At 35.7% G+C, this 57,671-nt stretch carries 53 protein-coding genes and 1 tRNA gene (2 of these 54 only partly in view); 25 read left to right on the top strand and 29 right to left on the bottom strand.

The genetic code is table 11. The features are described from left to right. A protein-coding gene (locus tag CQA43_RS01110) for an McrC family protein (protein ID WP_115550766.1) crosses the window boundary here: on the bottom strand, positions 1–1,094 show its 5' portion. The gene continues 283 nt to the left of window position 1, outside the view; 1,094 of the gene's 1,377 nt are visible here — the first part of the coding sequence; its start codon is at positions 1,092–1,094; the stop codon falls past the left edge of the window. After that, complete coding sequence (locus CQA43_RS01105; protein ID WP_115550765.1) at positions 1,091–3,337, bottom strand: McrB family protein; 2,247 nt, start codon at positions 3,335–3,337, stop codon at positions 1,091–1,093. Before CQA43_RS01105 ends, CQA43_RS01110 begins: the two co-directional genes overlap by 4 nt. 187 nt (positions 3,338–3,524) lie before the next feature. Here CQA43_RS01105 and guaA point away from each other — a divergent pair, with 187 nt between their 5' ends. The 5 genes from guaA to CQA43_RS09380 all read left to right on the top strand — a co-directional run bounded on the left by guaA (position 3,525) and on the right by CQA43_RS09380 (position 10,806). Continuing rightward, the gene (gene guaA, locus CQA43_RS09625) at positions 3,525–7,667 is read left to right on the top strand and encodes a glutamine-hydrolyzing GMP synthase (protein ID WP_245944177.1); all 4,143 of its coding nucleotides are present in this window, start codon (positions 3,525–3,527) and stop codon (positions 7,665–7,667) included. Positions 7,668–7,669: 2 nt separating this feature from the next. Continuing rightward, complete coding sequence (locus tag CQA43_RS01075) at positions 7,670–8,824, top strand: DNA-methyltransferase (RefSeq protein ID WP_115550764.1); 1,155 nt, start codon at positions 7,670–7,672, stop codon at positions 8,822–8,824. Further along, positions 8,814–9,701 (top strand): CfrBI family restriction endonuclease, encoded by an 888-nt coding sequence (locus tag CQA43_RS01070; RefSeq protein ID WP_115550763.1) that lies wholly within the window; start codon positions 8,814–8,816, stop codon positions 9,699–9,701. The genes CQA43_RS01075 and CQA43_RS01070 overlap by 11 nt, the downstream gene beginning before the upstream one ends. A gap of 66 nt (positions 9,702–9,767) precedes the next feature. Then, positions 9,768–10,586: a hypothetical protein gene (locus CQA43_RS01065; protein ID WP_115550762.1), complete on the top strand. Its 819-nt coding sequence runs from the start codon at positions 9,768–9,770 to the stop codon at positions 10,584–10,586. A gap of 46 nt (positions 10,587–10,632) precedes the next feature. Continuing rightward, on the top strand, positions 10,633–10,806 hold the full coding sequence (locus CQA43_RS09380) for a ClbS/DfsB family four-helix bundle protein (RefSeq protein ID WP_147290074.1): 174 nt from the start codon (positions 10,633–10,635) through the stop codon (positions 10,804–10,806). A gap of 65 nt (positions 10,807–10,871) precedes the next feature. On the opposite strand, the gene CQA43_RS01060 is transcribed toward CQA43_RS09380, so the two are convergent. Next, positions 10,872–11,234, bottom strand: coding sequence for a nuclear transport factor 2 family protein (locus tag CQA43_RS01060; RefSeq protein WP_181881585.1), 363 nt, complete (start codon positions 11,232–11,234; stop codon positions 10,872–10,874). A 132-nt stretch (positions 11,235–11,366) separates the two neighbouring features. Beyond that, positions 11,367–11,954: an NAD(P)H-dependent oxidoreductase gene (locus CQA43_RS01055; protein WP_115550760.1), complete on the bottom strand. Its 588-nt coding sequence runs from the start codon at positions 11,952–11,954 to the stop codon at positions 11,367–11,369. A 148-nt stretch (positions 11,955–12,102) separates the two neighbouring features. Between CQA43_RS01055 and CQA43_RS01050 the strand changes: the two genes are divergently transcribed. The 3 genes from CQA43_RS01050 (at position 12,103) to recJ (ending at position 15,776) form a co-directional block, all read left to right on the top strand. Continuing rightward, positions 12,103–12,459 carry a winged helix-turn-helix transcriptional regulator gene (locus CQA43_RS01050; protein WP_115550759.1) on the top strand — a complete coding sequence of 119 codons (357 nt, stop codon included), beginning with the start codon at positions 12,103–12,105 and terminating at the stop codon, positions 12,457–12,459. Positions 12,460–12,546: 87 nt separating this feature from the next. Then, entirely contained in the window at positions 12,547–14,196 is a 1,650-nt protein-coding gene (locus tag CQA43_RS01045; RefSeq protein ID WP_115550758.1) for a CTP synthase, read from the top strand. Then, positions 14,193–15,776, top strand: coding sequence for a single-stranded-DNA-specific exonuclease RecJ (recJ, locus tag CQA43_RS01040; protein ID WP_245944176.1), 1,584 nt, complete (start codon positions 14,193–14,195; stop codon positions 15,774–15,776). Before CQA43_RS01045 ends, recJ begins: the two co-directional genes overlap by 4 nt. A gap of 38 nt (positions 15,777–15,814) precedes the next feature. On the opposite strand, the gene CQA43_RS01035 is transcribed toward recJ, so the two are convergent. The 12 genes from CQA43_RS01035 to CQA43_RS00980 all read right to left on the bottom strand — a co-directional run bounded on the left by CQA43_RS01035 (position 15,815) and on the right by CQA43_RS00980 (position 30,975). Beyond that, positions 15,815–18,250: an efflux RND transporter permease subunit gene (locus tag CQA43_RS01035; RefSeq protein WP_245944175.1), complete on the bottom strand. Its 2,436-nt coding sequence runs from the start codon at positions 18,248–18,250 to the stop codon at positions 15,815–15,817. Then, positions 18,231–18,773, bottom strand: coding sequence for an MlaC/ttg2D family ABC transporter substrate-binding protein (locus tag CQA43_RS01030; RefSeq protein WP_115550932.1), 543 nt, complete (start codon positions 18,771–18,773; stop codon positions 18,231–18,233). Before CQA43_RS01030 ends, CQA43_RS01035 begins: the two co-directional genes overlap by 20 nt. A gap of 104 nt (positions 18,774–18,877) precedes the next feature. After that, a complete protein-coding gene (locus tag CQA43_RS01025) occupies positions 18,878–19,627 on the bottom strand; it encodes an MlaA family lipoprotein (RefSeq protein WP_115550757.1) in 750 nt (249 codons plus the stop codon). Between the two features lie 9 nt (positions 19,628–19,636). Further along, complete coding sequence (gene dxs, locus CQA43_RS01020) at positions 19,637–21,499, bottom strand: 1-deoxy-D-xylulose-5-phosphate synthase (protein ID WP_115550756.1); 1,863 nt, start codon at positions 21,497–21,499, stop codon at positions 19,637–19,639. Next, a complete protein-coding gene (gene fliH / locus CQA43_RS01015) occupies positions 21,499–22,332 on the bottom strand; it encodes a flagellar assembly protein FliH (RefSeq protein WP_115550755.1) in 834 nt (277 codons plus the stop codon). Before fliH ends, dxs begins: the two co-directional genes overlap by 1 nt. Further along, complete coding sequence (gene fliG, locus CQA43_RS01010) at positions 22,325–23,359, bottom strand: flagellar motor switch protein FliG (protein WP_115550754.1); 1,035 nt, start codon at positions 23,357–23,359, stop codon at positions 22,325–22,327. Before fliG ends, fliH begins: the two co-directional genes overlap by 8 nt. Continuing rightward, on the bottom strand, positions 23,359–25,077 hold the full coding sequence (gene fliF / locus CQA43_RS01005; RefSeq protein ID WP_115550753.1) for a flagellar basal-body MS-ring/collar protein FliF: 1,719 nt from the start codon (positions 25,075–25,077) through the stop codon (positions 23,359–23,361). Before fliF ends, fliG begins: the two co-directional genes overlap by 1 nt. Before the next feature lie 9 nt (positions 25,078–25,086). Next, entirely contained in the window at positions 25,087–26,190 is a 1,104-nt protein-coding gene (hisC, locus tag CQA43_RS01000) for a histidinol-phosphate transaminase (protein WP_115550752.1), read from the bottom strand. A 65-nt stretch (positions 26,191–26,255) separates the two neighbouring features. Continuing rightward, positions 26,256–27,692: a hypothetical protein gene (locus CQA43_RS00995; protein ID WP_115550751.1), complete on the bottom strand. Its 1,437-nt coding sequence runs from the start codon at positions 27,690–27,692 to the stop codon at positions 26,256–26,258. Between the two features lie 30 nt (positions 27,693–27,722). Then, positions 27,723–29,447 carry an AAA domain-containing protein gene (locus tag CQA43_RS00990; RefSeq protein WP_245944174.1) on the bottom strand — a complete coding sequence of 575 codons (1,725 nt, stop codon included), beginning with the start codon at positions 29,445–29,447 and terminating at the stop codon, positions 27,723–27,725. Next, positions 29,407–30,528 (bottom strand): hydrogenase formation protein HypD, encoded by a 1,122-nt coding sequence (hypD, locus tag CQA43_RS00985; RefSeq protein WP_115550750.1) that lies wholly within the window; start codon positions 30,526–30,528, stop codon positions 29,407–29,409. The genes CQA43_RS00990 and hypD overlap by 41 nt, the downstream gene beginning before the upstream one ends. 3 nt (positions 30,529–30,531) lie before the next feature. Then, positions 30,532–30,975 (bottom strand): hypothetical protein, encoded by a 444-nt coding sequence (locus tag CQA43_RS00980; RefSeq protein WP_115550749.1) that lies wholly within the window; start codon positions 30,973–30,975, stop codon positions 30,532–30,534. A 69-nt stretch (positions 30,976–31,044) separates the two neighbouring features. Here CQA43_RS00980 and truB point away from each other — a divergent pair, with 69 nt between their 5' ends. Genes truB through CQA43_RS00935 form a run of 9 tightly spaced genes read left to right on the top strand, consistent with a single transcriptional unit; the run spans position 31,045 to position 37,954 of the window. Then, positions 31,045–31,887, top strand: a complete 843-nt coding sequence (truB, locus tag CQA43_RS00975; protein ID WP_115550748.1) for a pseudouridine synthase family protein — start codon at positions 31,045–31,047, stop codon at positions 31,885–31,887. Then, positions 31,881–32,117, top strand: a complete 237-nt coding sequence (csrA, locus tag CQA43_RS00970; protein ID WP_115550747.1) for a carbon storage regulator CsrA — start codon at positions 31,881–31,883, stop codon at positions 32,115–32,117. Before truB ends, csrA begins: the two co-directional genes overlap by 7 nt. A 5-nt stretch (positions 32,118–32,122) precedes the next feature. Continuing rightward, positions 32,123–32,986 carry a 4-(cytidine 5'-diphospho)-2-C-methyl-D-erythritol kinase gene (locus CQA43_RS00965; protein ID WP_115550746.1) on the top strand — a complete coding sequence of 288 codons (864 nt, stop codon included), beginning with the start codon at positions 32,123–32,125 and terminating at the stop codon, positions 32,984–32,986. Next, positions 32,983–33,441, top strand: coding sequence for an SsrA-binding protein SmpB (gene smpB / locus CQA43_RS00960; RefSeq protein WP_115550745.1), 459 nt, complete (start codon positions 32,983–32,985; stop codon positions 33,439–33,441). Before CQA43_RS00965 ends, smpB begins: the two co-directional genes overlap by 4 nt. Positions 33,442–33,488: 47 nt before the next feature. Beyond that, a complete protein-coding gene (exbB, locus tag CQA43_RS00955; RefSeq protein WP_115550930.1) occupies positions 33,489–33,917 on the top strand; it encodes a TonB-system energizer ExbB in 429 nt (142 codons plus the stop codon). Beyond that, positions 33,914–34,303, top strand: a complete 390-nt coding sequence (locus CQA43_RS00950; protein WP_115550744.1) for a biopolymer transporter ExbD — start codon at positions 33,914–33,916, stop codon at positions 34,301–34,303. The genes exbB and CQA43_RS00950 overlap by 4 nt, the downstream gene beginning before the upstream one ends. A 10-nt stretch (positions 34,304–34,313) precedes the next feature. Then, positions 34,314–34,496: a hypothetical protein gene (locus tag CQA43_RS00945; RefSeq protein WP_115550743.1), complete on the top strand. Its 183-nt coding sequence runs from the start codon at positions 34,314–34,316 to the stop codon at positions 34,494–34,496. A gap of 18 nt (positions 34,497–34,514) precedes the next feature. Continuing rightward, entirely contained in the window at positions 34,515–37,199 is a 2,685-nt protein-coding gene (locus tag CQA43_RS00940) for a ring-infected erythrocyte surface antigen domain-containing protein (RefSeq protein ID WP_115550742.1), read from the top strand. Beyond that, entirely contained in the window at positions 37,199–37,954 is a 756-nt protein-coding gene (locus CQA43_RS00935; protein ID WP_115550741.1) for an OmpA/MotB family protein, read from the top strand. Before CQA43_RS00940 ends, CQA43_RS00935 begins: the two co-directional genes overlap by 1 nt. Position 37,955: 1 nt before the next feature. Here the strand turns inward: CQA43_RS00935 and CQA43_RS00930 are convergent, their stop codons facing one another. The 11 genes from CQA43_RS00930 to CQA43_RS00880 form a co-directional block, all read right to left on the bottom strand. Next, positions 37,956–38,870, bottom strand: coding sequence for a DUF2156 domain-containing protein (locus tag CQA43_RS00930; protein ID WP_115550740.1), 915 nt, complete (start codon positions 38,868–38,870; stop codon positions 37,956–37,958). Positions 38,871–38,911: 41 nt separating this feature from the next. Further along, complete coding sequence (locus CQA43_RS00925) at positions 38,912–39,163, bottom strand: hypothetical protein (protein WP_115550739.1); 252 nt, start codon at positions 39,161–39,163, stop codon at positions 38,912–38,914. Further along, a complete protein-coding gene (fliS, locus tag CQA43_RS00920; RefSeq protein WP_115550738.1) occupies positions 39,150–39,527 on the bottom strand; it encodes a flagellar export chaperone FliS in 378 nt (125 codons plus the stop codon). Before fliS ends, CQA43_RS00925 begins: the two co-directional genes overlap by 14 nt. 15 nt (positions 39,528–39,542) lie before the next feature. Beyond that, positions 39,543–41,618, bottom strand: coding sequence for a flagellar filament capping protein FliD (gene fliD / locus CQA43_RS00915; RefSeq protein WP_115550737.1), 2,076 nt, complete (start codon positions 41,616–41,618; stop codon positions 39,543–39,545). Between the two features lie 30 nt (positions 41,619–41,648). Further along, the gene (locus CQA43_RS00910; protein WP_115550736.1) at positions 41,649–42,044 is read right to left on the bottom strand and encodes a FlaG family protein; all 396 of its coding nucleotides are present in this window, start codon (positions 42,042–42,044) and stop codon (positions 41,649–41,651) included. A 161-nt stretch (positions 42,045–42,205) separates the two neighbouring features. Then, the gene (locus CQA43_RS00905) at positions 42,206–43,513 is read right to left on the bottom strand and encodes a murein hydrolase activator EnvC family protein (protein ID WP_115550735.1); all 1,308 of its coding nucleotides are present in this window, start codon (positions 43,511–43,513) and stop codon (positions 42,206–42,208) included. Between the two features lie 8 nt (positions 43,514–43,521). Continuing rightward, a complete protein-coding gene (locus CQA43_RS00900; RefSeq protein ID WP_115550734.1) occupies positions 43,522–44,328 on the bottom strand; it encodes an FtsX-like permease family protein in 807 nt (268 codons plus the stop codon). Next, a complete protein-coding gene (locus CQA43_RS00895) occupies positions 44,315–44,983 on the bottom strand; it encodes a cell division ATP-binding protein FtsE (protein WP_115550733.1) in 669 nt (222 codons plus the stop codon). The genes CQA43_RS00900 and CQA43_RS00895 overlap by 14 nt, the downstream gene beginning before the upstream one ends. Continuing rightward, positions 44,984–46,294, bottom strand: coding sequence for a tRNA (guanosine(46)-N7)-methyltransferase TrmB (trmB, locus tag CQA43_RS00890; protein ID WP_115550732.1), 1,311 nt, complete (start codon positions 46,292–46,294; stop codon positions 44,984–44,986). Between the two features lie 7 nt (positions 46,295–46,301). Beyond that, the gene (locus CQA43_RS00885) at positions 46,302–47,537 is read right to left on the bottom strand and encodes a fibronectin type III domain-containing protein (RefSeq protein WP_115550731.1); all 1,236 of its coding nucleotides are present in this window, start codon (positions 47,535–47,537) and stop codon (positions 46,302–46,304) included. 113 nt (positions 47,538–47,650) lie between these two features. Continuing rightward, complete coding sequence (locus tag CQA43_RS00880) at positions 47,651–48,790, bottom strand: RluA family pseudouridine synthase (RefSeq protein ID WP_245944173.1); 1,140 nt, start codon at positions 48,788–48,790, stop codon at positions 47,651–47,653. 79 nt (positions 48,791–48,869) lie between these two features. Between CQA43_RS00880 and CQA43_RS00875 the strand changes: the two genes are divergently transcribed. The 8 genes from CQA43_RS00875 to CQA43_RS00840 all read left to right on the top strand — a co-directional run bounded on the left by CQA43_RS00875 (position 48,870) and on the right by CQA43_RS00840 (position 55,293). Further along, a complete protein-coding gene (locus CQA43_RS00875) occupies positions 48,870–49,997 on the top strand; it encodes an FtsW/RodA/SpoVE family cell cycle protein (protein ID WP_115550730.1) in 1,128 nt (375 codons plus the stop codon). Then, positions 49,975–50,051 (top strand) — tRNA-Ile (locus CQA43_RS00870). Before CQA43_RS00875 ends, CQA43_RS00870 begins: the two co-directional genes overlap by 23 nt. 32 nt (positions 50,052–50,083) lie before the next feature. Beyond that, positions 50,084–50,311, top strand: a complete 228-nt coding sequence (locus CQA43_RS00865; RefSeq protein ID WP_115550729.1) for a heavy-metal-associated domain-containing protein — start codon at positions 50,084–50,086, stop codon at positions 50,309–50,311. A gap of 9 nt (positions 50,312–50,320) precedes the next feature. Then, complete coding sequence (locus CQA43_RS00860; RefSeq protein WP_115550728.1) at positions 50,321–51,163, top strand: TerB family tellurite resistance protein; 843 nt, start codon at positions 50,321–50,323, stop codon at positions 51,161–51,163. A 9-nt stretch (positions 51,164–51,172) separates the two neighbouring features. After that, entirely contained in the window at positions 51,173–53,179 is a 2,007-nt protein-coding gene (gene ciaB, locus CQA43_RS00855; protein ID WP_115550727.1) for an invasion protein CiaB, read from the top strand. Positions 53,180–53,188: 9 nt separating this feature from the next. Further along, complete coding sequence (locus CQA43_RS00850; protein ID WP_115550726.1) at positions 53,189–54,019, top strand: CheR family methyltransferase; 831 nt, start codon at positions 53,189–53,191, stop codon at positions 54,017–54,019. A 1-nt stretch (position 54,020) separates the two neighbouring features. Then, entirely contained in the window at positions 54,021–54,686 is a 666-nt protein-coding gene (locus CQA43_RS00845; protein WP_115550725.1) for a CheB methylesterase domain-containing protein, read from the top strand. Beyond that, entirely contained in the window at positions 54,679–55,293 is a 615-nt protein-coding gene (locus CQA43_RS00840; RefSeq protein ID WP_115550724.1) for a YigZ family protein, read from the top strand. Before CQA43_RS00845 ends, CQA43_RS00840 begins: the two co-directional genes overlap by 8 nt. 106 nt (positions 55,294–55,399) lie before the next feature. On the opposite strand, the gene CQA43_RS00835 is transcribed toward CQA43_RS00840, so the two are convergent. Further along, the gene (locus CQA43_RS00835; RefSeq protein WP_115550723.1) at positions 55,400–56,788 is read right to left on the bottom strand and encodes a PhoH family protein; all 1,389 of its coding nucleotides are present in this window, start codon (positions 56,786–56,788) and stop codon (positions 55,400–55,402) included. Next, positions 56,789–57,671: the end of a ribonucleoside-diphosphate reductase subunit alpha gene (locus CQA43_RS00830; protein ID WP_115550722.1), read on the bottom strand. Its footprint extends 1,490 nt past the window's final position; only the last 883 of its 2,373 coding nucleotides appear in the window; its start codon lies off the right edge, out of view; the stop codon is at positions 56,789–56,791.

Below are 57,671 nucleotides of genomic sequence, written 5' to 3'. Positions count from 1 at the left end.
ACAATATCGGGGTTAAGCAAAAATCTATTTTTATCACCCTCTAAAGCAAGATATTTGCTCTTTTCTTGGGTTTTAAGGTAAAAGTCTTTGTTTTCTCCAAAAATTTGTCCCATAAATTCTTTATTTTCATAACTCAACTTCGCACTACATAGCCACTTTCTCATTTCGCTTGCAACAAAGGATTCAAAAAGTTTATTCATATCAAAGAGTAAAGCAAAAGCTTTGGAATCTGCACGATAAGGAGTAAAAGCCCTGCTCCTTAAAAAGATTTCGCACCATTGCAAAATGATTTTATAATTCCTAAAATACCCTAAATTTTGGTATTTACTCAAATCTTTATCTATACTTTGACTTGGGGGAATATCTGCAAAGATAAAGCGCATTTGCATTAATTTTGCACTTGTATTTGTGCTTAGATTCTGTGTGTTTAAAAGCTCTAAAGTGCTTTTGATAATGCGATTTGAGGCAATATTGACACTAAACTCATCACTGCTTGTGAAAAATCTCTCTTTGTGGGCGAAATTGAGCTTTAAATTTTCATTTAAAAGCAATTTGCCTTTTAAAAAATTGCGATTTTCCTCACGCACAATATAATCGCTTTTTAACCCCTTTTTCACTAATTTTTCTAATTCCTCTAAAAACATTAAAACAAACACTTCAAGTAAAGGCATTTTTGCTAACTTTAAGTGTGCAAAATGACTTTGTTTAAAAGGAGAATCTTTGAGAGATTGAAGCATTTTGAGTAAAAGTGCTTTGGCGGATTCTATGGATTTTCGTTTATCCTCTATATCCTTAGATGCAAAGCCCTCACTTTCTTTAGTCGTATGAAAAGTTTTTGGCAAAATCTCTAGGCAAAAGCCGCTTTTAATTTGAATAAGTCCGACATAATTTTGTGCCTTTAGCTTTTTGCCTGCAAATTTTAAGAAAATATGATTGCCCTCTGTGTGTGCAAATTCTACCAATTCCTCAAAGATTTTTCGGGCTTGATTTTCTAGTTTTTTATTTGTTTGATTATCTTTTTGCTCCAAAACTCGCTTAATATCCTCTACCCCAAAGCTTTGCCATTCAGCGATACATAAACTTTTATGATTCATTGTTGATTGGTTTTGTATATCTTGATATAAGTTTGAGGATTACCCCAAATCCCATCTTCTAATGGCACGATTTCATAGATTTTTTTCTCACTATCTACAAACTCATTACTCAAGCTTACATTTAAATCCTGCATACTCTTAGATTTTATCATTCCATTGCCATTAAGCACTGCGTCAATCTTAGCATAATCCTCATAGAAATATTCTTGCAAAAGAGGGATAATCTTTTTAGCAAAAATTGTTTTTAAATCATTTAAACTTAATTCATACCAAGAATATTCTTTATTTTCAAAGTATTTTGCTTTCTCAAAGAAAAATGCGTGTCCTATCGTATGCTCCCTATCAAGCAAAAATTCTATGCGATGATTAAGGGTTTTTAGAATATTAAATAAAATTTTAGATTCTAGCACTTGATATTCATCAATATGCAAATTAGTATCTTGCAAATCGTTTTCTTTGTCTCTTTTATCCTCTGTATCTTTCACTAACCAAATACTTTTGAGCACTTCACAATCTGGCATCATCTCGCTAAATTCAAATCTCCTACGCAACGCAGTATCAAGTAAAGCAATGCTTCTATCTGCTGTATTCATTGTGCCGATAATGTAGAGATTGCTAGGCACACCAAATATCTCTTGGCTATAAGGTAGGGTTACCCTTAGCTCCTCATCATTTCCAATTCTTTTGCTTGGTTCAATAAGCGTGATAAGCTCCCCTAAAATCTTGCTAATATTCCCGCGATTAATCTCATCGATAATGAGGATATAGGGCTTAAGTGGGACTTTTTCCACAGACTTAGAATCCTGCTTTTTATACTCTGTCTTTTCAAATTCTTGAAGCTTTTTATATAATTCAAAATAATAAATAGCGTTCCCGTGCCATTGTGATTGTGATTCATAAGTCGGTTTAATATCTTTATAACTTTTTATATCTCCGCTTTTGAATTTTGGATAATCTCTTAAAATAATTTCTTTAGTCAAACTTTGCATAGAATTTGATTCCGCACTTGTCCCAATACTTATAGATTTTATCTCCCCATTTTCCTTAAGATTAATGGAGTAAATTTTCATTTTTTTATAAAAATCAAGTTCTTTCCCCTCATCTAAAACCTGTTTTAGCGAGAAAGCATAAGTTTGGAATAGTTCTTGAGTATTGACTTGTCTATTTTCAGATTCATTGCTAGATTCCTTGTGTTTTTGATAATTTGTTAATGCCCTTTGGCAAATCTCTTTAAAGATTCCATTTTGCACTTCATAAGTCATATTTTTGGAAGAATCATCAACAACAGGCTTTATCCCTTCTACAAACTCCTCATAAGAGAAGCTTTGGTGAAAGGTGATAAAGGCGATTTGCCCATTATCTTTAAAACTGTTGAAATTCTCTCTTGCTTCTTGCCTATATTTTTTATTACTAGGAGCTGCTCCCAATTCCTTTAAGATTTGTAAAATTTTATCTCTTTTTTCTAGTTCTAAAGAATCTTTGTATTTTTCATTAGCTAAAATCTCCAAAGCCTTATTGATGGTTTCATAAGTCTTACCTGTGCCCGGAGGTCCATAGAGGATTTGATTGAGAGGAATTGTATTTTGAGCTTGAGTATTTGGATTATTTTGCATTTGATTCTCCTCTATTTTTTGTGAATCTTTAAGATATTTTTGCCAAAGAGGCATAGATTTTTCTTGTATCACTGTTTCAAGGGTGTAAGTTTTGTCTCCCAAAAGTTTTTCATAAATTTGTGCTGTGCTTAATTTTTCCCCTAAATTTTCTCCCTTTGCGATTTTTTGTAAAACATTTTCGCTAAATATGCAAACTATTTTCATATCTTTAATATCCTGATAATGAAAGGCAATTTTCCATTTATATGAATGCCCTAAATCTATTTTGTCTATCTTATCAAGTTGATTTTGCTGACTTAATTCTATGATTTTTATAATATAGGATTTAACTTTAGCAAAAGCTTCGTCCTTGGTTTCCCCATATTTTTTCAGCCAAGCATAGTCTTTTGTGTAAATGAAGCCTTGCCCATTTTCTTTTATATCCTTTGCATTACGCTTATAAATACCAAATTTAAACCCGCTTCCTCCCCATATACTCCCTAATTTATCAAGTTTAGATTCTATCCAATAAGTAAAGTCGTCTCTATTTGTTCCGCCTAGTCCTGTATATTCCTCCAAAGTCATATTTTTAACTTTCTCCAAACTCCAACGCTCTTGAAATTCCTTAAAAATTTTTTCATCACTTGTCATAAGCAACTCCCTCTCGTTTCTAAATATTTCCACGCATATTTTATCAAAAAAACAAAATTTACTACAAATTGATAAAAGACTTGCAAATCTCAACTACAAAGCTTGAATAAAAGCACTTATAAGCAACTTTTAGCTAAGATTGCGCCGAAAATTAACAAATGCAACTCTACTTTATCAAGGATTCTTTATGAATATAAATAATGTCCAAATTTTAGTGCTAGATTTTGGCTCTCAATACACACAGCTTATCGCAAGGCGACTGCGTGAATATGGCGTTTATACCGAGATTGTCCCTTACTTTGAAAAGCTAGATTCTATTAAGAGCAAAAATCCTAAAGGCATTATCCTAAGTGGAGGACCTGCAAGCGTGTATGAAAAAGACGCTTATAAGCCTGATAGTGCGATTTTCACGCTTGGGATTCCCATTCTTGGCATCTGCTATGGTATGCAGCTCATTGCCCAACATTTTGGCGGACGCGTCATCAAGGCGGACGCGCAAGAATTTGGCAAGGCGGTGCTAGAGATTATGGAATCTTCTCAAGATTCTAAAGATTCATCTTGTTTCGCATTTCAAGGTGCTTCTCAAGGCATACAAGCACCGATGACGCTCTCTTTTGATATTTTTTCTCATCGCAAGTTTCCTCAAATGCTCACAGCCCTGCTTGATTTATGGGAAGATTCTGTGCAAGCAAGCCATATTTTTTTAACTAAGCAACACATTGCAGAGATTAGACTAGAAGTCAAAGCGGCATTGCAAAGCTCCCAAAACATCATCACTGCGACAGATAAAAAGGACTTTTTGGGCTTTGTTGGTGTGGAAAAGAATAAGATTGAAATGCTTTTTGTCGCATCAAGTGCTTTTAGAAAAGGTATAGGCAAAGCACTACTCAAAGAAGCATTAGAGCGATATTTGAAAGACTATCCTTGCATTTTAGTAGATTGCAATGAGCAAAATACGCAAGGTTTGGCATTTTATAAGTCTTTGGGCTTTGAAAAAGTAGGAATGAGCGAAAAAGATTCCGCAGGGAGAGACTTCCCCATCGTGCATTTAAAGGTGAGCAAAGCGATATTAAAAAAAGCACTTGAAAGAGAAACTAGCGATTCTGTGGCAAATGCTTTTGTGTGCGAGAGTGAGCGCGTCTTTTTGCGCCCTTACACGCAGGCAGATTTTGCGGCATTGCATAAAACTGTGAGCGATAAGGAAACAATGTATGCGTGGGGGCAGGGCTTTAGCAAAAAGCAGAGCCAAGAATGGCTGGATAAGCAATTAGCGCATTATCAACAATATGGCTTTGGAATCTGGGCGATTATAGAGAAGCAAAGCGGCGCAATTATCGGCAATGCGGGGCTAAATCATACGGAGATAAGTCTAAAGGGAAAAACTCAAAAAATTGTAGAAATCGGCTATCTTTTGCACCGCAATTTTTGGGGCAAAGGCTATGGAAGCGAAGTGGCTAGAATGTGTGTAAAATATGGGTTTGAAACTCTAGGATTAGAGGAAGTGTATTGCCTCATCAAAGAGGATAATAAAGCTTCAATCAAGGTAGCAAAAATGCTTGAAATGGAGCTTATAGGGAAACACATCAAAAACTATAAGGGCAAGGAATTACCCCATTGTGTCTTTAGGCTTGAAAAAAAAGTATGGCAAGAATTAGGAAATAGCGCCACGCAAGGTTTTAAATCTTGCTCACTTTTTAAAGGCGTGAAGCAAGATTCTATCGTGTGGATGAGCCACGCGGACAAGGTAGAATCTATCCCGCAAGGATTTAGAGAGCTTGCAAAGTCTGGAAATACGCATTATTGCGCGATTGCGGATTCTAAACGCAAGATTTATGCCCTGCAGTTTCACCCTGAAGTTGTGCATAGTGAATGTGGTGGGCAAATGTTGCAAAACTTTGCAGTAGGGATTTGCGGTGCAAATACTTGCTGGAATATGCGTCATTTCGCGCAAAATGAGATTGAAAAATTGCGCCGTATCGTCTATGGAGGCAAGGCACATTGTGAAAATCCTATGAGTTTTATGCAGATTCAAGAAGCCTTTAAGCACATTGGCAAAGCACAAACCATACAAAGACTTGTTGAAATCTGGGAGGAAGGTGCAAGGGCTACACACAAAGATTTAAGCGAAAATGAAATTGCGGGTATGAGAGAGGAAATACGGGAGGCTATATTAAAATCTAAAAATTTACTTATAGCGCAAAAAAATGAAGAATGGTTAGGTTTTATTGAGATAGAAAAAAATGAAATTGCAATGCTTTTTGTCGCTCCAAAAGCCTTTAGAAAGGGTGTGGGCAAGGCACTGCTCAAAGAGGCATTTATGCGGTATTTAGGTGCATTTGAAGTGATAAAGGTTAATAGTCTTGAGTGGGCTTTAGGATTCTATCAGGCTTTGGGGTTTGCAAAAACAGGAAAAAAGCCTATCCCTGCGGGGAGTGCTGGCGCATTTTCACCCGAACTTATCCCTCTAAGCATTGCGCGTGAGAGTTTGCAAAAGTCTTTGGGGCTTGAGGGAGCGAGTGAGAGGGTGCGTTGCGCTTGGGCTACCGATAAGGACGAGGCGGCGCGTAAGCTCTATGAGGACTATCACGATAACGAATGGGGTGTGCCACTCCACGAGGATAAGAAGCTTTTTGAGTTCCTTTTGCTAGAGGGTTTTCAAGCGGGACTTTCTTGGATTACAATCCTTAAAAAGCGTGAGCATTTTAGGGCAGTGTTTGATGACTTTGATTATCATAAAATCATCACTTATGATGAAAGTAAAATAGAATCTTTAATGCACAATGAGGGGATTATTAGGAATCGCGCTAAAATAGAATCTGCAATTTCTAATGCTAAGGCATTTTTGGCTGTGCAAAGGGAGTTTGGGAGCTTTGATAAATATATTTGGGGCTTTGTCAATCATAAGCCCATTATCAATACCTTTGAGAGCATTGCAGATTTGCCCGCTACTACGCCATTATCCGATACAATTAGCAAGGATTTAAAAAAGCGTGGATTTAAATTCGTAGGCAGCACGATTGTATATGCGTTTATGCAGGCGGTGGGGATTGTAAATGACCACCTTACCTCGTGCTTTAAGCGCAATTCGTCTTTGGGTATGCAATGCGATAAGGTTTTGGATTTTTCGCAAGGCATGGACACCAAGTCCGCTAACCTTACAAAAAATCCAAAAAACTTACACAGCTATACTGCGTGCAGTGGCAAAGCTACAAACCCACACTTGCAAAACACTAGAATTGTGGATTCTCAACATACAGAATCTAGCGACACTAAAGGGCAAAGCCATTTAGAATCTGGTGCAGATTCAGGTTCGGCAGTATCTTTGAGGGATTTTAAGAGTTGTGAAGGTGCGACACGAGGGAGTTACCTTGAGGGTAATGACAGAAGTGGAGTAGCAAACTCTCTTAAAATCACCAAAGAGACAACGAGTAAAGTGTTGTGTGCAGTGAGTGGGGGGGTAGATTCTAGTGTCGTTGCAGCGTTGCTTTATCGTGCCATTGGGGAGAATCTTATTCCGGTGTTTGTGGATACCGGACTTTTGCGCAAGGGTGAGAGAGAGGCAGTGGAGAAAATGTTTAGAGAAAATCTCAAAGTGCCGCTGATTACTGCGGACGCAAGTGAGTTATTTTTAAGTCGGCTTAAAGGTGTGATTGACCCCGAGATTAAGCGTAAAATTATCGGCGAGACCTTCATTGAAGTCTTTGAAAAAGAGGCGAAAAAGCATAATACAAAAGGCGAGATAAAGTTCCTCGCGCAAGGCACACTTTATCCTGATGTGATAGAATCTGTGAGCGTGAAGGGACCCTCTAAGACGATAAAGTCGCATCACAATGTCGGCGGGCTGCCTGAATGGATGAAGTTTGAGCTGATTGAGCCATTACGAGAGCTATTTAAAGATGAAGTGAGGGCGTTAGGGCGAGAGCTAGGAATGCCTGAATCTATGCTAATGCGCCACCCATTCCCGGGACCCGGGCTTGCCATACGCATTATGGGAGAGGTGAATAAGGCGGATTTGGATTTGCTGCGTGAGGCGGATTCTATCTTTATAGACGAGCTACATAAACAAGGCTATTATGATAAAGTATGGCAGGCGTTTTGTGTGCTGCTCAATGTGCGAAGCGTTGGCGTAATGGGCGATAATCGCACTTATGATAATACAATTTGTGTGCGTGCGGTGGAAGCGATTGATGGAATGACCGCAACTTTTGCGCATTTACCTCACGATTTTTTAGAGGGCGTAAGTAATAGAATCATCAACGAAGTAGAGGGCATTAACCGCGTGGTGTATGATATTACTAGCAAACCCCCAGGCACGATTGAGTGGGAGTAGCAATGACACAAACACTTTTTACTATTCCCACCATAGAGTCTATTAAAAGATTGGGGCTTGAAAAATCAGATTCTAACTTTGCTATTCTTTTGGATATGTTTATGCAAGAGGAATTAAGTATTGATATTAAAAGGGAGATAGTCTCCTCTATCGGTCGGCAAAAAAATAATGATAAAATTTATGAATTTTTAAAACAAGAATCCTTTAAAAAGCATTATATGGAAGTGATTTATCAAATGTTCCGCACGTGCCTTTACAAATCAAAAGAAGACACGAGATTTGCAGATTTAAGAGATAAAATCTTAAGGCATTATAACAATGAAGTAATGCAAAAAATGCTTGAGTATTATCTTTTTAGGCAACAAAAAAAGACAATTTTAAAACACACAAGGCAAATTATTAAGCCATCTCTGCTTATGGGAGACAATCGCACTACACTCAATAAAATACAAGAACAACAAATCCAACTCATTTTTACCTCGCCACCGTATTATAATGCAAGATTGTATAGCGATTATAAGAGCTATCAAGATTATTTAGATTCTATGCTAGAAACCTTAAAGCAGTGTTATCGCATTTTAGAAGATGGTAGATTTATTTTAATCAATGTATCCCCTGTGATTACCAAAAGAGTTGGTCGTGAGTTTGAGAGTATTCGCTATCCGATACATTTTGATTTCCATAAAATCCTATGTGAAAGTGGATTTTATTTTATAGATGAAATTATTTGGATAAAACCTGAATATTCTGTGCCAAATCGAATAGCAGGATATTTGCAGACAAAGAAGCCTCTAAGCTATAAACCAAATTGTATTACGGAGAGCATTATGATATATCGCAAAAATTCTCCTTTTTTACTAGATAAAAACATTAAAGATTATGATAAAAAGTTAAAAAATGATGATGAAATAGATTCAACAAATTGTTGGTATATTGCACCAAAATTTGATAAAAATCACCCTGCGGTTTTTCCCGAAGAGCTTTGCCAAAAAGTATTGAAATATTATTCTTTTGAGGGCGATGTAGTATGCGACCCCTTTGCAGGCAGTGGAACATTTGGAAAGGTTGCAAACACAATGGGTAGGATTCCGCTTTTATGCGAACAAAATTTAGATTACGTAGAAAAATTAAGACAAAAGGGATTTGATGAGATTTGATAGCATTGTTATCAGTAAAACCATAGAAAAACTCTTAAAAGGGGAGGATTATAGAGAGGAAGTTATCAATGCAATTAATTTAGAGTTTTTAGATTTTACTTTAGATTTTTTCAGGCAAATTTTAGAAGCAAAATTAAACGATGAGAGCATTAATTTGGATTGGTATAAAGCGTATTTTATTAATAATGTTAATATTGAGCCAAGTGAAGCAGCAATTTTTGCGGGTATGAATAAAAAGACTATTGCGAATATTTATGGGAGTGCAACAAAAGAAATTGTATTAAATGTAGCCAATGCTAATATTGATTATTTAGAATCGTTGCTAGATTCTTTAGGAGATAGTTGTGAAAATATTGGAATTAATTTAAAGATTTCTTATAAGGAAATTTCGGTAGAACTAAACTTAAATGAGAGTTTATTGGTTATCAATGCGTTAGCAACAAAGAAAATTGCTTTAAGAGGTGGAGCTTGGAGCAGTATAGGTAAAAGGGTTGAGAAGCCTTTAATGTTAGTATTATGCCAAAAATGTGGAGTTAAAAAGGATTTTATCAATAGTGAAGTTTTTAAGAAAAACGGAGAACTTGATTTTGATAGAGAGGTGGATTTTAAGCTCTATAATTTTAATAAGAGTAAAGAATATAGAATTGAAGTGAAACTAATGGGAAAAGGTAATCCAGAATCTGCTGATGCTGTAATTGCGAGGGATACTGATATTTTCATAGCAGATACATTAAGTATCCAAAATAAAAACCAATTGAAGTCTTTAGGAATTGAATATTTGGAACTCAAAAATAATCAAAATTGTATAGGGGACTTTAGGGTGATTTTAGAAAAATTAGGGATTCCACATAAGCAAGTACCCGACACAATTGGGTAAGAATAGAAAATGAAAAAACAAAAAGCACTATAATTGTCTCTAAACAATGCTATAAGGCAGGTATTTATGGTAAATAAAATGAAAAAATGGATAAAAAGTGCAGCGGGAATTGTCTCAATTACGTTATTTGTGATAAGTATTATTCTATTATTGGTAGCTATATGTTTGGATTATGAAAATTTTAGCAACAATATAAACAATACACTTTTTAGTTTAGCAACCAATTTACTTGGAATTATCATAACTATTTCGTTCGTTCAGCATTTTATAGATAGACAAAATGAGAAAGAGGATCATAGGGAAGAAAACTTAAAAATAAAAAGATATAACAGGTTCATACATGTTTTAATTATAAGATATTTAATGTATTTTAATTGTGTGATTACACCAATAGAAAGAAGAAATGAAATTAATCCATTGAGGTTATCGTCTCAATTTGAGTTTGAAGATATGTGCGATTTATATAAATGTTCATTATATCTGTGCGAAGGAATATCTAAATCATCAATAGAATCGTTTTATGAAATAGAAGAAATATTACGAAATTATATGATTGACATGATTCAAAATATTGACTTTAAATATAACAAAGAACTAGAGAGAATCATTATGGAATTTGTAAAAAAATCAATTGAATACGACATGAGAGGAGCAATATTGGGGAATATGACAGCTTATTTTGGTAAAGAAAAAATGATCGATATAGCTATGAAATATATAAAAGATCCATCACATGATTGGCTTGGAAAGTTACAAAGAGGAGAATTAGATTCAAATATGATGGTTCCATATGTTCAATTATATAAACTTTTAAAAATTGAAACAGAATTGATTAAAAAATATAAAGATTATATGGCTACTTTAGATAATCAAATTATAGTTTAAGCGATAAAGGAGTATTAATCTCCGCCCAACTGCCAAAACCGACTTATTGCACCAAAGCCAAGCAAACTTTGAACAACTCTTTGTGTTGATTGATTCTATGTCTAACGAAATGCAACTTGCATTGTTTGATTATAATGAGCGTGATTCTAGCCATTATAATTGGGCAATAAAGCTGATGAAGAAATATTTAAAACAAAGAGATTTGTTTGAAGTCAATTGATAAATTTTGTGAGCTTCAAGAACCTGCAATTCTTTGGCTCACGCTTAAATCTTGCTCAAGATTGTCTAATATGTATGATACGCCTTTGCGACGATTTTCCATTTGCCATTGCTCTTAAAAAGCTGGTGTAAATCTGTGAAGTTTAATCCATGCCAATTTTCTATTATCACCCGAACACTCGCGATACTCTCATCAACATAAAGCACATCAATGCGAGATTTTGTGTCTTTTGCCTCTCCACTTTCATCAAGCACTTTGTAGAGATTCTCTATACTTCCACTCACTAGGCTACCATCTTTGTTTGTGCCTTGCATAATGGCATCTTTGGCAAAGGCTTGTTTAACAATTTCACTTTTGCCTTGATTTGAGCCTTCTAGGTAGGTTTGTATCACTTGGATAATCGCTTCGTATTCACTAATTTTTGTCATTTTTTCTCCTTTAATTTTATTATAACTTGCAAAGCAATTTGGTGTGCTTCCAAAAGCCAATACACCCGCAATTTTTACGGAAGTTTTTAAAAAGCCTCTGCGTTTGAGATTCTTACATTTGCTCATTTGGATTTATCCCAAGACTTTGCGCAAATGTGCCCTATAATCTGCAATATATTGTTCTGCTTTAGGATTCTTTACTACATCATAGCAAGTAAAGCTAGGTAATGCAGACATTCCTACAAATTCGTGTGCTTTATGTAAATGCAAATTTACTCCGTCTATGCCGATTCCTCCAAAAAATTCGTTTTTATCTTCAAATGCGTTGAGCGGAGCATTCCAAGTCGTGCTAAACAGATATTTTTTTCTTTTTAGTAAGCCGCCTGTGCCATAGTTTTTGTTTGGATTGTCTCTGTGGCGTCCATCTCCTATTAAAAATTGACCTGTCTTAGCTCCTGCCATAAAGACTTTGTCAATGTATTCTTTAACAATCCAAGGTTCGCCCATCCACCAGCCCGGAAATTGCCAAATTAAAACATCAGAGCTTAGAATCTTTTGAGCTTCTTGGGTTTCATCGTAACCTTTATCAATGTGTGTTTCTATCACATTCAAGCCTAAAGATTCTAAAGTCTCTTTTGCCACTTCTTGCAAAGCCGCGCTAAGTTTGCCGCCGGATTCACAAAAAGCCTTACCGCCATTCAGTAGCAGAATCGTTTGCATTTTTACTCCTTTTAAAATTTTATTTAAGAATCTTGCGCAAAAATTCTTAAGAATTATAAATTAAACTTTAAATAAGTGCAATACGAAAATTAAAGTATGATACTCACTAAAAAGAGAGTATAATTTCTTAAAAAATTTAGGAATAAAAATGCAAAACACTTGTCCTACACAACTTTCACACGATTTATGCTTAAAAGATTCACCCTTTGCCTATACTCTTTCACTGATTGCGGGGAAATATAAAATGAGTATTCTGTATTGTCTTTTTCGTTTTGAGGTTGTGCGATATAATGAGATGAAACGTTATTTGCAGGGAGTTTCGTTTAAAACATTAACCAATGCGCTTAAAGAGCTTGAACGAGATAAATTAATAGAACGCAAAGAATATCCACAGATTCCACCAAAGGTAGAGTATCGCCTCTCTGCAAGAGGGGAGACATTGATTCCTATTTTGGATTCTATGTGTGAATGGGGCAAGAAAAATAGAGAAATTCGTTCAACTTAAAGCGGAAAGTTCTTTGCGAATGCCTGTAAAAAGCAAAAATTAACTTGCTTAAAAGTATAATAACATTTTAATTTTTAGAGGTTTGTAATGTCCAAATTTGAAACAAAATATATCTTTGTAACCGGTGGCGTCTTAAGTTCGTTAGGCAAAGGAATCACATCGTCTTCCATTGCAACTTTGCTTAAAAATTCTGGTTTTGAAGTTGGAATCTTAAAGATTGACCCTTATATCAATGTAGATCCCGGAACAATGAGTCCGCTAGAACACGGAGAGGTTTTTGTAACCCAAGATGGTGCGGAAACAGATTTGGACATCGGACATTATGAAAGATTCTTGAATATGAATTTTTCTTCTAAAAACAATTTTACAACAGGGCAAGTTTATTTAAGCGTGATTGATAGAGAGCGCAAGGGTGGATATTTGGGAAAAACGATTCAAGTGATTCCTCATATTGTAGATGAGATTAAACATAGAATCCGATTAGCGGGTGAGGGAAAAGAGATTCTCGTTGTTGAGTTAGGTGGCACCGTTGGGGATATTGAAGGCTTACCTTTCTTAGAAGCAATGCGTGAAATGAAGCACGAATATGGAATCGAACGCGTGATTAGTTTGCATGTAACTTTGATTCCATTAATTCGTGCGGCAGGTGAGTTAAAGACAAAGCCGACACAGCATAGCGTGCAAGAGTTGCGCAGAATCGGAATCACGCCACAAATTATTATTGCACGCACAGAAAAGGAGATTCCAAAAGAATTAAAAAATAAGCTTTCTATGAGTTGTGATGTAGATTATGATTGCGTGATTATGGCACAAGATGCTAAAAGCATTTATCAAATGCCACTGAATTTTCTCAAAGAGGGAATGCTAGTGCCTATTGCTAGATTTTTAAAGTTGCCTGAATTTAAGCCTGATATGAAAGAATGGGATTTGCTTGTTAAGCAAATTTTAGCACCACAAAATGAAGTAACTATCGCATTTGTAGGGAAATATTTAACTTTGAAAGAATCCTACAAATCACTCACGGAGGCGTTAATTCACGCGGGAGCGAATCTAGATACAAAAGTGAATATTCAATGGATTGATAGTGAGGAGCTAGAGAAAAGCGAGGAGGCTCTTAATAGTCTTAAATATGTGAATGGAATCCTTGTGCCCGGTGGTTTTGGTGAAAGAGGGATTGTCGGAAAGATGAAAGCCATAGAGTTTGCGCGAATCCATCAGATTCCATTTCTTGGGATTTGCTTGGGAATGCAATTGGCGATTTTGGAGTTTTGTCGCAATGTGCTTGGGATTAGCGATGCGGATTCTATGGAATTTAACCCAAATACAAAAGAGCCTGCAATCTATTTGATTGAGAACTTCATTGACCAGCAAGGCAGGGAGCAGATTCGCACACATACTTCGCCTATGGGAGGCACAATGCGCTTGGGAGAATACGAATGTCATACAAAAGAGGGCAGTAAATTGCAAGCTGCTTATGGAGGACAAAAGATAGTCAAAGAGCGACACAGACATCGTTATGAGGCAAATCCCAATTATCGCTCTAAGCTAGAATCGCAAGGTATGATTGTAAGCGGCGAGAGCAAAGGCTTAATTGAAGCAATTGAGCTAAAAGAACATACTTGGTTTGTTGCGGTGCAATTCCACCCAGAATTTACTTCCCGCTTGCAAGCACCCAATTTGGTAATTTTAGAATTTATTAAACAATCCTTAAAATACGCTCTTAAAGATCCTCTTTGATTCCACATTTAGATTTGCTAACCAAAGAAGCAATCCACTCAAAACTATCCGAACGTTTCCGAGACGATACGATTATGAGTTTAAAGGATTTACCTTTACCCCAAAAGCTCAAAAATTTATCGGAAATTGCGAAAAAGATTGCACAAGCAATCCACCAAAATCAAAAAATTGTTGTTGTGGGGGATTATGATGTAGATGGCGTGGTATCTTGCGCAATTCTTTATGAATTTTTTAAAAAACTGCATTACAAAATAGAGATTGAGATTCCTAATCGTTTTTCAGATGGCTATGGATTGTCTTCAACGATTATTGCGCGACTAGATTGCGATATGATTATTACCGTGGATAATGGAATCAATGCAATAGAGGCAGCAAAAATCTGTCAAGAAAGGGGGATTGAGCTCATTATTACAGACCATCATACGCCACAAGAGGAATTACCGGAGGCATTGATTTGCAATCCTAAACTCTCTAATGATTTTCCAGAGCCTGAAATCTGCGGCGCGTGTGTGGCGTGGTATTTATGCGCTGCGCTAAAAGATGAAATGAAGTTAAAAGTGCAGATGGTAGAATTTTTGGATTTGTTGGCACTTGCGATTGTAAGCGATGTGATGCCATTGCGTGGAATCAATCGCGTGTTGCTTAAAAAGGGCTTAGAAGTCTTGCGTCAAAGTCAAAGAATTGCATTGATTCACTTGAGGGAACATTTTTCAAAATACAATTTGGACGCGCAATTAATTAGCTATTATATTGCACCCTTGCTGAATTGTGCGGGTAGAATGGAGCACGCTCTTTTGTCTTATCGTTTTTTAGTTACAGATAAGTTTTCAGAATCCAAACAATATCTTAAAAAATTGTTAGATTTAAATGCTAAGCGCAAAAGCTTGCAAAATACAATTTACGAAGAGGCAAAAGAAATGTTTCTTGCGCAAAAAAACTCTCAAGAGTTGCCTTTTGTTTTGGTATTTAAAGAATCTTGGCACGAAGGGATTATTGGCATTATTGCTGCGCGATTAAGTGAGGATTTTTTGAAGCCTAGTATTGTTTTGACTTTAAAAGACGGAATCTTAAAAGGCAGTATGCGCTCTGTGAGCGTGGATTGTATGCAGGTTTTAGAAGCCAATAAGGAATATCTGGTAGCTTTTGGCGGACATATTGGTGCAGCGGGATTGAGCTTAAGACTGGAAAATTTAGAAAGCTTTAGAATGCAATTAATGAAGTTTCAGTATCAGCAGGGCATTCCTATGCAAGAAACGCGCTTTAAAGAAGTGCTAGGTAGATTACCTTTGGATTTAGTCCGAAAGGATTTGTTTAGAATGATTCAGGATTTTGAGCCTTTTGGGCAAGACAATCTTTTGCCTAGATTCTATACAGAAGCGCAGATTGTTGATGTGCGTTATTTTGGTGCAGGACATAGTAATGTGAAATTGCAAGAGAATGGAGCAAGGCATAATGGCTTGGCGTTTTTTAAGGATTTGCGAGAAAATGTAGGGCAGAAAATCGGCTGTATTTATTCGTTGCAATGGGATAAATATAATCAAGATGTAGTTTTAAATCTTGAGCATTATGAGTTTTTGTAATTTTTAACCCTTTGTGAGAAAATTGAAATTAGAATTTATTAGAATCGTAATGCGCTTATTTTGCAAAAACTATTGAGTAGGGCAGGAAGTAAGAGAAGTGCGCTAAGTAACATAAGCAACATTACAAGGGTGGTGAGGAATCCAAAATAAATTGTAGGGATAAAATTACTGCTCATCATCGCACAAAAACCCACCACAATAATGAAAGTCGTGTAATACATTGCACTTCCAATAGAATCGTGAGATTCCAAAATCGCGTCTTGGAGGGAATGATTCTTGATTTCTGCCTTAAAGCGATGAATGTAATGAATTACATCATCTACGCCAATCCCAAGGGAGATTGCGGCAATCGTAACCCCCATAAGGTCTAATGGAATCCCACTAATGCCTAAGATTCCAAAAATTGCGCTCAAAGGAAGAATATTAGTTAAAAGCGCAATAATGGCAAGCTTGAGATTTCTAAAAATCCACAAAAAAACTAGGAAGATAATTCCAATCACAAAGCTCAAAGTATCCACCTGCGAGGAAATAAGGTTTTGGAGTAAGTTATTATACAAAACCATTACACCATTGACTTGCACTTGCACTTTTTCATTTTGTAGCAAGGATTCTAAATCTTTGCGGATTTGAATAATAAAGTCATTGCGCTTTAGGGTGGGATTGGAATCAAAAGTGCGCAGAACAAAACGTAATTGATTTTGCTCTAAATTTGCATAAGGCGTGAAAATTTGCGCTTTAAGAGTGTCCCGTGCATTTTTATAGAGAAATGCAATCGTCCAATCATCGGCGTTAATTCCTAGATTGCCTATTAGGCGTACCAAACTATGCAAGCTTAAAACAGAGCCAGCATAAGGATTGTCCTCTAAGTAGTTATGCACGATTTTGGCTAATCTTAGTTTTTGGCTATCAAACCAATAAGTGTCTTGCGATTCTAGTGAGTTAAATTCTGCTTCAAATTCATCGTCTATTGAGGATTGTGTTACTTTGTTTGGAAAGGTAAGGAGAATCTCCAAAGGCACCGTGCCACCCAAATCTTTATCAATTTTGAGTAAGCCTTGTTTGATTTGGCTAGAATCTTTAAAGTAATTTACAAAGCTGTTTTCAACTTTTAGGTTTTGGATTCCATAAAGACTGAAGGCAACGCAAAGAATCGCAAAGAAATAAATCATTTTTGACTTGCGGATTGCTAGATTGGCACAAAATTCTAAGAATCTTTGCTGTCTTGTAGAAAGTTTTGTGGTATGTTTTGGCTTATCTAAGAGAGCTGAAACGCTTGCAAATAGCACAAAGGTAAAGAGCAGTGCAACGCTCACACCAAGACTCATCACAATACCCAAATGGATAATGGGTAAAATATTGGAATAAATAAGGCTAAGAAAGCCAATCATTGTTGTAAAAGCTGCAAAAAAACTTGGCATTTGTTTAGTTAAAAGCGTCGCATAGAGGAGATTTTTTTGCGAAGCTTTAGGAAATTTGGAATAAAACTCTAAATAGGCTACGATTAAATGCACAACCAAAGAAACATTGATAATGAGCAACAAAGAAACATAATTAGAGGAAACTACCGTAATTTTAAACCCAAATGCGGCAAAGATTCCACTGCTGACTACGAGGGTAAAAAGACAAATAAGAAGCGTCAAAAAAACGAATCGCAAATGTCCAAAAAATACCCAAAGCATCAAAGCCAAAATCACGCTAAGGCTTGTCCCATAGGTGATGAGGTCGGATTTCACATAGGCAATCATATCACTAGCAATCAGTGTGATTCCACCAATTTGCAAGCCCTCATATTTGTTTTGCAGATTTTTGAGCATCGTAATGGTTACGTCATTTTGTGTTTGAACTTTCCCTTTTTCTTGCTCAATGAGTTTTTGGATTTCTTGCTTTTGGGATTCGTTTGTTTCGGTATTTTTAAGCTCTCTTAATTGTTCTAAGCGCGTATTGTTTTTGAGATAGATTAAAATTCCCGCTGTTTTAAGGTCTTTGGAAATGAGATTTTGCGTATAAAAGGGGTGGTGGAGGAGTTCTTGTTTTGCTAATTCAAAATCTGTTTGCGCAGAAAGCAGGGTAAGATTCGCCTTGAGGGATTCTTGCAGCTCCAAATTCGGCGCACTTTTAAGCAAGGGTGCATTGAGAATGCTCAAGATTCCATCTATTTGTGGAATCTGTTTTAAATCGTTGGTAAGGTTTTGCAGGGTTGTCAAGAAGTCGTGATGAAAAACATCTCCTTTTTTTGGACTTAAAGCCAAAATAAGAAAATCTTGTGTAGTGTAATTTTTGATAATAGAATCGTAAGTTTTAAAATCTTTGTCATTTTCTAGTATCAAACTATCCGAACTTGCATCAATGGGTAATTTAAGTGCGAAAAAGCCAAAAACAAAAAAAATTATCGCACAAAAGGTGAGTGTAAGTTTTGGAGCATTTAAAATTGCGCGGTAGAATCGCAAAAACAAATTATTGTTTTGGGGATTCAAAGGTAATTTCACTTTTGAGTTTGGCAAGCAAGGTTTGGAAATCACTATGTGCTAGAATATCGCTAAATTGGGAACGATAAGTTTGAATCACGCTAATGCCCAAAATATCTACATCATAAATTTTCCAATCTCCCTCTTTTTCGTAAAATTTAAAGATAACATAATTGAGTTTGCCATCTAAAACCATAGAAGTTTTTAAGTTATAGCGATTGTTTTTGGGTTGTTCTCCGCCAAGCACTTCTAGTTTTTCGTCTTTGTAAAGTCTTAATTTATCGGTGAAACTCCTTTTGAGATTCTGTTCAAAAGCTTGCGTGTATTCCTCTTGTTGAATTTTGGTTAGTGTCTTGTAATCTTTGGAGAGGGAAAGTTGCGCCATAAGATTGTAATCAAAAATAGAATCAAACATTATAAAAATTTCTTTTGCAATGTTTTCTACTTGCGTAGAGGAGATTGCAGAATCTTTGGGATTTTTTGTGGTGTTTTTTTGCAAAATTTCTAGTGTTTTTTGTATATTTTGCGTCATTGTGCTTTGTATTTGGGATAATTCCAATCCAAAAGCCAAAGCATTAAAAACTCCAAACAAAAGGCTGAAAGCAAATAAGATTCTATAAAAAGTTTTTGAAATTGTCATTTATTTCCTTTATTTTCTAAGATAAGTTCGTTACGTCTTTGTTCATAAGAATCACGAAACAAAAGATAGCTATCTAAGGAGTCTTGATAGAGAGAATCTAAAGTCGCCTTATGTCTTGCGGAGTAGTTGGCTACTTCTAGCACACCGGCACCGATTGCAAGTTCGCTAGGTTGAATATAGTTTGTGGGGTAGGCTAGGGCATTAAGCGGTAGGGTTAATGTATCGCGAAAGTTGCTAGGTCCAAGAAGTGGCAAAACAAGATGAAATTCGCTTCCCATTCCCCATTTGCCAAGAGTAATACCAAAATCATTGTGATGGGAATACAAGCCATTTTGTGAGGCAATATCAAAGATTCCTAAGATTCCAGCAGTAGAATTAAGAGCGAAGCGTCCAAGTTCGTCCATTGCGACTTTTGGCTCTCCAGCAAGCAAAGAGGCAAGGAATCGCAAAGGCGAGGCGAGATTGTCAAAAAAGTTATAAATTCCAAGTCTAAAACCAAGTGGCATAGCATAATTATAAGCGTCTAATGTAGGGCTAATCACATAATCATAAATCCCCCAATTTATATTGTGCATCAAGCGATTATAACGTATAAGCGGGTCTTTGACAGGAGTTTGTTGTTTATATTCGTTTTCAAAGTCATTTAAAAATTCCTCTTTTTGTGTGGGTTGCAGGGATTCCTTTTCTATGGAATCTTGCGCATAGACAAACAATCCCAAGAGAAAAACTAAAAGCAATTTGTGCATAAAACTTCCTTATATATGTTGCAAGATTTGTTGTGTAAGATGAGATGTGTCTAATCCCAACTGCTCTTCTATTTCTTCTGCTTTGCCGTGTGCGATAAAATCATCTTCAAACTCAAACGAATGAATTTTTATTTGCAAATTATTTTCTTGAGCGAAAGCACTTAAAATTTGTCCCACACCACCAATTTTTGCACTATCGCTAAAGATAAACCATTTTTTATGATTTTTGCTAAGAGTGAGCAATGTTTCTTTATCCAATGGCTTAACAAATCGCAAATCTACAAGGCTACAAAGAATATTTTGTTTTTCTAATTCCAATAAACATTCATAAGCTCGTCCCACGCCATTGCCATAACCAAGTAGTAAAATTTCACTTTGAGAATTTCTAAGAATCTCTAGTTTTCCTAGCGCAAAAGGCGTAGGTGCAAAAAGATTTTCATCTAGCTTAAAAGATTTTCTTGGGTATCTAAAGGCGCAAGGTGCGTTTGAAAAATGATGTGCAAAATGCACGGCAGATTCTAAAGTTGCTTGGTCTCTAGGAGCAAAAAGCACAAAATGTGGAATCATATTCAAATAAGCAATATCAAAAACACCTTGATGTGTTTCTCCGTCTTCTCCCACGATTCCTGCGCGGTCAATGGCAAATTTTACAGGCATTTGCATAATGCCGACATCGTGAATGATTTGGTCAAATGCACGTTGCAAAAAGGTAGAATAAATCACGACAAAAGGTTTAAAGCCTTCTTTGGCAAGCGAACTTGCTTGTGTTGTTGCGTGTTGTTCGGCTATAGCAACATCCCAAAAACGTTCTGGAAAGGTTTTGATGAGCAAATCAAGCCCTGTGCCACTAGGCATTGCTGCAGTGATTCCAACGACTTTGGAATCTTCTTTGGCAATTTCTAGCAAAGTTTGAGAAAAGATTTGTGTTGGGGATTTTCTACTATTTTTGGCTAATGCTATGCCATTTTGTCTATCAAATGGGCTGACACCGTGCCATTGTTCCAAGTGTCCTTCCGCAATTGGATAACCTTTGCCTTTGAGGGTTTGAGCATGCACAACGATAGGTTTTTGAATGCTTTTAGCAAGACGCAAGGCTTCAATAATTTCTTTGAGGTTATGCCCATTAATAGGTCCGATATAGTCCAATCCAAGCTCCTCAAAAAGCATTCCGGGGGTGATTAACTTGATAGACTCTTCAAATCGTTTAGCAAGATAAGTGGCATTGGGCATATTATTGATAATATTTCCGATTTTATTTTTGATGTTTTGGGTGAATTTTCCTGCAATTGTTTGTGAAAGATATTTGCTGATTGCTCCAATGGGTTTTGCGATACTCATTTCGTTGTCATTCAAAATAATTACCATAGGATATTTGCGGTCACCAAGCTCGTTAAGTGCTTCATAGGCTAGCCCTGCACTCATTGCGCCATCACCGATTAAAACAACAGGAATATTGCTTGCTCCTTTGAGGCAAAAGGCTTTAGCAACTCCTACTCCTAAAGAGATAGAGGTAGAGCTATGTCCAGCAATAAAATAATCTTGATTGCTTTCACTTGGCTTAGTAAAACCACTAATGCCGCCTTTTTGGCGCAAAGTTTCAAAGGAATCCCAACGTCCTGTTAGGAGTTTGTGTGTATAGGCTTGATGGCTTACATCAAAGATGAAAGGGTCTCTTGGATTATCAAAAACACAATGCATACCAATGATGAGTTCAACTGCACCCAAAGTGGAGCTTAAATGTCCGCCATTTTTAGAAACAACCTCTAAGATTCTGTTACGCACTTTTTGAGCAAGATGATTTAGGGAGACAAAATCTTCTTCGTCAAATTCCTCTTGACGCAAAATCTCTAAGTATTTAGAATCTAAAGGCATTATAGTTTATTCTCCAAAATGGATTTTTTTAAGGTTTCAAAACGTGTGAAAATATCCCCATCAATATTTCCCTCACTGCTTAAAATCACAATACCTCCTTTAGCAATTGCTTGGTCGGCTTCTAATATAACATAATTCAAATCCTTAAGGGATTCTTTGATATCTTCTAAATCACCGGGAAAGACTTTTAGGGTTACTTGTGTGTTTTGTGATAAATCTTGCAAAAGTGTACGTGCTAAAGAGGAAGCAATTTTTGCACTATTGGTGCTAATTTCTGCGGCAATCACTTCTTTGGCAATATCTAGTGCAATAGAGCTTAGCTCTTTTTCTAGGCTTAGAATATGGTTTTTGGATTCTGCAATATTGCTATCAATGCGTTTTATGCTTAAAGCATAAAGCTCTTTTTGGCTATTAATTTGTGTTTCTAGTTCTTGTTTGGCTTGTTGATAACCCTCATTGATACCTTGTTCTTTGGCTTCTGTTTTGGCTGCATTTACCCTTTCGTTAATTTCTTTTTCTTGTTTGTCAAATTGTTCTTGTAATTTTTGCAAAGATTGTGCTAGCTGGTCGCTTTTTTGCAGGATTTTATCAATTACTTCGGTTTCAAAAAGCTTTAGCGCAGGTGCATCAATGCTTGGTTCTGTTGGTTTAGGTGTTTCTACAACTTGCATAGTGGGCTGGGGAGTCTCAACTGCTTGTGGTTCTTCATTGGATTGTGCTTGTTTTTCTGATTTTTTAGAAATTTCCATATTTCTAAAATTATATTTTTTAATATCATGCCTCTCTTTGTGTGCTTCTGTAATGATATTTTCATGTTCGTTAATATTATTCAATGGTATCCTCTTGTTCGCCGATTTGGATTATGCCTTGCTCTGAAAGCGATTGGACTGTTTCTACGATTCTACGTTGAGCCGCCTCTACATCTTTGACTTTTACTGCGCCCAAAAATTGCATTTCCTCTAAAAATTGCTCTCCTGCCCTTTGGGACATATTGGACATAAATTTTTGCTTTAACTCTTCTGGAGAAGCCTTAAGAGCCAAAATAAGGTCTTTTTTGTCAATGATTTTAAGAATCTCACGAATCGCATTATTGTCTAGCTTTTCAATATCTTCAAAAGTAAACATCATTTCTTTAATTGCAGCAGCTAATTGGTCGTCAATCTGCTCAATATAAGCAATTGTTGCTTTAGCTGCCTTTTGCCCTAAGCGGTTGAAAACCTCTGCAACCGCACGGATTCCACCCACTTCTACTTTGTAGCTTGTGAGCGATTCTAGTTTGTTTTCCAATACGGTAGAAACGCGCTTAACGACATTGGGGGAAATATCGCCTAAGTTTGCCATACGAATCGCAATTTCTGCACGCAAATCATCGGAGAAAAAGTTTAATGTTTCCGCCGCATTGGTTGGGTCCATATGTGCTAGGATAAGGGCAATAGTTTGCGGGTGTTCGTGAATAATGAAATCAGATAATTGTTGTGGGCGCACACGCGAAAGGTAAGCAAAGTTTTGGGAAGATTGCATAGATTTGGCAAGCTTGTCCAAAACCTTTTTTGCCGCTTCTGGTCCCAATGTGCGATAAAGCAATTCTTTGGCGTATTCAAAACCGCCTGTGGAGATGTATTGATTGGATTGAAAAATAGCATAAAATTCCTCTAAAACTGCTCCACCAAGTGCCTTGTCTATCCCTGAATTTTGCGCAATATATTTAGAAACTTCAGTAATGGAATCCAAATCTAAATTTGAAAAAATCTCACCCGTGATTTCATCACCTAATTGCACAAGTAAAATTGCGATTTTCTCCGCCATTGAAAATTCATCGTATTGTGCTTGTTGTCGCGGACTTAATGTAATAGAAGGCATTAGTGTTTTCCTCCCCCACCCATATTATCAAGCCCAAGTTCATCATGCACTAAGGTTTGAAAAAGATTTGCAAGTTCGGCTGGTTTTTCCATCGCAATTTCCTTGATTTTTTCTAATAAAACATTGTATTTAATCTCATCTTCATTTCCGCTACCAAAGCCAAGTTGGTCTTCAATTCTGCGCCGCACTTCGTTAAGTCTGTCACTATTTTCTTCTTCATCTTCATCAATTTTGATAAGAGATTCAAGCTCTTCTTCCTCATCTGCTCTTGCTTCAAGCATACGCTCACTGAAAGGCACAATGACTTTTTTGTAAAAGAAAAATAGAATCAAGCCCACGATAGCGTATTTTAGCAGAGGCATAAAAGGTGCTAGAAGCGCAGATGCAGTTTCTAGGAATCTTTCTAAAGGTGTACGTGCTTTGAATCCGGATAATTGCCCGTTTAATTGAAAATTGCTGACGGAAACTTCATCACCTCTTTGTTGATTATAACCAATAGCTTGACGCACAAGAGCTGAAATCTGTTCCATTTCCTCATCGTTTAAAGCAGTGTATTCTAATTTTTCCACACCCTCTTCGTCTAATTGTTTGGAGTATTTACCATCTACAACAACAGCAGCAGAAAGTCTGCGAATCGTGGCAAATTCTCCTTTGATGTTGGAAATCGTCTTACTGATTTCAAAGTTAGTGGTGTTTTGGGTTTTCTCATATTTTTCTTTCGTGTCATCGTCTTCCAATCCTTGCACAGGTCCAATGTTGCTCACTACTCCCGGCACCCCCCCAATCTCTTTTGGTCGGAATCCTTCGCGTTTTTCTTCTAAGTCTTGAATGCTGCGCACAACATTATTGGGGTCGTAATATTCTTGTGTGCTTTCTTTTTGAGCGAAGTCAAATTCTGCTGTAACCTTTGCTACTACGCCTTCTCTTCCACCCGTAATGGGAGCTAGAATATTGACAATTTTTTCTTCTAGAGTTTGTTCAAAGTTGGTTTTGTAACGCAGTTGCGCTGCAGCAAGTTCCCTTGCTCCTCCTAGCTCATCTAATTCGCTTAGCGGCTCTCCCTTTTCATTTACGACTTCAACATTTTCAATAGTTAAATTTGGAATCGCAGAGGAGACGATGTTTTTGATTCCTGAAATCTGTTTAGGTGTTAAACTTTGGGCAGGCTTAAAAGCAAGGACAACAGATGCCGTAGGCGGTGTTTGCTCGCTAACAAACACGGTCTTTTCTGGCTGTGCTAAATGCACGGTTGCTTTTTGGATTGGTGCAAGACTTTCAATCGTGCGTGATAATTCTCCCTCCAATGCGCGTAAATATTTAATGCGTTGGTCAAAATCTGTTGCTCCAAAATCTTTGGTATCAAAAATTTCAAATCCAATTTTGCTACTTTTTGGGATTCCATTGCTTGCTAATTTCATTCTCTGTTCATAAACAAACTCTTGAGGAATTAGAATCGTATTGTCTTTTGGGATTTTGTAAGGGATTCTGTCTTGCTGGAGTTGTTGGACAATCAGTGCGCCATCTTCTGGGCTTACACCTTCAAACAATACCGCATATCCCGGATATAATACTCCCGCTTTATTGGTAGAATTCCAAACAACAAGAGCAGCAATAAAGCCAACTACAGCAACAATAGTTGCTAGAATAACGATTTTTTGTTTTTTATTAAGTTTTTTGTAGAGATTTCTAATCTGTTCAAATAATGCTTTTAAGTCCAATGCTTAATCCTATCTTTCATCTAAGTATTGTTCAAATAATGTAAAAAATTTCTTGTTTTGTTCGTGTGTTCCTAATGTAATACGAATTGCATTGAGACCATAAGAAGCGAGATTTCTAATAATCATACCTCTTTGTAATAAATAATCTGCAATTTGTGTAGAATCTAGCGGAGATTCAAAATAATAGGTAATAAAGTTGGTATAACTTGGAGTGTATAAGAAACCTTTTTCTTTGGCAAAACCCTCAAAACTAGGCATTTGCATTAGGTTATTTTGGAGGCTTTTTTGGATATGTTCTTGGTCTTTTAATGCTTCAAGTGCTGCTGCTAGAGATAAAGTGGTGAGATTAAAAGGTGGGCGAAGTTTCAGAAGAGCTTGGATAATCTCTTGTTGTGCGATTCCATAGCCTATACGCATACCGCCCAATCCATAGGCTTTTGAAAATGTGCCTAGATAAATTGCGTTAGGAAATATTTCAATAAGTGTTTTTGGATTAATAGCCTTAGTAGAATCTTTTGCTTTTGCGTATTCTTGATAAGCTCCGTCAATCACAATGAGACAATTTTCATCTACTTGTTTTAAGAAATCAAAAGTTTCTTTTGAATCCAAACATTCCCCTAAAGGATTGTTAGGGATACACAAAAAAATTATTTCTGGTTTGTGTTGCTGATAGGATTCCAAAAATTCCTTTAAATTGTGTTGATGACTTGCTGTGCGAATAACTTCTGCCCCTACGGCTTTGGCATAAACTTCATACATCGCAAAAGTGGTTTTTGCCATTAGAATTTTACTTTTTTGATTGGCTTTAGCGTGAATACAAAATTCAATGATTTGGTCGCTTCCTGAACCAATAATAATTTCGTTGCTTTGAACTTTGTAGAACTGGCTTAATGCTTTCTTTAGCGCAAACATAGAATCATCGGGGTATAAATGTGCATTGCAAGCGTTTTGAATGATTGCTTCTATTGCTTTTGGGCTAGCCCCTAAAGGATTTTCATTGGAAGCAAGTTTGACGATTTCATTTTCTGGGATTCCGAATTCTCTGACGACGAGTTCAATAGGTTTCCCTGCTTCATAGGTTTTAATAGAATCAAGCGTGGTGTTAAAAGTCATCTAAATGCCCTACAAGTAAAATAATTTTGCTATTGTAGCAAATTTTAGCCTAAAAGGTGCAAAATTTACAAAATCATACGCATCATATCAATAAATTGGTCTGTGCTACCTTTGGTAACAAAATAAGAGATTCCTTCTTTTTTGGCGTTTTGCAGGGTTTCCTCACTCATTCCTTTGGATATAATAGCGCAAAAAACAGGAATCCCAACAGAATCCTTAAACATTTCAATGTATTTTTTTCGGAAAGCTAAAATATCCATTTCCTTGACTTCCCATTCCATTACAACAATATGAAACTCTAGTGGTTGAGATAAACGCAGATTGTCTCGCGGGTCGCTGGAAGTAGAAACTTGTAAATCACTATCAAAGTTTCTTAGATATTCTTTGTAATATTTACCATCTTTGGGGTCTTCTTGAATCAGCAAAATATTTCTCTTAGAAAAGGCTTCAAGATATTTAAGTAAATCAAAAAGCCCTTTTGTTTCTTTGCGAATCTTATTGTGGTCTAAGCTACGCAAAAAATATTTCAAAAATGTTTTAGAGCTATAAGTGCCTGTGATTCCTGCTTCAATAAAGAATCTTCGCACGCTTAGGCTTCGTTTTGCTCTCTCCCACAATAAAAAGTCTAAATCATACGCTTTGGCATTCAAAAGCTTGATAAAATCTTTCTTTAGTTCTTTTGTGAGAGGCAAATAATTTTTTAAAAAAGGTTCAAAAAACTTTTCTGAAAATTCTTCTCCTGCTTTGGTGATTTTGGCTAATTTTTCCTTTTGTTGGGAGAGATAATGCAACAAATCCACATAACGTTTGCGGAAATTTTTGAGGTTATTTTGTGCTTGAATATAGCTTGCGCTGCTTTTATCGTGGCGCGCAGCAAATTGATTTTCCATATTTTTAAGTGCTTCTCCCATAGAGGCTTGCTGGATTGTAGTGCTTTTGATGATAGATTGTGTAGTTTGGATTAATTCTTCGTTTTTGACAAATTCAATTTGATGTGCAAGAAATATTTTTTCGTAAGAATATTGTGGAGGGTAAGAAGATTTTTTGATAAAAGATTCATATTCTTTATCTAATTTTCCAAGTTCGGATTTTAAGTTGCTTAAAGCTAAGTTTGGAATCGTGCTATCTAGCTCAAAAAGGTCATTGTAAGCTGTAAATAAGAATCTTTTAATGCGTAAAAAATCCAAATCTTTATTGGAGTTAATGTCTTTTTCATAATGTTTGATGAGATTTTCAGTTCCACCAAAATAATCATAAATACAATCTTTTATGCTTTTAGTTTGGTGAATTGCAAATTCCTCTAGCGGAACTTTTTTAGGACGCACGACACTCACTTGTTTCTTGTCGTCTGTGAGTTCAAATTCTACTTCCATATTGGGCGTAATTTCTTTGAAATCTCCGTCCCATACGCGTAAGTCAAATTCAAATTTGCGTTTGTTGTGTGCCTGCTCAATTAAACCCCGCTTTTTTTGAGCATTTAATCCAACCAAAAAACCATTCATTCTGCGCCTTATAATAAAATCTTGATTATATCAAAAAATTTTATTATAAGGTTTGGCAATTTGCACTAATTGGCTTAAAAATTGATTTTTTTGTCTTAACCAATAAGTTTTATCACAAATTAAAATAATTCCCTTTTTTGCTCGCGAAAAAGCAACATTGAGTGCAAAAAGTGCTTTTTGATTGCTAGAATCATTAAGATGATAATGCAAAATGACAGGTGAAAAAAGGACATAATCAAATTCTTGTCCTTGTGAAGAATGAATCGTCCAAACACATTCTTCTTTATAAAGTGCAGGCATTGTTTTTAGGATTAATTGCCTCTGATTTACAAAAGGTGTGAGAATCGCAAAGTCTTGATGTGCATTCAAAAATTCACGTGCTAAGTTACAGCATTGTAAGGCTTCATTATAATTTGCTTTATCTAAAGGTTGTGTTTTTGGCATTTGCGAAATATCTAAGCAATGTAGATAAGTTTTTGTGTTCAACCCTTGAAGGTTATTTTTATAAATATAGGTATTAAGCAAATGTGCGAGATTATTACCATAGCGATAGGTTTGCGTTAAAGTAAAAACTTGTGAAATTGGGGGATTTTCACTAGGAGAGGTAGAATCCAAAAATAAATTTTCCTCTTCAAAATTTCTTTGAATCTTGAAAAATTTTTCCATAAAAAGCGAAGAGTATTGCCATAATCTTGAGGGTTTCCATTGTGATTCTTTGAGATGAGCAGAGCTTAATATGCACACGGGTTGCAGTTGCTTATGGTCTCCTAGCAGTGTAATAGGCTTATTAAATGCGCACAAAGGCAAGGTTTTTATCAATGGAGCAAAACCTGCTTCATCAATGAAAAAATGCTTAAAATCTATTGTATGCAAATCGTTTCTGCGCAAAAAAGTATCCAAAGTCATTGCAATAACCAAAGAATCTTGTAAGGATTTTTTATAATCTATCGCTTTATTTTCTAGCAATAAATCACAATTTTTAGGGAAATTTTCGGCGAATCTTTGGCTAGGTGTGCCAAGTCTTAGTATTTTACAAGTTTCAATCCCGATTGCATCTAAATTAGCAATTAGAGTTGTTAAGCATTGCTCCAGTGCGTTGTTTGTCGGAGCAAGAATCGCCACTTTACAATTTGCTTTGAGATAAAACGCAAGGGCGTGCAAAAGCACCACTTTTGTTTTGCCACTCCCTGCAGCTCCCCAAACATAGCAAAATGGGCTTTCAAAGATTCCTTTAAGCGCATTGAGTTGTTCTAAATGCGGTGGAGTTGGCAAGTCTTTTAAGGATTCAATATCAGGCTTTAAAAGAGGTGGAATTGTAGGGAGTTTTAAGGTATGTTCTTGCAGATAAAAATTCATCACATTGACAACAAGAAATTTTAAATCAGAAATCAGTTGCAGGGATTCCTTTTGTGCAAATAACTTTTTGCAAAGCCTTTCCTCCATACTTAAACTAAGCACTTTGGATTTTTCATCATAAGAAAGAATGCTCATTGCTTCTTCGGATTCTTTTTCTAATATAAATTCTTCTGTTGGAGTGCGTAGAATCAAGCTTTCTGTGCTTTTGAGCTTGTATTCTAGTTGCAAGCTCAATCCAAAAATATCTTTAGAGATATTCCGAATCTTAACAATCTCAAGACCCTTATCATAGGTTTGCATATATTGCAAATAATTTTCTGCTGCACAAACCAAGAAATCTTGCGTTTGGGTAGTTAGATTAAGCAGGGCGTATTCCTTGATATTTGTAATACGCAGCACAAGCCCCTTCGCTACTAACCATACAACTTCCTAGAGGATTTTGTGGATTGCAAAATTTACCAAAAAGTTTGCAATCAAAAGGTTTTTTGTTGCCTCTTAGAATCTCTCCACATAAGCAACCCTTATGTTCTTCCTTTGCGATTCCGTCTAAATGTTCTTTAAAAAGAATACTTGCGTCGTAGTTTGCAAACTTTTTTTTGAGGCGCAAAGAAGAATGAGGAATCTCTCCAAGTCCTCGCCAATAAAAGTTGTCGTCTAGTTCAAAATAGCGTTGGACAAGTTCTTGAGCCTTTAGATTACCTTGTGCAGTTACGCTGCGCGCATATTGCGTTTCTACTTTTGGTGTTTGGTGTAGCACTTGTTGGACAATGCTTAAAAGACTTTCTCCTACATCTACGGGCTCAAATCCGCAAACTACAATAGGAATCTTAAATTTTTCTAAAAGAGGTCGGTAGATTTGAGAGCCTGTAATCACGCTCACATGAGAAGGTGCTAGTAATGCGCTAATCTGGCAATCTGGCGCGCTTAAAATTGCCTCAAGAGGAGGTGGCACTAAAACATGATTGCAATGTAGCGAAATATTATGGAATCCCAAAGCAACGACTCGCTCTAAGAGTGCAGCAGACATTGGAGTTGTCGTCTCAAAACCAATGGCAAAATACACGACGCGTTTTGTGGGATTCTCTTTAGCAATTTTTAAAACCTCCAAAGGAGAATAAACAAAACGCACATCAAACCCTTTTGCTCTTGCGTTTTGTAAGCTTCCATAGCTTCCGGGCACTTTAATCATATCTCCAAGTGTAACCAAAATCACATCTGTTTGACTTGCAATTTTGTAAGCACAATCAATCCGATTCTTTGGCATTACGCACACAGGACAGCCCGGTCCATGCACAAATTCTATTTTATCAGGCAAAAGTTCTGGTAAGGCGTATTTCATAATTGTATGTGTATGTCCGCCACAAACTTCCATAATTTTTAAAGGTTTTGTTAGATTCTTGCTTAATGTTTTTAGGGCATTAAAAGTGCGCGTAATGGTTTGAGTATTGCGGTAAGTATCAATGTAGGGATTCTCTATCATTAATTATTCTTGTAAAATTTTTAAGATTAAGCCATCAAAATCTTGTGAATAGGGCGGATTAAAGCCCATTACAGGAATCTGATAACTTTGCGTGAAGTCTTGCGTGTGCGACGAAGTGATGACTTGCACGTGTAGTTGCAATAAATAACGTGGCACAAGGCTAAAAGAAGCCATAGGAGAAAATTCCTCCCTAGATTCGTTGTAATAATCCGTAAAATAAAATCTTACTTCCTGTAAATTGGAATTTGGAGCTTGTGCGTAAAGAATCTTGAAGCGATTGATAAAAGTATCTGCAAAGTCTTTTGGGACAACATCAGTGTTGAGTGATTCTATATATACAAGCTTAGGATAGGGTAGGTTGGGATTTGCTAAGGGAGATTTTGCGCAAGCGGCAAAAATCCATAAACTGACACTTAAAAGAAAAAATGTTAGAATCTTATTTTGCATTTATAAATTCTCACTAATTTTTGAATTTTAAAGTGCAAATTCTATCAAAATAAATGAGGATTTTAAAGTTTGAATCGTATTTTTGTTGCAAAAAAACCACTTTTTGTTTCTTCTAATCATTATTTAAGCTCCTTAAAACATCGTTTTGGCGAGAAAAAAGCAGGCTTTAGCGGAATCTTAGACCCTTTTGCTTGTGGTGCATTGCTCGTAGCATTTGGGCAATACACGAAACTTTTTCCTTATTTGAAAAAATCTCCTAAAGTCTATCAGGCAACACTTTGGCTAGGATTGCAAAGTGATTCGTTAGATTTAGAAAATGTGCGCACATTGCATTGCGTGCCACTATTTTCTCAAGAAAAAATAGAATCTATTTTGCAGGATTTTGTAGGAATCGTGCATTTTGTCCCTCCAAAGTATAGTGCCAAAAAGATTCAAGGCACGCAGGCTTATAAATTAGCGCGAATCGGGAAAGAGGAGCTTTTAGAGCAACATTTAAAAGAACAAACAATGCAAATCTTAAAAATAGAGTTTTTGAACTATGCACACCCTTTTGTGAGCTTTAAAGCATGGGTAAGTGAAGGGGCTTATATTCGTTCTTTGGGGGAATTGATTGCCAAAAAGCTAGGTTGCGTTGGTTCGCTTAGTTATTTAGAACGCATTAGTGAAGGAGGATTACATTATGAAGGAGAAAAAGCACTCAATCCTTTAGAAATTCTCCCTTTTAAAAAAATAGACGCGCGCAAGGATTTTGCTCTGCGCTCTTTGGTGCAAGATGGCAAGAAATTTTCCCCAAAAATCTTGAAAATTGACGAATTTGCAAAATATATAGTGCAATTTGAGGATTTTTTCTCTATAATTTCATTTCAAAATCAAAATTTAGAATATTTAGCAAATAGGATTCCTTTATGTTGATTTTATCAAGAAAAGAAAATGAAAGCATTACCATTGGAGAAAATATTACAATCAAAGTTATTTCTATTGATAAAGGCAATGTAAAGATTGGTTTTGATGCACCTCCGGAATTATTGATTTTGCGTGAAGAATTAAAGCTTGCAATTTCTGAAGAAAACAAAAAATCGCTTCAACAACAAGCGCAAAGCAGTGTGCTTGATAAGCTTGTCGCAGCGAGAAAGAAAGCCTAAAAACAATGATTTGCGATTCTTCGACGCAAAACAATACTTATCTCTCCTATGCAAAAATCAATTTATTTTTAAAAATTGTTGGTAAAGATTGCTTCAATGGAACAAGTTATCATTTGCTACAATCACGTTTTATGCGAGTCAAAAGCCTTTATGATACATTGACTTTTTATTGGGATATGCCTGCTTTTGAGATTGTGGGTACTTTTGATTGCGCAATGGAGCAAAATACTATCTATAAGGCTTATCGTGCCCTTCTGCCTTATCTTACAGAATCGCAAAAAGCAACATTAAAACATTTGCAAGTATGGGTAGATAAGAAAATACCAAGCGGTGGGGGATTAGGTGGAGGAAGCTCTAATGCTGCTTGTTTTTTGCAAGTTGTTTCTCAATCTCTTAATTTGGATTTAGATTTGCAGGCTTTAATGGAGCTTGGGGCGCAAGTGGGGAGTGATGTGCCATTTTTTTTGAGTGGGTTGGAGATTGCAAATGTTGAAGGGAGGGGAGAGATTGTGGAATCTTGTCAGAATAGCAAGGAATCACAAGATTTTGCGCCTTTTGAAGTAGAAATCATTATGCCAAAATTACATTGTAACACCACAAAAGTCTTTCAAAAATATTCCGATTCCTTTTATGATGAAGCGAGGATTTTGCAAACAAAAAAGCAAAATTGGCTACAAAAGTCAAATGGGGAGATTTTGCACAATGAATCGTTTGAAAATAATGATTTGTTAGCTCCTGTTTTGACGCTTTATCCAGAATTAGAATCATATTGCAAAAAAAATTTATTTTTGAGTGGAAGCGGGAGTTGTTTTTGGCGCAAAAAACCTCAATTCAAAGAGCCTTTTAATATTGCAAGGACAACACAATGAAAATCATTGCAACAAACAAAAAGGCGACTTTTGATTTTTTTATTTTAGAGCGTTTGGAAGCAGGGATTGAACTTAAGGGAAGCGAAGTGAAATCTATTCGTGCCGGACGCGTGAATCTCAAAGATAGTTTTGTAAAAATCATTCAAGGAGAGGCATTTTTATTTCAAGCACATATTGCGACTTTATCTACGACAAATTTACATTACAAACCCGATGAAAAGCGTCCGCGCAAACTGCTTTTGCACCGCAAAGAAATTGACAAACTCTTTGGCAAAAGTCAAGTTTCTGGTATGAGTATCGTGGCATTGAAACTTTATTTTAACGCGCGCAATAAGGCAAAATTGGAAATTGCCCTAGCTAAGGGAAAGAATTTGCACGATAAGCGCGAATCTTTGAAAGAAAAAATCCAAAAACGAGAAATTGCGCAAAGCTTAAAAGAAATGCAAAGAAGATAATAAAATAAAGCAAGAAAGGAAAAAAGTTGGAATTGTCTTTAAAAGAAATGGTAGAATATGGAGTAATTGGTGTTTTATTGCTAATGAGCATTGTAGCACTTTGGGCAACATTAGAGCGATTGTTATTTTATAAATACATTAAATTAATTCTTTATGCCAATAAGATAGAATTAGAAATAGACCTTTCAAAGAATCTTACTTTGATTGCGACGATTGGCTCAAATGCTCCTTATGTTGGACTTTTAGGAACGGTGTTTGGGATTATCATCACTTTTGTGCAGATTGGACAATCAGGTATGGTAGATACTGCAAACATTATGACAGGGCTTGCTCTTGCGCTTCAAGCCACAGCGGGAGGGTTGCTTGTTGCGATTCCAAGCATTATCTTTTATAATCTTTTAACGCGCAAAAGTGAAGTTTTGGTTGCGCAATGGGAAATTATGCAAGAAAAAAAGGCAAATAAAGGCGTGCAATGAAAAGGTTTCGGAGAATGGATAGCATTAATATCGTTCCTTTTATTGATATTATGCTTGTATTGTTGGTGATTGTTTTAACAAGTGCGACTTTTATTGCACAGGGAAAGATTCCAATTGCGCTTCCGCAAGCGCAAGGTTCGGATAAAATCACACAATCTTTGAAAAATGTTGAAATTGCGATTGACGCACAAGGGCAATATTATTTGGATAAAATGCCGATGAGTTTAGAATCTATTCAAAGCGAAATTTCAAAGATTCCAAAAGAAACACCAATTTTGTTGCGTGGAGACCAAAAAAGCTATTTTGAAAAATTTGTCGCTTTGGTGGGGATTTTAAATTCTAGCGGACATAATAATGTAGATGTGCAGGTAGAACAAAGTCGTTAAAAGGGGATTAATGTTCAGAGAAAATTATGATTTATCAATGATTATTTCCGCAGTTGTTACCTTTATGGTTATAGTGTTGGCAATTCGTTTTGTGTTGTATTTGGCGAATCGCAACAATTCACAGATTCAAAAACCCGATTGGCTAGATGATGAACGTTTTGATGTGCAAACAAAGAAAAATAAACGAAAATAAATTCAATAAGGAAGAGTTATGGAGAATCTAATCATCAATGTAATTTTTACCGCATTTATGTTTGGGCTTGCATTTTGGGATTATCTAAGCTATGGCAAGCAAAAGCATCGTGATTTTAAATCTATTATTATGAGTGCGGGGGTTTTAGGAACATTTGTGGGGATTTTTGTCGGTTTGCAGGATTTTGATGTAAGCAATGTAGAAAATTCTGTTCCTTCGTTGCTTGCGGGGCTAAAAACCGCATTTTATACTTCTATCTTGGGTATGGCATTGGCGATTCTGCTTTCTATTTTACAAAAAAGCAAGGCGGTTAAGACAGACTTTGAGAATATGCTAGATTATTTTTCTTTGCAAGCAGGAAAGTTAGATAAGTTAGAAAAATTAGAATCTTTGGATAAATTACAAGAAATTGTTGCCCAAAATCAAACCCAAATAGAATCTCAAAATGCTTATTATAGGCAACAGGTAAATAATTTTAAGGTTTTAGAGGATAATTTTGTTAAAACCAATGCCGCACTAAAAGAGGCTATGCATCATCTTGCGCAAGGGGCTTCCAAAGAATTAATTGCTGCATTAGAGGGGGTGATTAAGGATTTTAATCAACGCATTACAGATCAATTTGGAGATAATTTTAAAGAATTAAATAGTGCGGTGGCACAAATGATTTTGTGGCAAAACAATTATAAAGATTCTATTGTGGGGCTAGATTCAAGCCTTAAAAGCACTTTGAAACTCTTTGAATCCACCAAAGAATCTTTAGAATCCATTGCGCAACGCAATGCGGAAGTTTTGGAGGTTTATACCGCCTTAGCCCATAGCATTGAAGCTTCACGCATTGAAAACGAAAAACTTTCACATCTTTTGCAGGGTTTTGAAAAAATGCATGAGGACGCAAGTAGAGCACTTGTGAGTGTAGAGAATCTAAGTCAGAATCTGCAAAATACGCATACGCAAACCCTAGAATACACAAAGGAATCTTTAGAGGAAGTGCAAAGATTTTTCATCAAAAGCACACAAACACACCAAGAAAACACACAAAATCTGCTAGAAAATAGCTTCAAAGCATTAGAAGAAGATGCACAAGAGCAATCCAAAAACTTAAACACATTGCAAAATGCCTTTAACGCCTTTAATCAAGAATATTTGGAGCAAAATAAAGAGCATTTAGGGGAAGCTTTGGAGGCTTTAAAGGCTAAATCTCAAGACTTTATGGAATCTTTAGTGGAGAGCGATTCTGCATTGAAGCATAAAAACTTAGAGATGATAACGCAGATTGAAGGAAGCGTCAAAGAACATCTAAACAGCGTCAAAGAAAACTTTGAAGAGGGTTTGGAAGCGCTAGGAAATGCACAAAAAGAGTCTTTGTTGCTTGTAGAGGAGCAGAGTAAGCGAAGCGATGAAGTCTTGTTGCGCCATTCGAAAGAAATGGAAAGTGCATTAGAAAAAGCAAGCCATACTTTGCAAGAATTAGGCGAGCAAACGCAAAAAAATCTTACTAAAAGTTCCGATACATTAGAGCAGCATATTACAAATGCAGTGTTAAACTTTGATAAACTTTTGGGAAATACCACCAAAACCCTAGAGGAAAATTTCAAAGATTCCAAAGAAACTCTCACCACTCTTAGTAAGGAAATAGAAAATTCTATGCTGACGACTACGAAGTCTTTAGATTCTTTGCTAAACGATACAGCAAATACTCTAAGTCAAAGCACACAAAATATTGAGGAATCTTTGGTGCATACAAACCAAACCCTTATGGAATCGTTTAAAGAAAGCACGCAAAGCATACAAGAGGGATTCCAAAGTTTCAATGAAAATTTAAGAGATAATCTAGCGAAAACTACAGAGGAAATAGGGACAAGCGTAAGCAATCTGATAGAACAGAATCAAACACAAAGTCAGAATTTGAAAAATTTAATGGCAGAAAATGTGAAAGAGTTTAATCAGAGTTTAATCACTATGCAAAAGGAAAGCCAAAACCATAATACAGAGATTCAAAGTCAAATGCGCAGTAGCTTTGGCGAATCCTATAAAAACGCTTTGGAATCTCTAAGTGCCTATTTGAGAAACACAACCAGTGCTTATCAAACACAGCTAACAACATTGGCGCAAAATACTCAAAAAACAAACTTAGAGACTTATCAAAAACTAGGGGGAGAATTGCAAACGCATTTGAGAACGATTGCGCAAGGTTTTGAAAGCAATGCCCAAAAGGTCTTGGCAAGTTCTGAAAATCTAGCAAATCAGTTGCTTAAGACAAATAATGCGCAGCTAGAATCCCATACAAAAGAAGTAATAGCAAGCTTTAATCTGCTAGATAAAAATGTCAAAAATGCTTTAGAATCAATGGCAAAAAACTATCTTGCAAGTCTTGAGATTCTTACAAAGCAAAGCATAGAAACCCCAAGAAATGCGAGTGTGGAGTTATTAAACGAGTTTAATAAATTGCAAAGAAATCTAAGCGAAGCATTGGAAAAAACTTATCTTTCGTTAGAAAGCAATCGGAAAGAAATTGATACGATTTTAAAAATTATAGAATCCAATATTGCTACTTCTCTTCATCAAACTTCTAGTTTAAATGAAAATCTCTGTAAATCACTTGGAGATTTAGACGGAGCACTTTCAAATATTACTTTGGGATTCCGTCAAGACTATGAATGGTTTTTGCGTAGAATCCGCGAGTTAATGGGAGCTAGAGGCTAATGGCAAATTCTTATAAAGGTAATGAGTGGATTAGCATTTCAGATATGATGGCGGGGGTGATGATGATATTTTTGCTTATCGCCGTCTCTTATATGGTGGTGATTAGCAAGACAGAAAAAAAACTCGCGATACAGAATGCCGAACTTTTGGAATTAAACAAGCAGATGAGTGATATTGCAAAAACCCATAAAGATTTGCAAACAGACCTTTATCAGGATTTAGTTTCCGAATTTTCTAAGAATTTAGAACGTTGGAATGCAGAGATTGATATGGACAATACGGTTCGGTTTAAAGAGCCAGAAATCTTGTTTGATCAAGGGCAAAAAGAAGTTAAGATTCGTTTCAAAGAGATTTTAGACGATTTTTTCCCCCGTTATATCAAAATCTTAAGTCAAGAAAAATACAAACAAGACATTGAGGAGATTCGTATTGAAGGGCATACTTCCACAGAATGGCAAAATGCCAATACACTAGAATCGCGTTATTTGGGTAATGCTGAACTCTCGCAAGCAAGGGCATTGGAAGTGTTGAAATATTGTTTTAGCAATAAACAAATTGACGCGCAAAAGCAGTGGCTTATTAGCGTTTTGCGTGCCAATGGATTGTCTTTTGCAAAACCTTTAGAAACTCCAGAGCTTTCAAGACGCGTAGAGTTTAAAGCACTCACAAAAAGCAATCAAAAGATTCTTAAGATTTTAAATGTGAATCAAGAGTTGCAAAATGTGGAGACTTCAGAGATATTGGAGGAAAATTAAGCTATTTTTTAAAATCCATTTTTAAAGTGGCGTCAAATTTGGCTTGTAAAAAAAGTGGATGATAGGATTGTTTGGCTTTGCGTAAGCCCTCAATGCCTAAATCTTCCTCGCGATTCACATAAGAATATGCACTCCATTCGTGTGCTAAAAACTCACGATTAATGGCTTGGTAAGCCCCTTGATATTCAATGTCGGCTTTTTCAATATGAATAACTACGGTGTCGCTATTAAGAGGCTCACCGAAGCTAAAAGCGATAATTTTATCCTCTACACGTAGGATTCCAACTTTAAAATCTAGCTTAGAAAATTGCTTCAGAGATTCTATAATGCCTATATATTCGTTTTTCAAGCCATCACTTGCAGTATCACTGATTTTTCCAAACCAACTTTGATAAGTAGTAATGAGTTCATCTAAGTTTTCAATATTTAATGCTTCGTAAGTAAAGGCATAACGTTCAGTGAAGCGATTTAAATGTGTTTTTTTCTTGTGGTATTTTTTGCCTTTTAACTCAATAAGTTCGGGTGCAGAATAGATATAATCGCTTCTATCCTCACGATAGATAAAGTCAAAAGTATTGGGGAGTAGGGATTCCAACTCCTCTTTATCTACCTGACTTAGAGAATGGATAGAGAATCTTAAACCTTTTGCTTTGCAGATTTCCTGTAATTGCAGAATCGTTTGTTTTTTTCTTCCTAAGTCATTTTGTTTATGAATAGGATAAAAAATAAAAGGATTTTGGTTTGGGTATTGTGTCTTAATGATTAAGCAATCATTAAGAATTATCCAACTAATATGGCGCGCATAATGCCAAAGATAGAGATTTGTAAAAGTTAAATCCGAAACAAGAATATTACAAGAAGTAAAGAAACTAGTAAGCAGTTCTTTATCTTCAATGTCAAGAGGTTTCCATTGCATTGATATTCCTTTAATTGAAAGGAGTATTTTAATACAAACAATTAAAAAGAAATATTAAGCCTTTGCGCATTTTCTTGTTGAGGAAAGAATTTTTTAGTCTGCTTGAGCTTGCGCATTTCTAAACCCAATTTCTCTTTTTGAGCCTTAGCGTATTCTGTGATTTGCTCCATTACTGCCAATGCTTCAAACATTTCATCTCTTGTTTTTAAAATAGGTGTATTGTCCAAAAGTTCATTGAGTTTGCTGTCATTTTTGTTTAAATATGCCACTTTTAATTCATTAAGCCAATTCATGATTTACCTCTTTCCATGCCTCAAGTAGTCCTTTAACTACTTTAATCACAATGTCAATTTTATCTTTATTATTTTCCATATTCGCTTGGGTTAAGAGCTTGATTTGATGTGTATAAAGCCCTGTTAGATAGTGAGCGACTTGCCCGCCTTTTTCATAATCAAGCGAATTTAAAAGTTCCACGAAAATATCTGTGGTGCGATTAATATAATAAATCTTTTTCTCAATGTCTTGAGAATCAATACAACGTTTTGCCATAGAAGCAAAGCGTAAAATACCCTCATAGAGCATTTCAACAAGCTTTGCTGGTGATTCTACAGCAACAGAATTTTGTTGATAAGAATTGTAGGCTAAACTACTTTTCATTTCTTAGATTCCTTTCTAATTTGAAGAATTCAACGAGTTAATCATATTCTGAACCGCTAGTGATTGTTGCTGTGTTTTAGCGATAAGTTGGTCATAAGCAGACCATCTACTTGCCATAGTCTCATAACGAGAGTCAATGGATTCTTGAGTTTTAGTTTTGTCTTCGTTGAGAGTTTTTTGCTCATCTACCAAAGAGGTTTCTAAGAGTTTCAATGTAGAATTACTACCTGTAATTAACTTGTCCATTGTATTACGAAGCTTGGTAAAAACTCCATCTACTTCAGTGCTGACACCGCGTGAAACACTTGTGGTGCTTCTAAAGAATGCGACTGCTTTGTCTGGGTCTTCTTTAAATGCAGAATTAAATTTCTCTTTATCCATTTTGAGTGTGCCATCATCGTTGAAGTAGATTCCAAATTTGACGAGATTATCCCCATTGATGTCATTAGAGGTAATGATAGAGTTAAATTGTCTAATAATCTGTCTAATATCACTATTTCCATTAAAGACGCCCGCGACTTCTGTATCTTCATCGTATCGCATTAATTCTTGAATTTTGTTATACATAGTATTGTAATTTTCTACAAATTTTTCCATTTCTTCCGCAATTCCAGAATCATCACGAGAAATGCGCACAACGACCTCTTTGTTTGCTTCTGTAATGGCTGTGAGCTCTAAGGAAAGTCCTGAAACAACATCATCAACGCTATTTTTATCGCGTTCAATTTCAATCCCATTATAAGTGAATTGTGCATTTTGTGCCTTTTGGATATTAGTAATATCCATTTTTTCTAAAAAGCCCTGACTTGTTGCATAACTACCCATTTGCAAGCCTACGGAATTTAAGACTTTGGTTTGTTCTTCAGAGTTTGCTCCTTCCGCGCCAATTCTTACGCTATTGCCATCTAAGCTATTAATGACCAATTTTCCATTTTTAACTTCTGCGGAGACTTTGCCATTTAAATTTGCAGTTGCGTTAATTTTATCAGCTACTGCTTGCGCATTTCCTGCACCCGAACCATTGTTAATACCACTTAAGTCAATTTTTTCACCATTAATTGTGATTATTCCACTTAATGCGCTACTGCTCACAGCTGAACTTGTGATTAAATCTGTGCTTGAAGCACCAACAGAGGTTTTGACGAATCCCAAATCTGTATCAACTTCACTTCCACCCTCAACGACTTTCACTTTGGCGTCAGTGATATTGACATTAATCTCTCCGCCTTTAGAATCGTTAAACAATAAGCCTTTGCCCGTGCTATTTAAACCTATGGTGATTTCACCACTTTTAAGTTTATCTTTGATATCGGTTAGACTAGGGTCGTTTTCAATTTTTTCATTAATTGCTTTTAAAAGTGCTTTGGCATTGTTTTCAGCAGTGTTTCCAATCTTTGTTTCGACATCATTTGCTAAATCAATGTTAATTGTTTGACCGCCAATCTCAATTTCAAATGTTCCGCCTGTGAGCTGTCCTCCGGGCATTGCTGCACTTTCTAATGTGCTTCCAAAATAGATTTTGTTTTGCGCTCCAGAATCTTTGCCTTGAATCATTAATTGGTAGGGTTCGTCTCCACCTGTTTTCATAATGATACCCATTACAGCACCATTGGTTTTATCTGTGATAGCTTGTCCAACTTCTGATACACTCATACCTGCTTTGATTTCAATATCATAATTTGTGCCATTATGATAAAAGCTAAGAGTTGTGTTTTCTGAACTAAAAACGCTATCTCTTGAAGCAAATTTCAACCCTACTTGATTGACATCATTTTGTGCAAGTTGTTTGACATTGATTTTAATATCTTGAATCGCTAAACCTTCTCCTGCTGTCGCTTTTACACCATTACCTTCAACGGAAGCAGAACGTTTTAGATAGGTGCTAAAGTCTGATAAATTCTTGAAGTTTGTATTCAAAGAAGTCATCATAGTTAAAAGTGAAGTAAGTTCAGTTTGCTTCTCCATATTAGCTTCAATTTTTTTGGTTATAGGGTTAACTTGGTTTTTAATCTCATTGTCTTTTAGTTGGTTGAGTGTATCCCAGCTTAGGTTACTCGCAATCCCTAATACTCCCATTTGTCCTACTGCCATAGTAATCTCCTTTTTAAGGTTGGTTTTTTCTTAAGCTTGTTTGTCGAAAATAATCCCGACTACTTCTTTCATTTTTGCCATAAGTCTCATTGCTTCATCACTTGGAATCTTGCGAATAATGCGATTGGTATCTTTTTCGCTCACAGTTACAAAAAGCCCTTCAATATCTTCATTAAACCCAAAGGTAACATTTGTATTCAATGGATTAAGCTCTTTGTTAAGTTGTTGAGCTAATTCATTGAGTTTTTGCTTTTGTTCTTGAATCCTTTGCTCTTCGCTTGACTTATCAATCTCTACTTGCACTTGTTCTGCTTGGGTCAATGACTCTTGCAGCTTTGGGCTATTTTGATTACTTACGCTTCCTTGCGTAGAGTAAGTATTCACTTGGGTGCTAGCAATATTCATTCCATTTTCAGAAATAGTCATAGTAACCTCCTTGTTATTGTTTATGGAAGTATATCGGATATTACTCAAAAAAATAAAGAGTAAATAATTAAAATTTTTAAAAATTTTTAAAAATTCTCCCTTTTGTTCTATAGAGTTTTTATAGTACAAGTGTAATAATATATTCATAACGATAATAGAGTTTAAAGGTTTTTAGAAGAAATGAGCTCTAGTGGGTCAATATGTTTGTCTTTAAGAGTTACTTCAAATTTCAAAGCATTATCTACGCGTCCGATAGTATAGCCCTTTTTGACCGTGCTACCGGGTTTGATTGTAGGTGCAATTTTATCTAATTGCGCATAGATTGTGTGCATATTGCCTTTGTGCTCAATGATAACAACACGTTTAAGAATCGGGGTATCCTTAGCAAATACAACCTTTCCATCTAAAACGCTTTTAACTTTATCGTCTCCTTTTGGAGCTAAAGTTACAGATTCATTAAAAACTTTCATCTTATACACAGGGTCAAAATAAGGTCCAAAATGTTTTTCAATCGTAAAATTTTCTAAAGGAGCAATCGTCTTAGCACCTTTATACTTGGTTGTTCCGATATTATGGTAAGAGCTAGCAACTTGGCGCACATCAAAATCGTCTTTAGCTTTTGAAATATTGGAAGTTTGTGTTTTTTTGGGCAAATTATTGCTTGCTGTTTTGGAAGATATTTGGGATTCCATAGCTTGCGATTCTGTGGGTTTAGTCTTGGCTAGTTCTTCACGTTTTTTGCGTTTTTCTTCTTCTTGGCTTTTAAGAATATTGAGATTAACAAGAATTCCTTGCACTTCATCACGTTCTTGGACGATTTTTTGTAATTCTTTATTGTATTTTGTGATTTCTTTTTGATAGTTTGCAATCAATGTTTCTTGTTCGCTTTGTAGTGCCTTTAAATGAGTCCTTTTTTTGTTTTCTACTTCGAGAAAATTTTTTAATTGTGTGATTTCAGTTTGTAGGGAATGGAGGTTAGCAATCACTTCACTTTGTTTGTTGCTAAGTGTGCTTAAATGTTTTTTTGTAGCTTCACTTAGGGATTTAAATGCCTCTTCTGTTATTAAGTCTTGAATAGATTCTGGTTGGAAGTCGTTTAGTAGAATCGCAAAGGAAACATCTTTGAGAATTAAATCCATCATTTCAAATTCAATTTGTTTTCGCGTTTGAAATAAAGAATCCTGATTATTGCTAAGTTTTTTGATTAAAGCAGTTTTACTATCATATTCCTTTTGATTTTTGGCGATATTTTGTTCATTTTCTTTGATTGTTTTTTGAAGCATTTTATTTTCTTCTTTTTGAAGATTGATTGCATTGCCTAACTCTTGGAGTTTAGCGTTAATTTGCTTTTCTTGCCGCTTTTTGTATTCTAAAGTATTTTGATTTTGGCTGATTTTTTTGGTAATCTCCTTTTCATTTGCACCAAAGCAGAGAGAGAAAGAAATAAGAAAAAGCAGACAAACACGCATAAAAATCCTTAATCCCTGTGTTGTAAGCTTACAATCCATACTGAAATCAGCGAGACAGCAAGCCCTGTTAAAAGCAATACAATAGAATCTAAAATGGGTGAAAAAATCTCTGGATTTAAACCTAATTCTTGCAGGAAAATTAGCAAAGTAGGATTCTGCGAGATATAAACCAAACCGCTAGCGACGATAAGAGTTGCAAGGATAGTGTCTAAACAAGCAAGTCGGAATAAGACTTGAGAGCGCATCCAAAGCGGTGCTCCAAGCAAAGTCATAATCTCCATTCTTTCTAAATGCTGAAATTTCCAAATTTCAATTTGTTTAAACATCAAAAGCAAGCTAATTAACGCGATAAAGCCTGAAAAAATTATTGTGCTTCCATTGATAATCAAAAGAAGTTGATAGATTTGACTATGACTTTTAGTAAAAGTTTCAATCCGAGAAACGCCCTCTAATGTGCTTAAGGTTTTGTGGATAATTTCCAAACGCGAACTGCTAGGATAGATATTAAGGGTTAAAGAATAGAATCTTGGAAGGGATTTTTTAAGCAGGACAATATTGGCTTGGCTGATATTTTTGCTCAATCTGTCTAAGACGACTTTAGAATCAATCAGGGTTAAGTCTTGCGCTTCACTGATTTTGTTGCGCAAAAGTTCTAAATTTAATTCTTTAGTGCTTGCGAGAATAATTGCGTAGTTTTTACCCAACTTATTTTCATAATCGTTTAGGGTGCGAGAAATAAGCAAAATGCTTTCTAGTGCAAAAAGTAAAGCAACCAGTGGAATAATAAGGCTTAAATGATTTTTAAGAGAGTTCATAGATGACCCCTTCTTCAATATGAAAATGGCGATAATTGACTCCTAGAGTTTCCGGGATTCTGTGCGTTACTACAACAACTGTGATTCCAAGTTGCACATTGACACCTTTAAGTAAGCTCCAAATTACTTCCGAGGAGTAGTCGTCTAGGTTTCCTGTTGGTTCATCAGCAAGAATCAAAAGAGGATTATGGGAGAGTGCGCGTGCCATAGCGACACGTTGTTGTTCTCCCCCGCTTAGTTCCAAGGGATATTTGCTACCTTTATGAGAAAGTTTAATATGAGCTAAAAGCCTATCTGTCTGGGCTTGGCAAGATTCTTTGGTAAATCCTCCAATAATCATAGGAAGCATAACATTTTTTTCTACATTGAAATCTTTGATTAACTTATAATCTTGAAAGATAATGCCTAAATGTCTGCGCAAGATTTCAATATTTTTTTTATTTGCCTTAAACATTTCTATTCCGCAGACTTCTAAAGAGCCACTTTTCAGTGCTAAATCCCCATAAATAGAGCGCATTAAGGTGCTTTTACCACTCCCGCTTGGACCGCTAATGAAAACAAATTCTTTAGGATAAATACTAAAACTCGCATTTTTGATAATGATTTCATTTTTGTAACCTAAATTCATATTTTTTGCTTGAATAATCGCGTCCATTTATGATTCCTTATAAAGACTGAAGTCATTTTGGATTAATTGTAAGAGTTGCTGATGTGCCTTGTAATTGAGATAGGTAGGCAATGGATTCTCTTTGAAATATTCAAGATGATTTGTTTGTAGCGCATAACGCGTTTGGGGATAATTAAAATCCCCAAAGGAAATTTTAAGCAAACAAGGAGGAGAGGAGGAATCGTAAGGGCTGATGAATAAATCCTCCAAATGCAAAAAATAATCCTTTTGCACAATTTTTGTTCTTTGAAAGTTTTTGGGCAAAAATAATAAAGGTTGCACTGCAGAATCTAAAAAGGCAAAGTCAAAATCTAGCTTGCGTGAGGTACTAGAGTGCAGGGCGAGAAATTCAAGAGTATAAATATCTTTGTTTTGTCTTAACCATCTTGCCTCATATTTGCTAATAATCGCCTCTTCAGCATTTACATGTGATTGTATTTGAAAATCTGTTTTGAAATCTTGTGCAAGATTTTTTGCATAGTTAAAGTAATCTAGGCTGTCTGTGCGTAATTGCAAATGTCCTTTTTCTTTTAAAACTCTAGCACTTTGAGTTAAAAAAGTATGGCTTAGGATTCTACGATGCGGTTGTTTGTCCCAAGGTACAGGGAAATGCACAAAGATTTTATCCAAAGTGTTGGAGGGTAAAATTTCTAAAAAAATCCGCGCATCATAGCTAAGAATCAAAATATTTTTAAGCCCTAAAAGCCCAATTTGACGTGCTACTTGTTCCAATGAGGGAGAGTGAATCTCTAAACCAATGTGCAGAATCTCTGGATAATTTTTGGCATTATGTAACAAATACCTCCCACTACCAAAACCGATTTCTAGCCAAACTTTTGGTAGAAAATTTGTGTTTTTAGATACTTGAGATTCCCTTGCAAAAGTTTTTAAAAGATTTTCAAAATCCAAAAAATCCTCAATTTCTCTAATGAATGGAAGTTTGCACTCTAATGCTTGACTTTTACCATTTAAATTGTGCGAGAGAATAGAATCTTGAAAATCCATTAAAATTTTTAATGCACTTTTGATAATTTCAATAGGAGAAATACGCGAATTTTTATCCAAATGAACAATAGTTTCTTTGGTTTTATGGGGGGCTTTCAGGCGCGTTTTGATTTCTAGGAAAAATTTTTTGATTTTTTCTTTGGAATCTTTAGGAATGAAATAAACTTGCAACAAAGAAAAATGAGGATTTTGTGTTGAGTGAAACACTTGCATAAAACAAAATTCCCCTAAAGAATGTGTAACTTTTGAGGGAAGATTGGGGAGTTTAAGTTGTGCAGTTTTAAAATGTGGCATTGTCGTCTTATTTAGGTAGAGAAAGCACAACTTCTTGAGATGTTTTGGATTCTAATCCATTCTTATCTATTGCACTGACACGATAATAATATTTTTCGCCCGCCTTAACTTCTTTATCAATAAATTCCGTTGTGAGGACTTTATTGTAACGCAAAGTTTCTCCAAAAAATAAGGAATCTTTTTTATAAACAATATATTCTGTGGCGCGATTATCAGTGGGATTCCATTTAAGTACAACAGAACCATTTTCAATGCGTGCATAGGTGATATTTGGTGCATTAGGAATCGCAAGCGTTGAACCGCTAATAGGTCCTGTTTCTAAGCTGTCAATCCCATCTTTGTCGGCAGCAATGATTTTGTAACTATATTGTTCGCCATCTTTGCCTATCAAATCTTGATACGAATCTGTGTTGCTAGGAAGCGTGGCAATCGTAGTATAAAAGCTAGAAATAAAGCCAGAGCGCAGAATCTTATAAGAAGTTACTTCAGGGTTTTTGTGCAAATTCCAACTTAAATTGATTTGTTTTGGAATATTATTTGTTGCCTTAAAATTAGTGATTTGCACAGGTTTGGGCTTGGTGGTAGCTTGAACCCTTTTAGAGGGAAGTGAGCGTGAGCCATTGGCGTTGTAGGCAAGAATTTGATATTCATAGGTTGTGCCATCGTCTAATTTGGTGTCCAAATATTCTACAAGCAGGCGATTTTGAATCTTGCCAATTTCTTGCCAATTTCCATTTTTGTCTTTGCGCTCAACAATATAGCCATTTACGCGCGTATCTTGATGAGGATTCCAAATAATTTTTACCTTTCTTGGATAGTTGCTAATAGCCTCTACATAGCTTACAGCATTGATAGAATGTGTTTTTGCGCTGATAGTTTCAGAAAAAGGAGAGACATTTTTTTGCTTATCAAACGAAGCAAATTGATAAATATATTCGGTATTAGCATCTAGTTTATTATCTGCATAATGTGTGATAAAACGCGAATCTAATGTGGCAATTTTGCTGAAATTTTGCTCTTGTGCTTTTTTACGATAAATATAATAACCTGCGACTTCTGGGTCTTGCACGGAAGTCCATTCAAAAGCATTGGTATTAATATCACTTAATACACGAATGTTCTTTGGGGGAGTAAGTGAGCTATTGATGCTAGGATTTGGGTTTAAAGCTGAACAAGCATTAAAAAGTAACATAAAAGTTGTGAGGATTCCACTAAAGAAAAATTTAAATAGAGGATTTTTCATTTTAATGTCCTTGTAATTTCTTAAAGTTTTAGAAAGTAAAGCTTAATTTTAACATAATTATATATTTTAGTGCAAGATTTCTTAAGGGGAATTGTGTAATTTTGAAAGAGAATTTATACAATGGAATCCATAAAAAAAGCAGAATGATAAAGACTTTCAAGCGGAAAAAGTAGATTATTGGAGGAATCTTGATAGCTTTCTAAAGAAAAATAGGTTTTTAAAAAGTCTTGCATATCCTTAAAAAGCGGAGCATAAAAATGTAAAATTTTTCCATTTTTTGGGTGGTTTAAATAAAGTAAATGAGAGTGAAGCAAGATTCTATCTTCTAAAAATCCATTGAAATGGGAATCTCCTAAATAACCATAAAAGTAATCACCCAAAATATGGCGATTTAAACTACTCAAATGCGCACGAATTTGATGTGTGCGTCCGCTGAAAAGCTTTGCTCCGATGAGTTCATAATGCAATTTTTCATTTTGTGCGGAGGAAATTTTAAAAAACGCGGTTTTAGCAGATTTTGCATTAGGATTATTTTTGTTTGCCGTAGTGTATTTTAAACGATTTTTGGAATGTCGTATCAGTGGAGAATCTACCATTTGCGATTCTTTTAATGCTTGGTCAATGACACAAAGATAATAGCGTCCCATTTGACGTGATTGAAGCTGTGATTTTAGATGTTCGTGCGCGAAATTCGTCTTTGCAATTACGATTGCACCGCTTGTGCCTTTATCTAATCTATGCACAATGCCTGCGCGATAAGAATCCCCAAGATTAGAAAGCGAAAATTTTTTTTGTCTTAGCCAATCTACGAGCGTGTATTGTTCATCTTGCGCATTTGCACGATGAACGATTAATCCGGCAGGTTTATTCAAAATCAATAATTCTTCATCTTGGTAGAGAATTGGAATCTCAAAAGTTTGAGAATTTGCAGAATCGCTAAGAGGCTTGGCTATCTCTTGAAGAATAAGAATATCCTGTGCTTTTAAAAAGATTCCGAGTTTGTTAAGAGGAGAGCCATTGAGCAAGATTTGCTTGTTTGCACGAAGTTTTTCTACTTGTGAGCGCGAGATTTGTAGTGTTTTGGCGAGAAAAATATCTGCTCGGATTCCTATTTCATCGGCATTGGGAGTGAATGTTTGGTGGGAAATAAAATCCTGTTTTTGTTGGGGATTAGAATCCTTGCAAGCAGAATTTTGATTCAAAAAAACAGAGGAGGAATCATACGCAAAAGCAAGATGTAATTTTTTTTTCATTTTTTATACAATCTTTATTTAAAAATTATGTTAAAATTATCCTTAAAATTACCGCAATATTTATTTTTGGGATTGTCTTTTGTTTAAAATTAACCGCAAGATTCTAGCATATTTTGATTATACTTTGCCTTTATTGATTGCGCCAATTATTCTGCTGTCTTGGTTTTTGATTAACGAAAATAACGAATTTTTGGGTAGCAAAGTCTTAGTTTATGTGGGCGTAGGATTATTGATTTTTGTGGTGGTATTTTTGATTCCTATGCGTAGAATCCCGTGGTTTATTGTTGGTTTTTATTGTGTTAATGTCGCATTTTTGGTTCTAGTTGAGTTTTTTGGAGATACGCGTTTGGGCGCGCAAAGATGGCTTGAAATTCCTTTTATTCATTTTACTTTTCAACCTTCAGAGACGATGAAACCCGCATTAATTTTGATGATAGCTTATTATGTGGATAAAAAGCCACCTCCTAAAAATGGCTATAAGTTGTTAGATTTTTTGAAACTTTCTTTTTTGATTTTGTTGCCCTTTTTGTTAGTTTTAAAACAGCCTGATTTAGGAACAGCGCTTGTATTATTGTTGATGAGCTTTGGCGCATTGTTTTTAATCGGGGTAAATTATAAGATTTGGCTTACCTTAGCGATTGGTGTTTTATTTCTATCTCCTATTTTGTATGCGAATCTACACGATTATCAGAAAAAAAGAATCGTGGATTTCATATCCAAAGAGCCAGATTATCAAGTCAAACAAGCAATGATTGCCGTAGGTTCTGGAGGAATCTATGGAAAGGAAAAAGAAGAAGCCACACAGGCATTATATAGGTTTTTGCCTATTGCGACAAGTGATTTTATTTTTCCTTACTTTGTAGAAAGATTCGGTTTTGTAGGCGCAATTGGATTGTTTATTCTCTATGCTTCTTTGATTTTTCACATTTTTTCTATGAGTTATGAAAATGAAAAAGACTACTTTTTGAAAGTGATTTCTTATTGTATAGGCTTGTTGATTTTTATTTATTCGGGAGTGAATATTGCAATGACGATTGGGTTAGCACCTGTGGTTGGGATTCCATTGCCATTATTTAGTTATGGAGGCAGTAGTTTTATTACTTTTATGATTCTTTTTGCTGTATTAGAAAATTTACTTGCCTTTAGATATAAATTTGTGTATAATCATACCTCTTTTTCAAAAAGGGCCCTTAGCTCAGCTGGTTAGAGCACTCGGCTCATAACCGATTGGTCATAGGTTCAAGTCCTATAGGGCCCACCACACCACATCAATAACTTGAGGAAATTTAAATTATGGAAAAAATACAATGTCAAAATATCAAATGTCAAGGATGTGTTAAAAAAATCAATGAAGCACTTTTGCAAAAATATCCTTCCTTGCGCGTAGATATTGAAAGTCAAAGCGTAGAAGTAGAGGCAAATAATGATGGAATCACGGAGATTAAACATAAGCTTGCGGAATTGGGATTTTTGAATGAAAGTGGAATCCTAAATAAGCTTAAAGGATTTTTTACAAAATAGGGGTTGTGAATGGAGATTTTACTGCTTGTTACGATTGTCATTATTGCCATTGCAATGATTAATTTTAGAGATTATCTTAATCACCCACAAAAACGTCCTCAAATTAACAATGAAGAAAAGGATAGCGAATTAAGCGAATATCAAAATCCATACAAAAATCAAGAGCAAATCTCTAGTCTTAGCAGAGAGGAGAAGATTGCAAAAAGTGAATATGGCTTGATTGTTGCTCTTTTGTCTAAACTTGCTCAAAGTGATGGTAAAGTGTGTGAGCTAGAGCTAGAGCTTATGGAAAACACCATACAGGATATTGCAGACGCGTTGTGTTTGCAAAGCGCAATGAATCAAAAAGATGAAATTTTAGAAATTTTGCATAAAATTTTTGATTTTACCAATGAAAGTGTGGAATCCCTAACTAGAAGCTATGCAACACTTACCAAAGGACAATATAAAAGTCGCTTAAAATTGGTAGAATATTTGCTTGCTCTTGCCTATGCGGACGGTGAGCTAGGAAGTGAGGAACGCGAAATTATTTTAGATGTTGCGGCTTATTTGGAGATTGATAATGAGGATTTTAATACTCTTTATGATACCTTTGAAGAATTTTATGCCCAAAAACAAGTGGATTCTACTTTGCAAGAAGCTTATGCTACTTTAGGTGTAAGTGAAGAGGATAGTATGGAACATATTAAAAAAACTTATAAGAATCTCGTGCGCCAATTCCACCCAGATATTTTATATCACAAGGGTTTGGAGCAGTCTATTATGGAGGATTCCACCAAAAAATTACAATCTATTAATCAAGCATATCAAATCATCAAAAAACACAAAAAGGTGGAGAGTACAGCAGAGTAAGGAGTAAAAATGACAGAAGCGGATGTTTTGCACGATATTACAAAAATTTATAAACGCATAGAAGCACAAAATAAGCAGACGAATGCACTTTATGAATCTATCAAAACAGATAAAGTTCCGCATTTTTTGGAAAGTATTTTTGTGCAGATTCCACACAATCGTGAGTCTCTACTTGCTTGTTTAGACCGCGTAATAGCATTGCAAGAGGCTCCTCTGATGAATGTCTTGCAAAAGCTTGAAATGCAAGAAGAACAAATCATCAGCTTAAGAATGCAGCTTTTAAAAATCACTTGTAATTTTCATATGGAAAAACATCAATTATTGTTAGAATATATCACAAAGGAGAGGCTTTTAAGTCCATTTTTGCGGGCATTAATTCAAGCAGTGCATAAGATAGGCTTATGCTTTAATGGATTTTTTATAGCTTGGCAGAGGAATTTGATTTTAGGAATCAATCGTGAATTAAATCAAAAATACAATAAAGATTTACAAAAAATCTTAGAAGTTTTAAAGCCTAGTATGGAGGTTTCCTCCACTTCTACACTCTCTTTAAAAAATATTTTAAGTCAAGAAACTTTAAACGATCTTCCAATACAAAAAGATACATTAGTCAATGAAAATGAAATAGGAGATAGAAGCTACTCTGTGCCCGTGCTTAAGGATTCTATCTATCAAGCCGTGGCGTATGCAGATTTTTTTCAAGAAGAGTTTGAGGAATTAAAAAAGGCTTTTAATGCAGGGATTGAATCTTTGGAAAAAACCCCAGAAGTTTTACCGAAATTAGAGCAAAAAAATGCGCATTTGCATTATTTAAAAACCTTAAAATCCGCTTTAATGCAAACAAATACGAACCGTTTGTTGGAATCTTGGAGACTTGTGGATAAGGCTTGGATGGCGATTTCTACTCCTTTGCAGATTGGACATCCTTTAGAATATTATGAAGACCATTTTAGAAAGGCTGTTGCCCCTGAATGGGATTTGCGTATTGCTAGAATTTACGAAGGAATTGATTTGCTTAATCCTCAAGAAGAGCAGGATTGTAAAATTTCCAAAGAATCTATGTTAAAATTTTATCAATTTTACAGCTCTAAAGCCCCCCATACCGAATATAAAAAAGAAATTAATTCGTGTGTAGAGGAATCTTTGCTTAAAACGCAAAGTTATGGTGGGCTACCCGCACTTTTTTATGGAGCAGAACTAAATGGGCTTTTTAGTGCGCAAGTCGTGCCAAATGACGAAAAAGTTAGCAAAAAATATGGCAAAAAGATTTTTTATTTTCCCGATAGAGTGCGCGAATTATCTATGGCTAAGCCTTTTATGCTTCTATCTTCTAAGACTTTTCCGCAAGACTTTTTAGATTTTAATAGAGAGTTATTGTTTTTCAAAAAAGAAAATTGGTATAAAGTGTATGAGATTGCAACGATTGGGCACGAGTTTGGGCATATTTTATGGGTAAGTTCAGATAGTGAATTAAAAATGAACGCAAGTGGGCAATTTAAAAACATAGAAGAATTTAAGGCAACAATGGGCGGGCTTGCCTATTATTTTTTATCCCCCAATCAACCCTTGCTAAAAGAGCTTATTTTTAATACTATTGCGCGTGCGGTAGGTTTGATTGCGTGGATGAAAGAAGATGAAGTATTGCCTTATTATTGTGAGGGTTTAATCCATTTGGAAGTTTTATTTGGCGCAGGAGTTTTGCATTATAAAGGTGATTTTGAAACAACGGCATTAGAGATTAAAGTCAATGAAACCACAATGCAAGCCTTAAAAAAGCAATATTTGAATGTTTATAATCAGTTGATTGTAACTTATTTAAACAAGCAAGATGCAAAAGTTTTTTTGGATAATTATGCCCTAAAAGATTCTGAAGGAAATTATAAGCCTATAAAATCAGAAATAAGAGCTTTTGTAGAAGATTATTATCAACAATACCAAAATATCGGGCAAGTAACCGATACTCTGACTTCAGAAAAATGGCAAGAAACTTACAAAAAACAGCACAATTTAAATTAAAGAGGAAGAATGTCTGTCAATATTAACAATAACGATATTAATAAAGCGCGAGAAATTATCTATAAAATTGCAGGAATTTACTTGCCGACTAGCAAGGATTCTACTATTAAAAATCGTTTGGATATGCTAAAGCGCAAATTTAATATTCAGGATTTTGATAATTTTTTTCATCAAGTCAAGCATGGGCATTTTAAGCAGGAATTTGTTAATGCTTTTACGACAAATAAAACAGATTTCTTTCGTGAGGGATTCCATTTTGATGATATGTTAGATAGAATTTTGCCACATAGATTAAAGGAGAATGAGCCAATAAAAGTTTATTGTTCGGCTAGTTCTACGGGTGAAGAACCTTATTCTATCGCGACAACTTTACTTTATGCAAAAGAAATTTATTGCTCTAGCACTCCTGTGAGTGTTCTTGCGACTGATATTGACACTTCGGTGTTGGATTTTGCCAAAAAGGGTAAATATGTCGTAAATACCAAGTTGAATCCTTTGCCTACTTGGGTAGATTTAAAAGATTATTTTGATATAAAACACAAAAACGACCACGAGCTTTTTATGGACGCAAAGTCAAATTTGAAAAATATTTTGACTTTCAAACAGCAGAATCTTTATGATTCAAGGTATCCTTTTGGGATAAAAGAATTTGATATTATTTTCTGTCGCAATGTGCTGATTTATTTCAAGGTTTCAGACCAAGAACAGATTTTGAGTCAAATATTCTCTCATCTGAAAATTGGTGGGACGCTATATCTTGGGCATTCAGAAAATATTTTAAATCTTGCTCCTAAGGTGGATCGCTTAGGAAAAAATATCTTTGTAAAAGTGATGGATTAGCTTGACAGATATAAATAAAAAATATCATCCAGATTTATTGTTGAAATCTGACCCCTATAAAGGAGATGGCAAAAAGTTGATTGCCATTGGTGCAAGCACAGGGGGAGTAGATGCGATTGCAAAGATTTTACAAACCCTACCACGCAATTTACCTCCCATTGTGATTACGCAACACATTCCGGGTAACTTTTCTACTTCTTTTGCTCAAAGGCTTAATAGAATCTCCGAGTTAGATGTTTATGAAGTGCGCGAAAAAGTTATTTTGAAAGATTCTTGTGTCTATTTGGCAGCGGGTGGCTTGCATATGGTTTTGAAGAGGATACGCAATGATTATTATGCCGAACCTCAAGAGGGGATTCGTATTTCTCGTCATTGTCCAAGTGTAGATGTGATGTTTCGCAGTGTAAATAATGTTGCAGGTAAAAATGTTCTTGCGATTATTATGACGGGTATGGGAGACGATGGAAGCATAGGAATCAAAGAGCTTTATAATAATGGAGCTTATACGATTGCGCAAGATGAAGCAAGCTGTGTTGTTTTTGGTATGCCCAAACAAGCTATTGCAAAGGGGGCAATTTGTGAGATTGTTGGTTTGGATTCTATCGGAAATAAAATTGTGAGTTTTGCAGGAGGGAATCTCAAACGCATAATAAATGAGAATGACTAGCCTATATTATCCTTTAAAGATTGTAGAATCTAGTTTTGAAGTGAAAGGTTCAGAGTTTCTTTCTTATTTGGTTTCCATCAAACATTTCACAGAATTTGTTGCGCAAATGCGTATAAAACACCCCAAAGCCGTGCATTTTGTAACTTCCTCACGCAAGTTTAATCCACAGAGACAAATTGAGGAGAGTTTTAGTGATGATGGAGAGCCTAAAGGCACTTCAGGCATGCCTACTTTAAAGGTTTTGCGTGGATATGATTTAATAGAATGCGGTTTGTTGGTGGTGCGCTATTTTGGAGGCACATTGCTCGGCACAGGCGGACTTGTAAGGGCTTACACACAAGCCACAAAAGATGTAATAGAAAAGGCAAAAGAGCAGGGGGCATTGCAGCTTTATATTCCTCAAGAATCCCTTGTGATAAAGATTCCTTTCAGTGCATTTTCTAAAGCGGAATATTGGATTAAAAAACTTGAGATTCAGATTGTGCAAAAAGAATTTTTGCAAGAGGGTGTGCAGTTGGAGCTAGAGGCTAATTTGGAGAATTTGCAAGCTTTTTTGGGCAAGATAGAATCCCACAAGAGAATAGCTTTTACTGTGGTTTTGTCGTGAGTTTTTGTATGCAAGGTGCTCGCAAGTTTGGGTAAGTTGCCAATGTGCGCCAAGAAGTTTTGAGATTTTCTGCAATGACAAATGATAGAATCGCAGTTACGATATTCTAGAAATTTTCTTCAAACCAACTAGCAATCTCACTGCGAATAGTTTGGTGCAAAACAATGCCTGCAAGAAAATCGTCCTGCTTTGCTTTTTTTAGCAAGCTAATAAGTCCATTGCGATATTTGCTAAGATAAGGGTGGTCAATCTGCATAGGGTCGCCTAAAAAGACAATCCTAGAATCTTCCGCCATTCTTGTCCCAATTAGCTTAATGGTTGCATTAGAGGCATTTTGCGCCTCATCAAAAATGACAAATTTTTTGGCAATGCTCACCCCGCGTGCGTGGGCAATGTCTAGCACTTCAATGTTGTGTTTGTTTAAGAAATATTCTGTGGCTTCTTGACTTTGTATGCTGTTTGCTTCTCCGCGATATTCAATGCGTTTGGCAAGAGATTCCTTTTGCATTTTGGTAATCATAAAGTTAATTGCACTAAAAAGAGGATACATAAAATAATGAAGTTTTTGATTTTCATCACCTTTGCGGAATCCAAGTTCTGCCTCTTTATCGTTTGCGGTGATAGTATTGCGCAGATAAACGATTCCATTGACGACGCCCTTTTTTAGTAAATGTAATCCTGCCTGCAAAGCAATGAGTGTTTTGCCACTTCCTGTCGCGCCGCTACAAATTGTGATTCTGTTTTTGGGGTGCGTTAGAAGCGTGTAAAGAAATTTTTGCTCCAAGTTAATTGGATTAATATAGAGTTTATCCTCTTCTAAACGCGCATCAAAATCCAAAGGATAAAAGCTATTGTCTAGTTTAATGCCATAATGTTTTCTACCTGTGAGGTAGAGGCTATTTTCGGTGTTGTCTTGTTCGGAAATCTCAATCAAACTCCAATTTTTGAGTGCAGCAAATGCCGCATTGTGCTCAAGATTTTCTTTAATATTGCTTTTGTGGATTTGAAAATGATTCAAAAACTCAATGGCTTGGGGATTCTCTATTCTGTCTCTTAAAAGAGATTGTGAAGAAAGATTAAGTGAAAGCGCATAGACTTTGAGGGAGATATCGTTTGTAAGTAGCACAAAATGATAATCTTTGGCAATCTCCAAAATACGCGCGTCGTTTAATCCATAGTCTTGAAATTTGGTTTTATAATTGGGTCTATGAATCATTTGTAATGGGATTTTTTGATGATGAATCGTAAAATAAAATGTGTGGATTTTATCGTTTTCCATAGGATTAAATGAAGAAGTGGAAGCAAAATCCCCTAGATTCCTAAAAAATTCTCGCGCAAAGAATCCTGTCTCATTACTTAAATCTTTCTTTTTGTCCAATTCACTTAAGGTAACATCACAGATGAAGATTGCATTTTCTCCATTTTGGTGGAGGAAAAAGAGATTCTCTACATCATCTAAAATAATTGAAGTATCAATTAGATAAGATTTTTTCACTTATTGGCAACCCTCACATTCAATGCTGCGGTCTATCGCGTCTGTGTTGCTTTCTGCTTCAATGCTTTGAGAGCGTAAATAATAAGTGGATTTCAAGCCTAATTTCCACGCTAACATATAAATTTCATTCAAATATTTACCGCTTGCAAGATTTAAAGCCATAAAAATATTTGTGCTTTGTCCTTGGTCAATCCATTTTTGACGAATCGCAGCGGCTTTGATAAGTAAGCGTTGGTCAATCTCATACGCAGAGATGTAATAATTCCAATTATCTAAGCTTAAATTTGGGGCAACAACAGGAATCAAACCGCTTAGGTTTTCCTCAAACCATTTACGCTTATAGATTGGCTCAATCGTTTGTGTTGTGCCAACAAGAATAGAAATAGAGCTTGTCGGGGCAATCGCCATTAAATAGCCATTGCGAATCCCTTTGGTTTTGACTTCTTCGCGCAAAATATCCCAATCATAAACGAATCCAAAAAGCCCTCCGCGGTCAATAAGTTTTTTTGCTTCATTATTTGCCTTGTCAATTGGAAAGATTCCTTTAGACCATTCTGAACCAATAAATTCGCTATAAACTCCCTTTTCTTGCGCAAGATGACAACTTGCTTGGATTGCATTGTAGCTTATCATTTCCATTATTTCATCAATTTTTGCCAAGTGTTGGTCGCTTCCCCATTCAATGCGTGCTTCTGCTAGCATTTGTGCTTCCCCCATTACACCTAAACCAATCGCGCGATTGTTGAGATTTGTTACCTTGACTTTACGATTGGGGCAGAAATTTAAATCAATTACATTGTCTAGCATTCTAATTGCAATAGGAACAACGCGTTCAATATCTTCTTTGGTGTGAATCTTAGAAAGATTGACAGAGGCGAGGTTA

The organism is Helicobacter ganmani (assembly GCF_003364315.1).
Lineage (GTDB): Bacteria > Campylobacterota > Campylobacteria > Campylobacterales > Helicobacteraceae > Helicobacter_D > Helicobacter_D ganmani.
The sequence above is the reverse complement of the archived record's forward strand: the minus strand, read 5'-3'. Positions and strand labels throughout refer to the sequence as shown.

What these genes read in the sequence shown, in the direction of transcription:
- CQA43_RS01105 (WP_115550765.1), bottom strand. Translation starts at nt 3,337, where the DNA reads ATGACAAGTGATGAAAAAATTTTTAAGGAATTTCAAGAGCGTTGGAGT.
- guaA (WP_245944177.1), top strand. Translation starts at nt 3,525, where the DNA reads ATGAATATAAATAATGTCCAAATTTTAGTGCTAGATTTTGGCTCTCAA.
- CQA43_RS01075 (WP_115550764.1), top strand. Translation starts at nt 7,670, where the DNA reads ATGACACAAACACTTTTTACTATTCCCACCATAGAGTCTATTAAAAGA.
- CQA43_RS01070 (WP_115550763.1), top strand. Translation starts at nt 8,814, where the DNA reads ATGAGATTTGATAGCATTGTTATCAGTAAAACCATAGAAAAACTCTTA.
- CQA43_RS01065 (WP_115550762.1), top strand. Translation starts at nt 9,768, where the DNA reads ATGGTAAATAAAATGAAAAAATGGATAAAAAGTGCAGCGGGAATTGTC.
- CQA43_RS01060 (WP_181881585.1), bottom strand. Translation starts at nt 11,234, where the DNA reads ATGACAAAAATTAGTGAATACGAAGCGATTATCCAAGTGATACAAACC.
- CQA43_RS01055 (WP_115550760.1), bottom strand. Translation starts at nt 11,954, where the DNA reads ATGCAAACGATTCTGCTACTGAATGGCGGTAAGGCTTTTTGTGAATCC.
- CQA43_RS01050 (WP_115550759.1), top strand. Translation starts at nt 12,103, where the DNA reads ATGCAAAACACTTGTCCTACACAACTTTCACACGATTTATGCTTAAAA.
- CQA43_RS01045 (WP_115550758.1), top strand. Translation starts at nt 12,547, where the DNA reads ATGTCCAAATTTGAAACAAAATATATCTTTGTAACCGGTGGCGTCTTA.
- CQA43_RS01030 (WP_115550932.1), bottom strand. Translation starts at nt 18,773, where the DNA reads ATGACGCAAAATATACAAAAAACACTAGAAATTTTGCAAAAAAACACC.
- CQA43_RS01025 (WP_115550757.1), bottom strand. Translation starts at nt 19,627, where the DNA reads ATGCACAAATTGCTTTTAGTTTTTCTCTTGGGATTGTTTGTCTATGCG.
- dxs (WP_115550756.1), bottom strand. Translation starts at nt 21,499, where the DNA reads ATGCCTTTAGATTCTAAATACTTAGAGATTTTGCGTCAAGAGGAATTT.
- fliG (WP_115550754.1), bottom strand. Translation starts at nt 23,359, where the DNA reads ATGCCTTCTATTACATTAAGTCCGCGACAACAAGCACAATACGATGAA.
- hisC (WP_115550752.1), bottom strand. Translation starts at nt 26,190, where the DNA reads ATGACTTTTAACACCACGCTTGATTCTATTAAAACCTATGAAGCAGGG.
- CQA43_RS00995 (WP_115550751.1), bottom strand. Translation starts at nt 27,692, where the DNA reads ATGAATGGTTTTTTGGTTGGATTAAATGCTCAAAAAAAGCGGGGTTTA.
- hypD (WP_115550750.1), bottom strand. Translation starts at nt 30,528, where the DNA reads ATGATAGAGAATCCCTACATTGATACTTACCGCAATACTCAAACCATT.
- CQA43_RS00980 (WP_115550749.1), bottom strand. Translation starts at nt 30,975, where the DNA reads ATGCAAAATAAGATTCTAACATTTTTTCTTTTAAGTGTCAGTTTATGG.
- csrA (WP_115550747.1), top strand. Translation starts at nt 31,881, where the DNA reads ATGTTGATTTTATCAAGAAAAGAAAATGAAAGCATTACCATTGGAGAA.
- CQA43_RS00965 (WP_115550746.1), top strand. Translation starts at nt 32,123, where the DNA reads ATGATTTGCGATTCTTCGACGCAAAACAATACTTATCTCTCCTATGCA.
- smpB (WP_115550745.1), top strand. Translation starts at nt 32,983, where the DNA reads ATGAAAATCATTGCAACAAACAAAAAGGCGACTTTTGATTTTTTTATT.
- exbB (WP_115550930.1), top strand. Translation starts at nt 33,489, where the DNA reads ATGGTAGAATATGGAGTAATTGGTGTTTTATTGCTAATGAGCATTGTA.
- CQA43_RS00950 (WP_115550744.1), top strand. Translation starts at nt 33,914, where the DNA reads ATGAAAAGGTTTCGGAGAATGGATAGCATTAATATCGTTCCTTTTATT.
- CQA43_RS00945 (WP_115550743.1), top strand. Translation starts at nt 34,314, where the DNA reads ATGTTCAGAGAAAATTATGATTTATCAATGATTATTTCCGCAGTTGTT.
- CQA43_RS00940 (WP_115550742.1), top strand. Translation starts at nt 34,515, where the DNA reads ATGGAGAATCTAATCATCAATGTAATTTTTACCGCATTTATGTTTGGG.
- CQA43_RS00935 (WP_115550741.1), top strand. Translation starts at nt 37,199, where the DNA reads ATGGCAAATTCTTATAAAGGTAATGAGTGGATTAGCATTTCAGATATG.
- CQA43_RS00930 (WP_115550740.1), bottom strand. Translation starts at nt 38,870, where the DNA reads ATGCAATGGAAACCTCTTGACATTGAAGATAAAGAACTGCTTACTAGT.
- CQA43_RS00925 (WP_115550739.1), bottom strand. Translation starts at nt 39,163, where the DNA reads ATGAATTGGCTTAATGAATTAAAAGTGGCATATTTAAACAAAAATGAC.
- fliS (WP_115550738.1), bottom strand. Translation starts at nt 39,527, where the DNA reads ATGAAAAGTAGTTTAGCCTACAATTCTTATCAACAAAATTCTGTTGCT.
- fliD (WP_115550737.1), bottom strand. Translation starts at nt 41,618, where the DNA reads ATGGCAGTAGGACAAATGGGAGTATTAGGGATTGCGAGTAACCTAAGC.
- CQA43_RS00910 (WP_115550736.1), bottom strand. Translation starts at nt 42,044, where the DNA reads ATGACTATTTCTGAAAATGGAATGAATATTGCTAGCACCCAAGTGAAT.
- CQA43_RS00905 (WP_115550735.1), bottom strand. Translation starts at nt 43,513, where the DNA reads ATGCGTGTTTGTCTGCTTTTTCTTATTTCTTTCTCTCTCTGCTTTGGT.
- CQA43_RS00900 (WP_115550734.1), bottom strand. Translation starts at nt 44,328, where the DNA reads ATGAACTCTCTTAAAAATCATTTAAGCCTTATTATTCCACTGGTTGCT.
- CQA43_RS00895 (WP_115550733.1), bottom strand. Translation starts at nt 44,983, where the DNA reads ATGGACGCGATTATTCAAGCAAAAAATATGAATTTAGGTTACAAAAAT.
- trmB (WP_115550732.1), bottom strand. Translation starts at nt 46,294, where the DNA reads ATGCCACATTTTAAAACTGCACAACTTAAACTCCCCAATCTTCCCTCA.
- CQA43_RS00885 (WP_115550731.1), bottom strand. Translation starts at nt 47,537, where the DNA reads ATGAAAAATCCTCTATTTAAATTTTTCTTTAGTGGAATCCTCACAACT.
- CQA43_RS00880 (WP_245944173.1), bottom strand. Translation starts at nt 48,790, where the DNA reads ATGAAAAAAAAATTACATCTTGCTTTTGCGTATGATTCCTCCTCTGTT.
- CQA43_RS00865 (WP_115550729.1), top strand. Translation starts at nt 50,084, where the DNA reads ATGGAAAAAATACAATGTCAAAATATCAAATGTCAAGGATGTGTTAAA.
- CQA43_RS00860 (WP_115550728.1), top strand. Translation starts at nt 50,321, where the DNA reads ATGGAGATTTTACTGCTTGTTACGATTGTCATTATTGCCATTGCAATG.
- ciaB (WP_115550727.1), top strand. Translation starts at nt 51,173, where the DNA reads ATGACAGAAGCGGATGTTTTGCACGATATTACAAAAATTTATAAACGC.
- CQA43_RS00850 (WP_115550726.1), top strand. Translation starts at nt 53,189, where the DNA reads ATGTCTGTCAATATTAACAATAACGATATTAATAAAGCGCGAGAAATT.
- CQA43_RS00840 (WP_115550724.1), top strand. Translation starts at nt 54,679, where the DNA reads ATGACTAGCCTATATTATCCTTTAAAGATTGTAGAATCTAGTTTTGAA.